This is a genomic window from Hyphomicrobium sp. LHD-15, from assembly GCF_031157355.1.
In the GTDB taxonomy this organism is placed as follows: Bacteria; Pseudomonadota; Alphaproteobacteria; order Rhizobiales; family Hyphomicrobiaceae; genus Hyphomicrobium_C.
Genome location: NZ_JAVIFT010000002.1, coordinates 339,131 through 394,275 on the forward strand (window position 1 = coordinate 339,131; position 55,145 = coordinate 394,275).

At 63.4% G+C, this 55,145-nt stretch carries 52 protein-coding genes and 1 tRNA gene (1 of these 53 cut by a window edge); 22 read left to right on the forward strand and 31 right to left on the reverse strand.

Going from position 1 to position 55,145, the window contains the following annotated elements; translation table 11 throughout:
* Together RCO24_RS08290 and RCO24_RS08295 are read left to right on the forward strand one after the other, a co-directional pair.
* Positions 1–57 carry the end of a hypothetical protein gene (locus RCO24_RS08290; RefSeq protein ID WP_308961370.1) on the forward strand. It extends 153 nt beyond the left edge of the window, so the window shows 57 of its 210 coding nt (coding positions 154–210); its start codon lies beyond the left edge, outside the window; the stop codon is at positions 55–57.
* Between the two features lie 64 nt (positions 58–121).
* Positions 122–445 carry a YkgJ family cysteine cluster protein gene (locus RCO24_RS08295; protein WP_308961371.1) on the forward strand — a complete coding sequence of 108 codons (324 nt, stop codon included), beginning with the start codon at positions 122–124 and terminating at the stop codon, positions 443–445.
* Here the strand turns inward: RCO24_RS08295 and RCO24_RS08300 are convergent.
* From RCO24_RS08300 to RCO24_RS08320, 5 genes are all read right to left on the reverse strand, one after another.
* Positions 417–935, reverse strand: coding sequence for a hypothetical protein (locus RCO24_RS08300; protein ID WP_308961372.1), 519 nt, complete (start codon positions 933–935; stop codon positions 417–419). The two genes, RCO24_RS08295 and RCO24_RS08300, sit on opposite strands and share 29 nt — an antisense overlap.
* Positions 936–1,059: 124 nt before the next feature.
* Positions 1,060–1,923: a TonB family protein gene (locus tag RCO24_RS08305; protein WP_308961373.1), complete on the reverse strand. Its 864-nt coding sequence runs from the start codon at positions 1,921–1,923 to the stop codon at positions 1,060–1,062.
* A complete protein-coding gene (exbD, locus tag RCO24_RS08310; protein ID WP_308961374.1) occupies positions 1,920–2,381 on the reverse strand; it encodes a TonB system transport protein ExbD in 462 nt (153 codons plus the stop codon). Before exbD ends, RCO24_RS08305 begins: the two co-directional genes overlap by 4 nt.
* A 6-nt stretch (positions 2,382–2,387) precedes the next feature.
* Positions 2,388–3,380, reverse strand: a complete 993-nt coding sequence (gene exbB / locus RCO24_RS08315; RefSeq protein WP_308961375.1) for a tonB-system energizer ExbB — start codon at positions 3,378–3,380, stop codon at positions 2,388–2,390.
* Positions 3,381–3,564: 184 nt separating this feature from the next.
* Positions 3,565–5,751 carry a TonB-dependent receptor gene (locus tag RCO24_RS08320; RefSeq protein WP_308961376.1) on the reverse strand — a complete coding sequence of 729 codons (2,187 nt, stop codon included), beginning with the start codon at positions 5,749–5,751 and terminating at the stop codon, positions 3,565–3,567.
* A gap of 399 nt (positions 5,752–6,150) precedes the next feature.
* Between RCO24_RS08320 and RCO24_RS08325 the strand changes: the two genes are divergently transcribed.
* Both RCO24_RS08325 and RCO24_RS08330 read left to right on the forward strand, forming a co-directional pair.
* Entirely contained in the window at positions 6,151–7,221 is a 1,071-nt protein-coding gene (locus RCO24_RS08325) for a phytase (RefSeq protein WP_308961377.1), read from the forward strand.
* 715 nt (positions 7,222–7,936) lie between these two features.
* Entirely contained in the window at positions 7,937–9,172 is a 1,236-nt protein-coding gene (locus RCO24_RS08330) for a DUF6161 domain-containing protein (protein WP_308961378.1), read from the forward strand.
* A 59-nt stretch (positions 9,173–9,231) separates the two neighbouring features.
* On the opposite strand, the gene RCO24_RS08335 is transcribed toward RCO24_RS08330, so the two are convergent.
* The 3 genes from RCO24_RS08335 to RCO24_RS08345 form a co-directional block, all read right to left on the reverse strand.
* Positions 9,232–9,308, reverse strand: a tRNA-Arg gene (locus tag RCO24_RS08335).
* 273 nt (positions 9,309–9,581) lie between these two features.
* On the reverse strand, positions 9,582–11,105 hold the full coding sequence (locus RCO24_RS08340) for a HAMP domain-containing sensor histidine kinase (RefSeq protein WP_308961379.1): 1,524 nt from the start codon (positions 11,103–11,105) through the stop codon (positions 9,582–9,584).
* A gap of 232 nt (positions 11,106–11,337) precedes the next feature.
* Positions 11,338–12,852, reverse strand: a complete 1,515-nt coding sequence (locus RCO24_RS08345; protein WP_308961380.1) for an FAD-dependent oxidoreductase — start codon at positions 12,850–12,852, stop codon at positions 11,338–11,340.
* 145 nt (positions 12,853–12,997) lie between these two features.
* On the opposite strand from RCO24_RS08345, the gene RCO24_RS08350 reads away from it, so the two are divergent.
* The 5 genes from RCO24_RS08350 (at position 12,998) to yihA (ending at position 16,504) form a co-directional block, all read left to right on the forward strand.
* Entirely contained in the window at positions 12,998–13,255 is a 258-nt protein-coding gene (locus RCO24_RS08350) for a hypothetical protein (RefSeq protein ID WP_308961381.1), read from the forward strand.
* 4 nt (positions 13,256–13,259) lie between these two features.
* Positions 13,260–13,394 (forward strand): 50S ribosomal protein L34, encoded by a 135-nt coding sequence (gene rpmH / locus RCO24_RS08355; protein ID WP_020083925.1) that lies wholly within the window; start codon positions 13,260–13,262, stop codon positions 13,392–13,394.
* Between the two features lie 56 nt (positions 13,395–13,450).
* The gene (rnpA, locus tag RCO24_RS08360; RefSeq protein WP_308961382.1) at positions 13,451–13,843 is read left to right on the forward strand and encodes a ribonuclease P protein component; all 393 of its coding nucleotides are present in this window, start codon (positions 13,451–13,453) and stop codon (positions 13,841–13,843) included.
* 132 nt (positions 13,844–13,975) lie between these two features.
* Positions 13,976–15,850, forward strand: coding sequence for a membrane protein insertase YidC (gene yidC / locus RCO24_RS08365; RefSeq protein WP_308961384.1), 1,875 nt, complete (start codon positions 13,976–13,978; stop codon positions 15,848–15,850).
* Positions 15,851–15,856: 6 nt separating this feature from the next.
* A complete protein-coding gene (gene yihA / locus RCO24_RS08370) occupies positions 15,857–16,504 on the forward strand; it encodes a ribosome biogenesis GTP-binding protein YihA/YsxC (RefSeq protein WP_308961385.1) in 648 nt (215 codons plus the stop codon).
* 5 nt (positions 16,505–16,509) lie between these two features.
* Here the strand turns inward: yihA and RCO24_RS08375 are convergent, their stop codons facing one another.
* Together RCO24_RS08375 and RCO24_RS08380 are read right to left on the reverse strand one after the other, a co-directional pair.
* The gene (locus RCO24_RS08375) at positions 16,510–17,007 is read right to left on the reverse strand and encodes a DNA-deoxyinosine glycosylase (RefSeq protein ID WP_308961386.1); all 498 of its coding nucleotides are present in this window, start codon (positions 17,005–17,007) and stop codon (positions 16,510–16,512) included.
* Between the two features lie 38 nt (positions 17,008–17,045).
* Entirely contained in the window at positions 17,046–18,755 is a 1,710-nt protein-coding gene (locus RCO24_RS08380; RefSeq protein WP_308961387.1) for a Clp protease N-terminal domain-containing protein, read from the reverse strand.
* A gap of 377 nt (positions 18,756–19,132) precedes the next feature.
* Here RCO24_RS08380 and argB point away from each other — a divergent pair, with 377 nt between their 5' ends.
* Together argB and RCO24_RS08390 are read left to right on the forward strand one after the other, a co-directional pair.
* Complete coding sequence (gene argB / locus RCO24_RS08385; RefSeq protein ID WP_308961388.1) at positions 19,133–20,104, forward strand: acetylglutamate kinase; 972 nt, start codon at positions 19,133–19,135, stop codon at positions 20,102–20,104.
* A gap of 1 nt (position 20,105) precedes the next feature.
* Positions 20,106–20,864: a pyrimidine 5'-nucleotidase gene (locus tag RCO24_RS08390; protein ID WP_308961389.1), complete on the forward strand. Its 759-nt coding sequence runs from the start codon at positions 20,106–20,108 to the stop codon at positions 20,862–20,864.
* A gap of 2 nt (positions 20,865–20,866) precedes the next feature.
* Here RCO24_RS08390 and RCO24_RS08395 read toward each other — a convergent pair whose 3' ends face one another.
* The 7 genes from RCO24_RS08395 to panB form a co-directional block, all read right to left on the reverse strand.
* Complete coding sequence (locus RCO24_RS08395; protein ID WP_308961390.1) at positions 20,867–21,325, reverse strand: DNA polymerase III subunit chi; 459 nt, start codon at positions 21,323–21,325, stop codon at positions 20,867–20,869.
* A gap of 298 nt (positions 21,326–21,623) precedes the next feature.
* Positions 21,624–23,006 (reverse strand): ribosome biogenesis GTPase Der, encoded by a 1,383-nt coding sequence (der, locus tag RCO24_RS08400; protein ID WP_308961391.1) that lies wholly within the window; start codon positions 23,004–23,006, stop codon positions 21,624–21,626.
* A 135-nt stretch (positions 23,007–23,141) separates the two neighbouring features.
* Complete coding sequence (locus RCO24_RS08405) at positions 23,142–25,316, reverse strand: protein kinase (RefSeq protein WP_308961392.1); 2,175 nt, start codon at positions 25,314–25,316, stop codon at positions 23,142–23,144.
* A 55-nt stretch (positions 25,317–25,371) separates the two neighbouring features.
* Positions 25,372–26,697, reverse strand: a complete 1,326-nt coding sequence (locus RCO24_RS08410) for a trypsin-like peptidase domain-containing protein (RefSeq protein WP_308961393.1) — start codon at positions 26,695–26,697, stop codon at positions 25,372–25,374.
* Positions 26,698–26,973: 276 nt separating this feature from the next.
* A complete protein-coding gene (locus RCO24_RS08415; protein WP_308961394.1) occupies positions 26,974–28,377 on the reverse strand; it encodes a PQQ-binding-like beta-propeller repeat protein in 1,404 nt (467 codons plus the stop codon).
* Between the two features lie 29 nt (positions 28,378–28,406).
* Positions 28,407–29,150: a tetratricopeptide repeat protein gene (locus tag RCO24_RS08420; protein ID WP_308961396.1), complete on the reverse strand. Its 744-nt coding sequence runs from the start codon at positions 29,148–29,150 to the stop codon at positions 28,407–28,409.
* A gap of 299 nt (positions 29,151–29,449) precedes the next feature.
* On the reverse strand, positions 29,450–30,331 hold the full coding sequence (panB, locus tag RCO24_RS08425) for a 3-methyl-2-oxobutanoate hydroxymethyltransferase (RefSeq protein WP_308961397.1): 882 nt from the start codon (positions 30,329–30,331) through the stop codon (positions 29,450–29,452).
* A gap of 377 nt (positions 30,332–30,708) precedes the next feature.
* Here panB and RCO24_RS08430 point away from each other — a divergent pair, with 377 nt between their 5' ends.
* Positions 30,709–32,433 carry a L,D-transpeptidase family protein gene (locus RCO24_RS08430; protein ID WP_308961398.1) on the forward strand — a complete coding sequence of 575 codons (1,725 nt, stop codon included), beginning with the start codon at positions 30,709–30,711 and terminating at the stop codon, positions 32,431–32,433.
* A gap of 25 nt (positions 32,434–32,458) precedes the next feature.
* Here RCO24_RS08430 and RCO24_RS08435 read toward each other — a convergent pair whose 3' ends face one another.
* Together RCO24_RS08435 and RCO24_RS08440 are read right to left on the reverse strand one after the other, a co-directional pair.
* Entirely contained in the window at positions 32,459–32,962 is a 504-nt protein-coding gene (locus tag RCO24_RS08435; RefSeq protein WP_308961399.1) for an MOSC domain-containing protein, read from the reverse strand.
* Positions 32,963–32,978: 16 nt separating this feature from the next.
* The gene (locus RCO24_RS08440; protein WP_308961400.1) at positions 32,979–33,572 is read right to left on the reverse strand and encodes an NnrU family protein; all 594 of its coding nucleotides are present in this window, start codon (positions 33,570–33,572) and stop codon (positions 32,979–32,981) included.
* 157 nt (positions 33,573–33,729) lie between these two features.
* On the opposite strand from RCO24_RS08440, the gene RCO24_RS08445 reads away from it, so the two are divergent.
* Both RCO24_RS08445 and RCO24_RS08450 read left to right on the forward strand, forming a co-directional pair.
* Positions 33,730–34,182, forward strand: coding sequence for a hypothetical protein (locus tag RCO24_RS08445; protein ID WP_308961401.1), 453 nt, complete (start codon positions 33,730–33,732; stop codon positions 34,180–34,182).
* Positions 34,183–34,322: 140 nt separating this feature from the next.
* Positions 34,323–35,009 carry an SLATT domain-containing protein gene (locus RCO24_RS08450; RefSeq protein ID WP_308961402.1) on the forward strand — a complete coding sequence of 229 codons (687 nt, stop codon included), beginning with the start codon at positions 34,323–34,325 and terminating at the stop codon, positions 35,007–35,009.
* On the opposite strand, the gene RCO24_RS08455 is transcribed toward RCO24_RS08450, so the two are convergent.
* Both RCO24_RS08455 and moaA read right to left on the reverse strand, forming a co-directional pair.
* Positions 34,987–35,772: a hypothetical protein gene (locus tag RCO24_RS08455; protein WP_308961403.1), complete on the reverse strand. Its 786-nt coding sequence runs from the start codon at positions 35,770–35,772 to the stop codon at positions 34,987–34,989. The genes RCO24_RS08450 and RCO24_RS08455 overlap by 23 nt on opposite strands.
* A gap of 133 nt (positions 35,773–35,905) precedes the next feature.
* The gene (gene moaA / locus RCO24_RS08460; protein ID WP_308961404.1) at positions 35,906–36,952 is read right to left on the reverse strand and encodes a GTP 3',8-cyclase MoaA; all 1,047 of its coding nucleotides are present in this window, start codon (positions 36,950–36,952) and stop codon (positions 35,906–35,908) included.
* A gap of 218 nt (positions 36,953–37,170) precedes the next feature.
* Between moaA and RCO24_RS08465 the strand changes: the two genes are divergently transcribed.
* On the forward strand, positions 37,171–38,874 hold the full coding sequence (locus RCO24_RS08465; RefSeq protein ID WP_308961405.1) for an OFA family MFS transporter: 1,704 nt from the start codon (positions 37,171–37,173) through the stop codon (positions 38,872–38,874).
* Positions 38,875–39,154: 280 nt separating this feature from the next.
* Here RCO24_RS08465 and RCO24_RS08470 read toward each other — a convergent pair whose 3' ends face one another.
* The 4 genes from RCO24_RS08470 to RCO24_RS08485 are packed head-to-tail and all read right to left on the reverse strand — an operon-like array spanning position 39,155 to position 41,463.
* Positions 39,155–39,910, reverse strand: coding sequence for a hypothetical protein (locus RCO24_RS08470; protein ID WP_308961406.1), 756 nt, complete (start codon positions 39,908–39,910; stop codon positions 39,155–39,157).
* A gap of 7 nt (positions 39,911–39,917) precedes the next feature.
* Complete coding sequence (gene mobB, locus RCO24_RS08475; protein ID WP_308961407.1) at positions 39,918–40,439, reverse strand: molybdopterin-guanine dinucleotide biosynthesis protein B; 522 nt, start codon at positions 40,437–40,439, stop codon at positions 39,918–39,920.
* Positions 40,436–41,092 carry a molybdenum cofactor guanylyltransferase MobA gene (gene mobA / locus RCO24_RS08480; protein ID WP_308961408.1) on the reverse strand — a complete coding sequence of 219 codons (657 nt, stop codon included), beginning with the start codon at positions 41,090–41,092 and terminating at the stop codon, positions 40,436–40,438. Before mobA ends, mobB begins: the two co-directional genes overlap by 4 nt.
* Before the next feature lie 53 nt (positions 41,093–41,145).
* Entirely contained in the window at positions 41,146–41,463 is a 318-nt protein-coding gene (locus tag RCO24_RS08485; protein WP_308961409.1) for a hypothetical protein, read from the reverse strand.
* A gap of 150 nt (positions 41,464–41,613) precedes the next feature.
* On the opposite strand from RCO24_RS08485, the gene RCO24_RS08490 reads away from it, so the two are divergent.
* Positions 41,614–42,738 carry a TRAP transporter substrate-binding protein gene (locus tag RCO24_RS08490; RefSeq protein ID WP_308961410.1) on the forward strand — a complete coding sequence of 375 codons (1,125 nt, stop codon included), beginning with the start codon at positions 41,614–41,616 and terminating at the stop codon, positions 42,736–42,738.
* A gap of 196 nt (positions 42,739–42,934) precedes the next feature.
* Here RCO24_RS08490 and RCO24_RS08495 read toward each other — a convergent pair whose 3' ends face one another.
* Entirely contained in the window at positions 42,935–43,297 is a 363-nt protein-coding gene (locus RCO24_RS08495; protein ID WP_308961411.1) for a response regulator, read from the reverse strand.
* A gap of 45 nt (positions 43,298–43,342) precedes the next feature.
* Complete coding sequence (gene hpt / locus RCO24_RS08500; RefSeq protein WP_308961412.1) at positions 43,343–43,894, reverse strand: hypoxanthine phosphoribosyltransferase; 552 nt, start codon at positions 43,892–43,894, stop codon at positions 43,343–43,345.
* 326 nt (positions 43,895–44,220) lie between these two features.
* Between hpt and ftsE the strand changes: the two genes are divergently transcribed.
* The 6 genes from ftsE (at position 44,221) to RCO24_RS08530 (ending at position 51,106) form a co-directional block, all read left to right on the forward strand.
* Positions 44,221–44,877 carry a cell division ATP-binding protein FtsE gene (gene ftsE, locus RCO24_RS08505; RefSeq protein ID WP_308961413.1) on the forward strand — a complete coding sequence of 219 codons (657 nt, stop codon included), beginning with the start codon at positions 44,221–44,223 and terminating at the stop codon, positions 44,875–44,877.
* On the forward strand, positions 44,861–46,030 hold the full coding sequence (locus RCO24_RS08510) for an ABC transporter permease (RefSeq protein WP_308961414.1): 1,170 nt from the start codon (positions 44,861–44,863) through the stop codon (positions 46,028–46,030). The genes ftsE and RCO24_RS08510 overlap by 17 nt, the downstream gene beginning before the upstream one ends.
* 288 nt (positions 46,031–46,318) lie before the next feature.
* Complete coding sequence (locus tag RCO24_RS08515) at positions 46,319–46,957, forward strand: YdcF family protein (protein ID WP_308961415.1); 639 nt, start codon at positions 46,319–46,321, stop codon at positions 46,955–46,957.
* 13 nt (positions 46,958–46,970) lie between these two features.
* Complete coding sequence (locus tag RCO24_RS08520; RefSeq protein WP_308961416.1) at positions 46,971–47,705, forward strand: 1-acyl-sn-glycerol-3-phosphate acyltransferase; 735 nt, start codon at positions 46,971–46,973, stop codon at positions 47,703–47,705.
* Positions 47,706–47,782: 77 nt separating this feature from the next.
* The gene (locus tag RCO24_RS08525) at positions 47,783–50,233 is read left to right on the forward strand and encodes an adenosylcobalamin-dependent ribonucleoside-diphosphate reductase (RefSeq protein WP_308961418.1); all 2,451 of its coding nucleotides are present in this window, start codon (positions 47,783–47,785) and stop codon (positions 50,231–50,233) included.
* 438 nt (positions 50,234–50,671) lie between these two features.
* The gene (locus RCO24_RS08530; protein ID WP_308961419.1) at positions 50,672–51,106 is read left to right on the forward strand and encodes a hypothetical protein; all 435 of its coding nucleotides are present in this window, start codon (positions 50,672–50,674) and stop codon (positions 51,104–51,106) included.
* Positions 51,107–51,207: 101 nt separating this feature from the next.
* On the opposite strand, the gene crcB is transcribed toward RCO24_RS08530, so the two are convergent.
* From crcB to hisC, 4 genes are all read right to left on the reverse strand, one after another.
* Complete coding sequence (crcB, locus tag RCO24_RS08535) at positions 51,208–51,588, reverse strand: fluoride efflux transporter CrcB (RefSeq protein WP_308961420.1); 381 nt, start codon at positions 51,586–51,588, stop codon at positions 51,208–51,210.
* Positions 51,589–51,926: 338 nt separating this feature from the next.
* Positions 51,927–52,592: a gamma-glutamylcyclotransferase gene (locus RCO24_RS08540; RefSeq protein ID WP_308961421.1), complete on the reverse strand. Its 666-nt coding sequence runs from the start codon at positions 52,590–52,592 to the stop codon at positions 51,927–51,929.
* A 17-nt stretch (positions 52,593–52,609) separates the two neighbouring features.
* Entirely contained in the window at positions 52,610–53,599 is a 990-nt protein-coding gene (locus RCO24_RS08545) for a prephenate/arogenate dehydrogenase family protein (protein WP_308961422.1), read from the reverse strand.
* On the reverse strand, positions 53,596–54,699 hold the full coding sequence (gene hisC / locus RCO24_RS08550) for a histidinol-phosphate transaminase (RefSeq protein WP_308961424.1): 1,104 nt from the start codon (positions 54,697–54,699) through the stop codon (positions 53,596–53,598). The genes RCO24_RS08545 and hisC overlap by 4 nt, the downstream gene beginning before the upstream one ends.
* Positions 54,700–55,145: the final 446 nt, after the last annotated feature.

Consider the following 55,145-nt stretch of genomic DNA (forward strand, 5'->3'; position numbering starts at 1 on the left):
CTCAAGTTGAAACCGTCGGATCGCCGGTCCGCGCTGGCAATGCTCGACGATGCCTAGTTTGGGTGAACTGAGTTTGCCGTTGCGGTTGGATGGAGCAGATCGTTTGAGCGAACCAGTCGTCATGACTGATGAGACTGCCTCGCCTTGCACCGCGTGCGGGGCATGCTGCGCTTATTCTCGCGAGTGGCCGCGCTTCACGACCGAGAGCGATGAGGCGCTCGATCGCATTCCGAGCAAGTTCGTTGCCGAGAACCTTTCCGGCATGCGTTGCGAGGAGGAGCGCTGCACCGCCCTGGTCGGACGCATCGGCGTTGAGACCTCTTGCGCGATCTATGCGGACAGGCCTGATGTCTGCCGGGCGTGTCTGCCGGGCGACGATGCCTGTCAGATGGCCCGCGAAAGGCACGGTCTCCCGCTCATTCTTGCGGCTTCGTCTGGTTCTTGAGACCGGCGATCTGGATCAGGCTGCGCAGAAAGCCTTCGAAGTTGTTGGCGGTCCAGTCTCGCTTTGGAGAGTCACTGACAAGAGAGAAGCTTTTCTCCTCTCCGATCAGGCGAGCTTCGATGGTGAACGTCGTGGTGCCGTCGGACCACTCGACCTCGCGGCTGATCTGTAGCACGCGCACGCCGTCGAGCGTGCGGGCTTTGGGTTCGGTGATGCGCGCATCGCGAATGCGCCCCGAGCCTTTGTTGTTTTCGGCGAGGCGGCGATGATGCTTCTCGAACTCTTCGAGCGTCAGCGCCGTTCTGTGGGGTTGCGCCTTGTAGCTGACGACGGATCCTGCCGCGCAGATCTCGCTCGCGCATCGGTAATAGACGATGCCGTCCCGGCCTTCCTGCTGTTGCCATCCCTCGATCGCAAGCGCGACGGTCTCCTGCGCGGCGGCAGACCCGCACAGCAAAAGGATCGCAATCAGCGCGTACAAGCTTTTCATCGCGGTCAATCCGTCGAACGATAGGGCTCGATCTTCAGTGCCAGCTCGTTCGCGTCTCGGCAAGGCTAGCCGGAGCAGAGGCTCCGTGCGGGTGTTGGTTTAAGCCGTATATCGCCGCTTTCCCTTACCGCAGCTTGAAGCGGACGGTCGTCCGGCGGCCCTGCGCGCCCTGTGGCGAGGGCTTGAAGCGCCATTTCTGGACAGCGGCAATCGTGGCGCTGTTGAAGATGCCGGGCGGGCTTGCCGAGACGACGCGCACGTTCGACACTGCGCCGGACGCGGAGACCGAATAGGCAACGACCACGTTGCCCTCGATCTTCTGGGCGCGCGCCCCAGTTGGGTAGGCGGGGCTCGCGCGATAGACCGGATTGGGGTCGAATTTTCCCTTAGACGATGCAGCTGCCTGTTGCTGTTGCTTGCTGTTGGACTTTTGAGCGGACTTGGCGACTGCGTCCTTCTCGTTGGCCTTATCCGCGATTTTCTGCTTCGGCTTGGCGGGTTTCGCTTCGGGTTCGGGCGTCGCTTTCTTGGGAAGCGTGACCTCGGGTTCAGGCGCTAGCGGGGCCTCCTCGATATCAGGCATCTCGGGTAGAGGCTCGGGAGTGGGTGCGGCCGTCGGCGACGCGTCCGGTATTTCGGCCACCTTCTCGGGCGTTGGCTCCGGCTCAGGCTGCGCTTCGGCGGCCCGACTAGCTTCGGGAGGTGTCTCCTCGGCGATATCGGCGGGCGACGGGGGTGGTGCCGCCATCTGGAATTGAGGCTGTTCGGACAGCTCCTGCTGGTCGGACGGGGATTCGGCGGCTAGCGATGGCAGATCCATCATGACCGCGCCGGACGGCTCGTTGGTTTTCGGCTCGGCGGTGGGCCACGACATGAGCGCCACGACGCCAGCTGCCACATGCAGCGCTACGACCATGCTTGCCGCGCTGCTCCATCGCGTCAGGCGGTGGGTGGCCGGTTCGAAATAGGCTTCGGCGTGCATCATCATGGCCGTTCGGATGCTCCTCCGCCTTGGATGGGTGCGCTTGCCACATCCTCCAAGCCGACCAGTGCGACCTTGAGATAGCCGGCCGCGCGTAGCAGGTTCATCGCCCGCATCAGCTCCCCATAGGGAACGGTCTTGTCGGCGCGGAGGAAAATCCGCTGGGTTCGATCTCCCTTCGTTGCGCCGTCGAGAGCCTGTGCGAGCGCCCCGCTCGGGATCGCGTCGTTGCCGATGGTGAGTGAGAGATCGGCTTTGACGGTGACGAAGACGGGTTTGTCCGGCCGGGGTTGCGGCTTTGTGCTTGCGACCGGCAGATCGACGGGTACATCGACCGTGGAAAGTGGCGCTGCCACCATGAAGATGATCAGCAGCACGAGCATCACGTCGATAAACGGCGTGACGTTGATCTCGTGGTTTTCGGCCAAGTCGTCATTGTCGGATTTGTTGAGCCCGCCTGCCATCGGTCTCTACTCCGCCGCCTGCGACAGCGGGATCTTGTTTCCGCGATCGAGATCGCGAGAGACGAGCCGCAGAACCTCGGCGGCAGCTTCCGCCACCGACGCCTTGTAGGATGAGATCGACCGCGCAAACTGATTGTAGATGATGACCGCCGGGATTGCCGCGACGAGGCCGATAGCGGTGGCGAGCAAAGCTTCGGCGATACCCGGCGCAACGACGGCGAGGTTGGTCGTCTGGGATTCGGAAATGCCGATGAAGCTGTTCATGATGCCCCAGACGGTACCAAACAAGCCGACGAACGGCGCCGTAGAGCCGATGGTGGCGAGCACGCCAGTGCCGCTGTTCATGTTGCGCCCGGCGGCGAGCGTTAGCCCGTCGAGACGCGACGCAACGCGCTCCTTGATGCCGGCCTTGTCGCCAATTCCGCTCGAGAGCGTCAGCTCGGTCGTTGCCATGGCGAGCAGGCCCTGCAAGACGCCGCGCTTGTCACCGACAGCCTGTCTGGCATCCGAAAGCGAGGTCGCGGCGGTCATAGCGCGCGATGCTTTTGCGAGTGACCGCTTGGCCCAAGCCAGTTCGATGCTTTTCGCTAGCCACACCGTCCAGGTGACCATGGATGCGAATGCGAGGCCGATCATCACGGCTTTGACGATGATATCGGCCGACATGAACATGTTCCACGGCGACAGATCGTGAGGGAGTTGCGCGGGGCTGATATGACCTGTCGGCACAGGAGCATCGGCCGGGGTATCGCGGATGTCGGTTTGGGAGTGGGTTTCGGTCGGCGCGATTGAGGCGGGGGCTTGCTCTTGCGGGGCGGTGACGGGTGCGGTCTCCTGCGGTGCCGCAGGTGTTACGGCCTGCGGCTCGGGTGCTGGCGCTGTGGTTGTGGGCGCGGATGGAGCGGTTTCAACTGGCGGCTGCAGTGCGGGGTCGCTGGTCTGAGCGGTGGCGAACGGCGATGCGGAGCAGGCAACGACCGCCAATGCGAGGACTGACATCGCAAGCCGGATGAAGTGGGAAGGACGAGAGCGACAGTTCAATCGCGATGCGGTCATGGAGCTTGGTCCGTCTCTAAGGCGAAGGGATGAACGAACAAGCTGACCACCGGCGTGGGCCGGTGATCAGCGAAAGGTTCAGTCGTTGCTCAAACGGTTTGCGAGGCTTGCAAGAGCCTCGCAGCCGTTAGAATGCCTGCCGTACCGTCATCAGGAACAGACGGCCGCTGCGCTCACGCTCGACTTCGATCTCTTCCAGGGACTCGGTCCGGTCGAGCTCGTAGATTCTCTTGTTCTCGACCTTTTCCGCATCCAGCAGATTGGCGCCGGTGAAGCGGATGACCGTGGAGTTGGACAGGCGCGTTTCCCAGAAGGCTTCTAGGTTGCCCTCGTAGCTGAGCTTCTCGATCTCGTCGTATTCATAGGTCTCGGACTCGCCACGCTTCTGATAGGTGACGCCGAAGGTCGATTTCCACGACGGGAGGTTCTGGATCAGGCCGATGTTGTAGACGTAGTTCGGCTGGTCGCGGAAACGGCGCTTTTGGCCGGGGAAAAGCGGATCGTCGACCTCGGAACGCAGCCAGGTGTAGTTGGCGGAGATGCTGGTATCCGGCAGACCGAGCGCGGTGAGCGGCAGGTCCACATCGACCTCGATACCCCAAGCGCGCGCATCGCCGACATTCTTGTAGGTCAGCAGCTTGCACTCGCTGCCGTCGCAATCGCTGCCCGGAAGATCGGTTCCGTCGCCGATCAGCTCGATCTTGTCCTTGATTGCGCGGTTGAAGAAGTTGAATCCGAGGATGCCGCGGTCGCCGATCTTCTGGTCGAAGCCGACGTCGATGCCCCAGGCGGTTTCCTGATCGAGGTTGGGATTGCCCGCCGTGGCATACTTGTCGGTGGGCTCTTCCTCGAGAGTTGCCGGTGTGAGCATGTCGAAGCTCGGGCGCAGAACGGTGCGCGCGACAGAGAAGCGCAACATCGTCGTGTCGGTCAGAGCGTAGCGGACATGAGCCGACGGATTGAACTCGTCGGATGTCTTCTCGCCGGTGAAGTCCTCGCTCGAGAAGTCGCGCTCAGTGTGCTCATAACGAAGGCCGGTTTCGATCGTGAGGCCGGGCAGGAACGTCCACGTCGCCTTGACGTAAGGATCGATGCGGCGCTCCTCGATGTCGAAGAGGCCGTTATCGGCGATGTCGCCGTCCTCGGTTTGGCGGAAGTCGCGCGTCTTGATGCGTCCGTCCGTGCCGACCTTGACGGATACGATCTCGTTGAAGCGCGCGGTGTAAGCGAGCGTTCCGAACCAATCCTGGTCCAGCGTGTCCACGGTTTCCGTTGCGTCGAGATCGAACGGATCCGGCGGCTCGCTGACGTATTCCTTGGTTCCGAGGTTGTCGACGAAGCGGTTGTAGCCGACGATCACCTGGGCCTCGTCTTTCCCGACCGGAACGGTGTAATCGCCGACGATGCTCATGTTCTGCTGCACGATGCCTTCGTGCTGCTTGGCGATCTCGACCAGCGGGAATGCGCCGCCATCTTCTTCGTAAGTGGGCGTCAGCTCTTTTTCGTCGCGGTCGGTCAGGACATAGAAGCCGTAAAGCCGAAGGAGGCCGTCGCCGATCTTCTGTGCCACCTCGCCGTTGAAGGCATAATCGGTTCCGTCTCGGGTGTCTTCCTGGGTCGAGAACTCCTTGAGATCGCCGCTGGCAGCGTCGAATATCTTGGTGTCCTTGAATTTCGGATTGCGGCGCTGCTGGACGTCAATGGACATCAGGTAAGATGTCTCACCGATGGTGTCGCCGTAGCCGACGGAGCCCGCGCCACGCAGTTCGTCGTCTTCGATGCCGAAACCGCTGCCGCGTACCCAGCCGCCCTTGATCTGACCGGCGCGCTTGAGCTTCGCGTTGACGGTGCCGCCGATGCCTTCCGAGGACATATCTGCCGACGGGCTGCGGATGACCTCGATGCCGTCGATCAATTCGGCCGGGATGCGGTCGACCATGAATACGCGGTCGTTGCCAGCACCCGTCATGTTCTGGCCGTTGACCTGAACCTGCGCGTAGTTCGACGGCAGGCCGCGCAGCTGTACCTGATCGTATTCGAGCACGTCGCTCGAGAAGCTGACGCCGGGCAAGCGCTTCAGCGCGTCACCGGCGGAAATCGGTTCGAAACGCTGAAAGTATTCGAGATCGTAAGAGAGCGTCGGCGAGACGGATTCGGTGCGATTGCGGGTGACGACGGTGCCGTACACGATCAGCTCGTCGGAGGTTTGAACGCCCGATGCATCCTGGGCATGGGCTGCGCCAACAGCCGTCAACGAGCCAAGCGCCGTCGTCAGCAGCAGAGAGGCTCTGCTGCACGCAATTTTCTTCCACATACTGATATCACTCCCGCGCGAGGCTCGGCCTCGCAGTCCCCCAAAAGTACGCCCTTACTCAATCTCCGGAGTCGAATGCGGAAGCGATCGGTCGATCGCGCCTCGATTGCGAGCTCGTTCGAATGTCGATCCCGCTTAGACGGCTTAGGTGACAGCGAATTAACAGGGACGTGACACCCGAGGTATGCGCGACGCGTGTTGCGTGTCGGTCTCCCTACGTAGAGACGGCTCGTGTTCCTCGCGCGATGCGAGCCCCGAATGTCATCGTGTTGTTAAGCTTCGCGACGAGTGTGCGGCACCTTGCAGCCATTGGCGCGGCGCTCGAAGTGTCGTTCCGGACGTCCTCATTGATCGAGCGTTCGGCTGCCTTCTCCTCATCCTCCTCAGGGCTTTTCTGACATGATCCGTGATTTTCGCATTCTCTTGGCTTGTGCGGTGGCTGGCATCGCGTTGCCGGTTTGTGGCGGCACAGCCGTCGCGCAGTCCGTGCCGGTGTTCGAGGTTCCGGCCGCAGCGGAGAGCGTGGCCGCACAGGATGCCGGCGACGCCGCAGACGACGCCGAGATCTGGCGCAATCCGCGCGATCCGCAGGCGAGCCGCGTTTTCGCGACGGACAAGAAAACGGGCTTGTTCGTTCTCGATCTCAAAGGCGAAAAGGTTTCTTTCTTTCCCGTCGGCCGGATGAACAACGTCGACCTTCACGACGGATGGACGGTCAACGGCAAGGACCACGTGCTCGTCGTCGCGAGCGATAGAACGCTCGTCGGCATGACGTTCTTCACGCTCGATCCCGAAACACTCGCCGTCACGCATCTCAAGGAGTCGTTCGTTGCGGCGGATGTCGGCGATCCGTACGGCCTTTGCCTTTACCGCAGCCGCAAGACGTCAAACCTCTACGCGTTCGTCACCGGCAAGAGCGGCGAGGTTCGCCAGTTTGCGCTCAAGCCGGACGCAGCGGGCAAGGTCGAAGCAACGCTGGTGCGAAGCTTCGCGGTGGGTTCGATTGCGGAAGGGTGCGTTGCGGACGCGCGGACCGGGGTGCTTTACATCGCTGAAGAGACTGTCGGGATCTGGCGCTATGGCGCCGAGCCGGACGCGGGAGCCGATCGAGTCATGATCGCGCCGGTCGACGGCAAGGATATCGTGGCGGATATCGAGGGGCTGACGCTTGCCCCCGCGGGTGAGAACGGCGGCTATCTCGTCGCGTCGATCCAGGGCAACAACACGTTCGCGTTGTTCTCGCTGCTGAACGAAAAGCTTGTGGCGCGCTTCCACATCGCTGAGAATCCGGCGCTCGGGATCGACGCGGTAACGGGAACCGATGGCGTGGCGGTGGCGACGGGTGATTTCGGGCCTGATTACCCGAAAGGCGTGCTCGTGGCGCAGGACGATGAGAACGCGGGCGGGACGGCGCAGAATTTCAAGATCGTTTCTTGGGGCGCGGTGCTGGACAAGCTGCCGACACAGTAGCTCTCGGCGCGAACGGATGCCGCGGCGCAATCAAGAATCTCGGTCTGTGAGAGGTAATGGAGGGGCCGTTTTGCGGCCCCTTCGCATTTTGCCGTCAGCAGCCGTGGCGGATCATGCAGCGGCGGAAGCGCCACCCCCAGCCCCAGCGAATGCGACACTCTCGATACCAGCGGCGGCAGGACCTGGATTGGACGGTTTCTACGTTGCTGGTTGCGGACGATAGCGCCTTGCCGATCGGTGCGACCGGCGCGGCGTTGGGGGAAGAGGCACTTAAACAAAGCAGTGCGCTGGCGGCGACAGCCGTAACGGTCAAGCTGCGCATTGAGCGGTCTCCTTCGGTTTAACCCCGGACTCTCGCTGAATGCGCAGGGAGCCGCCGGTGTTCCGGGGTATGCGAAAGCTTGGTGGTTAGTAAGGAGTGGAAGGGCGGAGAGGGAGTGGCGCCAGGTGTGGGGTCGCGCCCGGCTCAATTGGCGGCCAGCCGTTCCGAGGCGTCGGGGATGGTGAGCATGGTCAAAGCGTGCTCACACCGAAGGTTGCGCGCCAAACCCGACCGTGAAGGGCTTGAGAATTTCGAGCAATACCCTTCTGTGGACCGCGGATCGGTTCGCGGGCCTTCTCGGCGAGCATTGGCTTCGCTGTCTGGTTCACGTGAAATTTGTGGAAAAAACGCCTTTCTGTTTGTTCGCGGATTGTTGTTCGGCATCATTTCAAGATGAGCGAAGCAGAATCGACATCTCCCTACTTTGCGTTCCCCACATCGGAAGGGACATCCAGAATCTTCGACAGCCTGGAGGACGTTCGTTCGTGGGTTCAGGGCGAATTAGAGTATTGGGCTTGGCTCGAAAAAATTAGAGCTGATAAATTGGGGTTGGCTGAAGATCAGAGAAACAGGTTCTTCAAGCACTTGAGAGCTGCAAGAGATGCGCTCGGCTCTAACCCTCCAACTCCCGATAATTTGGCTGTGGCTAGGACATCGCTAAACAGTTATGCGAGTCTTGGTTTGTTATCTGAAACCGCACCGGCAGCATACATTGAGAGTTTTCGCGCCCGGTTTGGCGATGTGGCAGGTGCGGCCGCAGCTTCAGAATATTTGAGATCAGCTTGGGGTCCCGATCAGATCACGCCTTATGAGAATCGTTACAGCGTTAGTCTCGGACGGTTAGCCATTCTTTTATCTGAGCTGGGTCTCGGTAAGGGCGTCAACCATGCAGCCCGATCTAGTTTCGACAAACTAGTCGCGCAATTTAATACGAGCGCAGCGCAACTAATTGCAGACTTCAAATCCGAAATCCAGTTGGCCAAAGCCGAGCGGGTCCAGTCTTCGCTAGATAGAGACGGCTGGAGGTCACAGAGCGAGATTTCTTGGAGCGAAATGCTTGATCGCGTCAATAATGAAGCGAACGCTGCGATCGAACAAATTCATAATACCGATAAGGCCTTTAAGGAGCAGATGAAGCTTCGATCTTCGGTTCAATATTGGAATACTCAAGCTAAGAAGCATCGCGACCGGGCGAATTGGCAGAAGGCCGTGATCATCTTGTACGGGTCCGTGATATACTTTGTCGGATTTTACACGGTTCCGGCGTTTTTGAACTTCGCCAAGACAACGGCGACAGCGCTTATGGGCGTGTCATCCGTGCCTCTGCTCATCCTTGCGGGCGTCGGCGTGTTCGTGGTCAGCGTCGTGCTTTGGGTCGCACGTATCCTGGTCAGGGTTTACATGGAAGAACGGCATAGAGGGCTTGATGCTGGGGAGCGAGCGGTGATGGCAGAGACCTATAGCGCCCTCACAAGTGAGGGGCTGGTGTCTGAAGCAGAACGTGTACTTGTGCTATCAACCCTGTTTCGCCCGGCTGGCGAAGGTTCACCTAAGGAAGAAGGGCCTGAGACCTTGCAACATGCGATCCTGGCAAAGTTGCTAGATGTTCGACCAACCCCACAGCGGTAACAGCCGCAACGTCGAAACGGACCCGATCGGAACCCCAAACATTCTGATGTTTGTTAAAGTGGCGCGCCCGAAAGGATTCGAACCTCTGACCCCCAGATTCGTAGTCTGGTGCTCTATCCAGCTGAGCTACGGGCGCGTTTTTGCCGATTTCGTGCCGGGCAAGCCGGCGAGGACCGTGGGGCGCTGCCAAGCGGCGCCTGCGGTCCGGCAAGGCCGCCACTACTAATCGGACTGCCGGCCAAGTGCAAGTGTCTTCGGTGACGCCGGGCGGCGTTTCCGGCCATGGGGGTTACCACCCCGGAAATTGGGGCTTCCGAAGGCATTCCCGTGCGATGGGAGGCTGCTTCTGTGCCCCCGCCGCGCCGGGTCGGTTTTCGCTGCCACTCTGGCCGGACCGGCGATTCGCCGTTCAGCGGACGGTGCGATCGGGGAGCTCGATCAGGAACGTGGCGCCGAGGCCGGTGTCCAAAAGCTCCAGCTTGCCGCCGTGAACGCCCACCAGCTCGGACGCGATGGCGAGCCCCAGGCCGGAGCCGTCTTTGCGGGTCGAGGCCTGGAACGCGCGGAAGAGATTTTCGCGGGCGTGCTCGGGAACGCCCGGTCCGTTGTCGGACATCTGGACGAAAACCTTGCGTCCGTCCCGCCAAGCCTTGACCTGGATCTCGCCGCGATCGGTGTCACCCTGGCTTTCGATCGCCTGCACGGCGTTGCGCGTCAGGTTGCTCAAAACGCGGAACAGATGCTCGTGGTCGGCGTCGATCAGAAGCTGATCGTCGAGATCGAGCTTCCAGGCGATCTTGCCTTCGCGCGGAAGACCGAGGCCTTCGGCGACTTCTTCCAGCAGCGGCTTCAGGCGCATCAGCTCTCGGCGCGGTTCGGCTTCCTCGGCGCGTCCGAAGCGCAGCGAGCTGTTGCAGAAGTTGATGGCGCGATCGAGCGAGGCGATCAGCTTGGGGGCGAATTGCTGGACGGTCGGATCGGGGATCGCCGTCAGACGGTCCGATATCAGCTGGGCATTGGCCAGCATGTTGCGCAGGTCGTGGCTGATCTTGCTGACGGCGAGGCCGAGCTGGGCCAGCCGGTTCTTTTGAATGAGGGCTTGCGTCAGCTGGCGCTGCATATGCGCGAGCTCGCGCTCGGCAGTGCCGATCTCGTCGGCGCGTCCCGAAGGCGTGATGATGCGGCTCGCGTCCTCCGGGTTTTCACCGAAGCGCAGCATGTTGCGCGAGATGCGCATCATCGGACGCACGAGCAGCGCGCTGATCGCGAAATAGACGAGCGCTGCCGTCATCAGCGAGATGATGATCGACAGATAGACGATATTCATGCCGTAGCGGACCATCGCCCGCTTCAAAGGCTCCTCGGGCAGCACCACCTCGATGACGTCGTCTTGGCGCGGGCCGAGAAAACCGACGATGCGGATCAAGCGATCTTCGGGTGCGAAGAAGACTTTGATGGCGTCCTGGATCTGCGACAAGCGGAGCGCGATATCCTGCCCGATGGTGAGATCCGGCGGCTGGCGCAGATCGAAATGCTCGTCGATGGAAATCTCCGCTACGGGCGGTAGCACAAGCCGGCGGGCACCGCCGCGGCGGATGGCGACGGCGCGGACGAGGGCCGTGCGAACAAGCTCGTTTCGGAGTGCGGGCGGCACCGTGCGGCCGGGCACGGCTTCGGCGGCGAGGGCTGCGACGTTGGCGGCGGTCAGGCGATCGTTCAGCCAGCCGATGCGATAGTTCGCGATCGACGGCAGGAAGATCAGGATTTCCGCCAGCATGACGAACACCGCCGTCATCAGCAGCAGTTTTGCGGGAAGGCCGATGCGGAGCCAGCCGCGCTTGATCGCAGCGGCGCGCTCGCGCAGCCACGGCCAGACGGCCAGGGAGTGTTTCTCCGTCGTTTCGATCACACGCTCGTTCATATCGAGGGGCATGGTCACGCATCCCGCCTCTGGTCCCGCTCTGCTCGGCTTTGGGCGGACTTTTCAGGCCAGCTCCACAGCGTCGCGCCCCGCGAGACGAGGCTTGGCGGGATTCTGGCACTTCGCGCCGCGCATGTCACCCACGGTGGGAGCCTACAGCCTATCGATCCCGCGACATGGTCAAGCGGCAGGATCGGGTTGCTGTCGAGATTTCTTCCCTGAAGATATGGGGCGATAAGAGCAGCTAACCAAGCCTAGCAAGAAAATCTATGACCTTCCGGACGCTGCGCTTCGCGGGCAGGGTGGCGTACTGACGGAAAGCTGCCTGCCTTCCGATTTCGCCAAGCGTCGGATAGGGCGCGACGTAGCTGGTCATGGCCTTGATATGGAGGCGCTGGGCGATTGCCAGCGCCCAGATCTGGATCAGCTCGCTGGCGTTGGGACCGACGATGGTCGCGCCGAGGATGTAGCCCTTGGACGAGGTGACGACCTTGATGTGTCCGATCGTGTCGCGCTCGGCCTTGGCCCGATCGTTCTCCGCGAACGACGCACGCAGCACGTTCACCCTGTGCTTGGCGGCGCGGGCCTGATCCTCGGTCAGGCCGACCTGGGCAAGCTCGGGATCGGTGAAGGTGATCCAGGGAATGATCGAGGGATCGACCTTGGCCGGCTGCCAGAAGAGTGCGCGGCGCAGAACGATTTCGGCCTGGTAGCTCGAGACGTGGCTGAAGTGGGGGCCGCCGGCAACGTCGCCGATGGCGAAGACGCGGCTGTTCGTGGTTTTGAGCCCGCGATTGACGACGATTCCCTGCCTTCCGTACTTCACGCCGGCGGCTTCGAGGTTCAGCCCCGACAGGTTGGGCGTTCGCCCAGCGGCGACCAGCAGGTGTGAACCGTCGATGGCCTGGCTGCCGTGTGGGCCCGACACATGTGCGCGGACGTAGCCGCTCATGATCTCGACGCGCTCGACCCGCGTGCCTTCGCGAATGTCGATGCCTTCGGCGCGGAGTGCGTTGAGTGTGATGGCGGCGGCCTCGGGATCATCGCGGCCGAGCGCGCGGGCCTGCTCCAAGACCGTCACGCGGCTGCCGAGACGAAGGTGGGCCTGAGCGAGTTCCAGGCCGACCGGGCCGGCACCGATCACGATGAGATGGGGAATTTTACGGTCGACTTCGAAGATCGTTTCGTTGGTGAGGTAGCCGCCGGACTCAAAGCCGGGGATGGCGGGAATTTCGGGCGACGACCCCGTCGCGATGACAAAGCGGCGGGCGGTGATGCGATAGTCGCCGGCCAGCACGGTGCGTTTGTCGAGGAAGCGGGCGGCTCCCAGGATGACCTTCACGCCGAGCCCGGTGAGCCGTTCGACAGAGTCGTTCGGCGCGATGGCCGAGATCACGCTTTTGACGTGTTGCTGAACCGCGCGATGGTCGATCTGCGGCTCGACGGACGCGATGCCGAAGGGGGCTGCCGATCGCATGGCGGCGGCTCGCTTTGCGGTGGCGAGGAGCGCTTTTGAAGGAATGCTGCCGACGTTGAGGCCGCTGCCTCCCATCCGGTGGCGTTCGACAAGTACGACCTTGCGTCCGAAGGCGGCTGCCGCGATGGCGAGGGCTAGGCCACCGGAGCCGGCGCCGATCACGCAGATGTCGGTTGCGAGCGGCTCGCCCGCGATGGCGGCCGTATCCTGATTTCGGGCGGACAGGCTCGGGGCAGCCGGGGTGTTTTCGGCGGGCGAAGAGACAGAACTCGATTGGGACATTATGAGTGCTCCAGATGTGCGTCTTCGCCGGGGCGCGCGTCGGATCGGCTTGGCGGGGGCTCGAAACGGATGTGCGGTGCCGTTAACGATGTTGGGTCAGGAGGATTCCCTGGTCTCGCCTGTCTTTGCAAGGTATTCGAGGTATATGACCGATCGCGGCGAACAAACTTCACGCGGTTGCGTGCGCAAGGCGAGGCGCCGATTTTCCTTTTTCCGTGCGGCGCTTGCGGGTGAAGGTGACGACCGGCGCGGGGCTTCGCGGCTGGTTGACGTTATCGCCGCCATCTCAATTGACTTCGACCCTCGTGCAACTTATAAGCCCGTCCATCCCATCACGATCAGCTTAGGATGGCGCTTTTTGCTGCCGGCCGGCTGTTTCGCATTCGATATCGACTGGAGTTAAGCCCGTGAAACGGACCTATCAACCGAGCAAGCTCGTTCGCAAGCGCCGCCACGGTTTTCGCGCCCGCATGCAGACCGCCGGTGGCGTCAAGGTAATCGCTCGCCGTCGTGCAAAGGGCCGCAAGCGTCTTTCGGCCTAGTCCGCAGCGTGCTCGCGCGCGGCGCGGCGGTTTGCCCCTACGTTTGAGGCGTCGTCGTGGCGGTCGAAACGCTCAAGAAAAGAGCGGAATTTCTGAGACTTAGAGGGGGCGCGCGGTTTGCGACGCCCTCTTTCGTTCTGGAAACGCGGCCTCGTGTCGCCGCGACGAGCCGATCGCGAACAGCCGGCGAAGGCGATGGCGCCCGGTTCGGTTTTACCGTCACCAAGAAGCTCGGCGGCGCTGTCATTCGCAATCGGATCCGCCGCAGGCTCAAGGCCGCGGTCGGTCTGGTAGCTCCCGAGCTTGCGCTTTCCAACCACGATTACGTGGTGGTGGCGCGCCTTGCAGCGCTCGATCGGGAATTTGCCGAGGTCAAGAAAGACCTTGAACGGGCCCTCCATCGCGTGCATCACCCTGCGGCGGCTCCGCGCCAAGGGAAACGGCCGTAGGGATTTTTTGCGCGACCGCGCTCAAATCGCCCATATCCACAAGCGTCACGCGGGTTGTAAGAGAGCCAGTCTGAAATTTGCGGGCCGCCGCCCGTCGGCGTTCAGGGCGGCACCGCGGCATCCGAGGTCTTCATGAGCCAGCGCCCCGACGATCAAAAGAACCTTCTCATCGCCGTCATATTGTCGGTGGCGGTGATGCTTGGCTGGCAGTTCTTCTATGCCGGGCCGGCGATGAAGGCGCAGCAGGAGAAGGCGCAACGCGAGCGGGCGGCCCAACAGGCCGAAGCCGAGAAGGCTGCCGGCGCAGCACCCGCGGCGAATGCTCCCGCAACCACTCCCGGGGCCCCGGCACTTCCAGGCGCACAGCCGAGCCAGACGTTGTCGGCCGCGCTTTCGGGCACGCGGCCCGAGGTGCTTGCCAAGTCTCAGCGCGTGCCGATCGAAACGCCGTCGCTCAAGGGCTCGATCTCGCTCAAGGGCGGCCTCGTCGACGACCTCGTGCTCGTCAATTATCACGAGACGGTCGATCCCAAGAGCCCGAATGTCGTTCTGTTCTCGCCGCTCGGCGCGCCGAACGCCTATTTCGCGGAGTTCGGCTGGCAGGCCGCGGCCCGCTCGCAGGCACCCGTTCCCGATAGCGAAACTATCTGGCAGGCGGGTGCCAATGCGAAGCTCACGCCTTCGACGCCGGTCACATTGACGTGGGACAACGGGCAGGGGCTCAAATTCCTGCGCACGCTCGCGATCGACGAGCACTACATGATCACCGTCACCGACGAGGTTCAGAACACGACGTCGGGCGACATCGTTCTCACACCCTACGGCCGCCTTTACCGGTTCGGCCTGCCGCATACCTCCGGCTACGCGGTGCTGCACGAAGGTTTGATCGGCGTGCCGGGCGATGCCGGCCTGCAGGAAATTGCCTACTCGAAAGTACTCGAGGATGGCGGCGCCAAGACGTTCGACGGCAAGACCGGCGGCTGGCTCGGCATCACCGACAAGTACTGGGCGGCGGCGCTTATTCCCGATCAGAAAGCCACCTACGCCGCAAACTTCCGCGGGCAGCCGAAGCGCGGCAATTCTCCAGACATGTTCTGGACCGACTACAGCGTCAGCGGCCTTGTCGTGCCGGCCGGTTCCGATGTGAAGTCGGAAGCGCGCCTCTATGCCGGCGCTAAGCAGGTCAAGCTCATCGAGGATTACGAGGCGAAGCTCGGCATCACGAAATTCGAGCTGATGATCGACTGGGGCTGGTTCTACTTCATCACCAAGCCGCTCTATTACCTGCTCGATTGGCTCTACGGCATTCTCGGCAACTTCGGCCTCGCCATTCTGGCCGTGACGGTCATCGTCAAGGCGCTGTTCTTCCCGCTCGCCAACAAGAGCTACGAGAGCATGGCCAAGATGAAGAAGCTGCAGCCGCAAATGGAGCAGCTGCGCGAGCGCTACAAGGACGACAAGGCCAAGCAGCAGCAGGAGCTGATGGCGCTCTACCAGAAGGAAAAGATCAATCCTCTGGCGGGCTGCTTGCCGATCCTGGTGCAGATCCCGGTGTTCTTCGCGCTCTACAAGGTGCTGTTCGTCTCGATCGACATGCGGCACGCGCCGTTCTTCGGATGGATCCGCGATCTCTCGGCGGCGGATCCGACGTCGATCTTCAATCTGTTCGGCCTGCTGCCGTATGCGGTGCCGGAGTTCCTGCACATCGGTGTCTGGCCGATCATCATGGGTCTCACGATGTGGGTCCAGATGCAGCTCAACCCGCCGCAGCCGGATCCGATCCAGCAGCAGATCTTCTCGTACATGCCGATCCTGTTCACGTTCCTGCTCGCGGCGTTCCCGGCAGGCCTCGTGATCTACTGGGCGTGGAACAACATCCTGTCGATCGCGCAGCAGTGGTACATCTCTGTCAAGCAGGGCGCGGAGATCCATCTCGTGGACAATTTGAAGCGAACGTTTGCGCCCATAGGGCGATTGTTCGGCCGAAAAACCGAATCCAAGGGATAGCTCGGGATGAAGGACGCGGGGCTCTTCACGCCCGAGGATATCGAGGCTGGAGAGCGTCTCGTTCAAACGCCGTGGCAATTCGTCAAAGGCGTGGTGGCGCTCGACGGCTTGCCCGACGACGGCTGGCTGGAGGTTGCCTTCGCCGGTCGGTCGAACGTGGGCAAGTCGAGCCTCATCAATGCGACGGTGCGTAAGCAGGGACTGGCGCGGACCTCCAATACCCCGGGGCGCACGCAGGAGCTGAACTTCTTCATTCCTCAGGAAGCGCCGCTCTATCTCGTGGATATGCCTGGCTACGGCTATGCCAAGGCGCCGAAGGAAAAGGTCGCGACGTGGACGGCGCTCATCCGCGCCTATCTCAGCGGCCGGCCGACGTTGCGGCGCGTGTTTCTCCTGGTCGACAGCCGGCACGGCATCAAGCCGCCGGATCGCGAGATCATGGAGATGCTCGATGCGACTGCGGTTCCCTATCAGGTCATTCTGACCAAGGGCGACAAGATCAAGCCGCATGAACTCGATGCGGTGAAGGCTGCGACGGAGAAGGAGCTTTCCTCCCATCCGGCCGCCTTTCCGTTCGTGCTTGCTACCTCTTCGGAGAAGGGCTGGGGGCTCGAGGAGCTGCGCGCGACGATGGCCGCGATTCTGCGCGACTAGGCCGTCTAGAGTTCCAGCGCGGCGCGCCAGAGCGCGATCTTGCGCGCGAGGCTCATGCCGGCGTGAGCTGGGCTCGTCGATGGCAGCTGCGCGAAGCGCACTTCGCCCGGACAATGCGGGGCCGCGTATTTCCGGAAGCACGCTGCTGCCTTGCCGCCGTTGAGGCCGATCACCGCGATGCCGCGATGGGCGGCGAAGAAACCTGCGAAATCGTTCGGGTGTTCTTCGGTGATGTCGGAGTCGAGGCTGCCCGGGCGAATGCAGCTTTGCAGAACATCCCAGACGGCAATGTCGCGGTCGTTCAGGAGGCGCGTGCGGGTTTCGTACGGCTTGTCGGGGCCTGCACCTGCCAGCTCGCCCATGATGGGCCAGAACGCGTTGCGCGGATGGGCGTAGTACTGACCCGCCGCGAGTGAAGCCGCGCCGGGCATGCTGCCCAGGATCAGGATACGCGCCTTGGGTGTCGCTATCGGCGCAAAGCTCTGTACCGGCACCAGCTTCATGCGCGTCCGCGTTGCTTTCGTTGCCTGGCGGATCGCGCTCAAATGCCGAGGTACTTGGCGGCAAGCAGCCGCAGGATCAAGAAGCCGGTCTCGCCGAATTTGGCCAAGAGGCCGCCGACGACGGCAGCGAGGATCCAGCCCGTCCATTTGCCGAGCGTCCGCGCGTAGTTGACGGCGACCTTCACGTCGACGAGCTGATCGGGCAGCGCGGTTTCGGCCGTCATGCCATCGGAACCGACGGTGCGCGCGGAGACGATGAGCTGAAGCTGTCGGCGCCCGCGCGTGCGCGGGGTGACGGTCCAGCGCCAGCTTGCGAAATCGTCGCTGCCGAGACCCAGCACGTTCTCGATCCACTGCGTCTCGGGCGAGCGGTTCTCGACCGAGAAGCCGCCATCCGGCGCGCGCAGGCGGACCGACATGGCCTTGGTGACAACGACCTCGTGGCGGAACGCGGCACCGCCACCCTGAAGACCTTCGGCGAGCGCTTTGACGTCGGCACGGGCGATGCGGGCTTCGACGACGACCGGAATGCCGACGCGCATGCGACGCGGGATGTTCTCGACCAGCTGGCCGGCCTCAATGAGAGGCCAGGAGCCGACGAAGGGCCCGGAGCCTGCGCGGCGACGTTCCGCTGCTGGGGATGGCCCAGTTCGCGGGACGTCCTGCGGGGCAGATGGGCGGCCGCGCGCGCCGCCGAAGCGTGCGCTTGCCGGGATTTGGGCAGGTGCAGGTGGCGCCTCCGGCTCGGGCACATTCGGGTAAGGGCCTGGTGGCGGGATCGGCGCCTCCCAGTCTCCTTCGTCGAGGGTTTCGGAGGCTCCGGCGCGCTTGCGGATGTGGTCGGGGATGTCGCTATCGTGGCCGGCGCCGGGGCGCTCGCTGCCGAACGACGGCAGCTCCGGTTCATAGTCGTGAGCCGACGGCGCAGGCGCGGGCATCGGCGCAGGAGCCGCGACAGGGCGTGTCGGCGGACCACCGAGGTCGGGATAATTTGCGCGAGGAAGCGGTGCCGGAGGGGCCGGTTGCTGAACAGGAGCGGGGTGCGGTGCTGGTGCGGGCTCCAAGGCGGGCCCGGGCGGAGAGCGGCTCTGCAGGCGCTCACGCGCGGAGGCCAGAATTTCCTCGGTCGTCGCGGGTGTGGCGGGTGCGTTGTTGGGCGTGGCCGGCCGGGTCAGATCCGGTTTGGGCGGCTCGCCGAAATCAACAGGTGGCTGGTGGTGGTGCGACGGCTGAGGTTGCGGTTGCGGCGATGGCGCAGGAGCTTGGGCGGGCGTCGGCGCGGGTTGGGGCGTCGCGCGCTGAAGGGCGCGGATTGCCTCCTCGAACGTCAGGCCCTGTACGCGCAGAAGATTGGCGGCTGTGCTCTTGCCGTCTCCGACGATGGCAGCGAGCACGATGGCGCCGTTGATCTCGCGGCGGCGGCCCTGGCGCGCGGCTGCGGCGGCGGCTTCGAGGATGCGTCTCAGATCCGCCGAGATAGCGATCGGCTGGCCGCTCGTCGGCTCGATGCGGTCGTCGGAGCGGCCGAGGTAATCGGACACCTCGGCCGTCAGGCGGGTCAGATCGACGCTCGAGGATTTGAGGACGACGGTGGCTTCCGGGTCCTCGGCGAGGGCCAACAGCAAATGTTCGAGCGTCACTTCGCGGTGCGACTGAGCGGTTGCGTAGTCGGCGGCGCGCGTCAACGTCGCCGTCAGGTACGGCGACATGGGAATTCTACCGAGATCGTCGACGATCATGGTCGTCATTCAGGCTTCCTCTCGGGGGATGGCCCCCCAGCCGATGGCGCGGCGCTGAGGCCCGATCTTTCCGGGCCGAGCCGCTCGAGCGCCTCTCGGGGCGAATCTATCATGCAGGATATGACGTTATGATGCGAATGCGGGCAAGGTTGGACCTCAACGCCCGATAACTCAACGCGTAATCTTGGCGCGCGAATGTGTGGGAATTCCGTTGAGGCGGGCCCTCCACAGGTTATATGTGCTCGCCGTGGCGGCATGGTGGCCGAGCCGCCCGCCGCCTAGGGCGATTTGCGTCTTTTGACCAAATGCTCCGGCATCATAGATATCTCGGCCGATTGTGGTTGTTGGCAGGCAAAACGCTTTAGCGGCAGGGGTCCAGAGGGACGATGGCGAAGGTGACCGATACTCCGGGTGCGACGCATTCTCCGGCAGCAAACCAGGGCAGCTTCAATCCGAAAGAGATTTCGGCGCATGTCCAGGCGCGTATTCTGGCGGAAGCGCTGCCCAATATGCTGCGCTACGACGAGCAGACCGTCGTCGTCAAATTCGGCGGCCATGCGATGGGTGACCAGGCGCTGTCGGATGCGTTCGCCAAGGATATCGTCTATCTCAAGCAATCGGGCGTGAACCCCATCGTCGTGCACGGCGGCGGTCCGCAGATCGCGACCATGCTGAAGAAGCTCGATATCACCTCCGAGTTCGTGCATGGCCTCCGGGTGACCGACAAGCCGACGGTCGAGGTCGTCGAGATGGTGCTGGCCGGGCGCATCAACAAGGATATCGTCTCCGCGATCAACAAACAGGGCGGCAAGGCCGTCGGCATCTGCGGCAAGGATGCCAACCTGATGATCGCGCGCAAGATTACGCAGATGGCCGATCCGGCGAGCAGCGAGATGAAGGATGTCGACATCGGCTTCGTCGGCGATCCCTTGCACGTCAATCCGCATATCGTCGACGTGATCTCGAAGTCCGATCTCATTCCGGTCATCGCGCCGATCGGCATTTCTCCCGCGGGCGAGACGCTCAACATCAATGCCGACACCTTCGCTTCGGCGCTTGCAGCGCGCATGCAGGCCAAGCGTCTTCTGCTGCTGACGGATGTCGAGGGCGTGCTCGACAAGGAAGGCAATCTGATCGCCGATCTCACGATCGCAGAAGCCCAGGAGCTGATCCGTAACGGTACCATTACCGGCGGCATGATCCCCAAGATCGAGGGCTGCATCGAGGTCGTGGAAGCGGGCGTCGAGGCCGTCGTCATCATCAACGGCAAGGTTCCACACAGCGTGCTGCTCGAGCTTCTGACCGATCACGGCGCGGGAACGCTCGTCGGGCGGCGCAAGCCGAAAGCGAAGACCTGAGATGGGTGCGGCGGAGCTTAAAGTCCTGATGCCGAGGCTGGGGGCGGAGCCCCGCGGCTTCGCGCACACCGCCACCTGGATCTTCGACCTCGACAACACGCTCTATCCGGCGGAATGCAATCTGTTCGCGCAGGTGGATCACCGGATGGGTGAGTTCATCGCGCATTATCTCGGCGTGCCCTACGCACATGCCCGGCATCTGCAGAAGGCCTACTATCGCCAGTTCGGCACGACGCTCGCCGGGCTGATGACTATTCACAAGCTCGATCCGACGGAGTTCCTCGCCTACGTGCACGACATCGATCTCTCGGTGGTGCCGCAGTCGCCGGCGCTCAGGGCGCAGATCGAAGCTCTGCCGGGGCGGCGGCTCATTTTCACGAACGGCTCCGAACGCCATGCGGAGCGGGTGGCCGAGAAGCTCGGCGTGCTCGATCTGTTCGAAGGTATCTGCGATATCGCAGCGTGCGGTTATGTGCCGAAGCCCGAGGCCGAGGCGTTCGACCGCATGATCCGACGGCATGGAATCCGGGCGGGCGAGGCGGCGATGTTCGAGGACATGCCGATGAATCTCGTGGCGCCGCACGATCTCGGCATGACGACTGTGCTCGTGCATTCGAGCTATGTCGATCACCCGGTGCAGGAAAAAATGAAGGCGTGGACCGAGCTGCCGGACCACATCCATCACATGACGCTGGATCTGACGGGGTTCCTGAAGGGGGCAACGGGCAGCAGGCAACCGGCAGGCGAAAGCGATCGGTAAGGTCAGCCCTGCTTTTCCCAGCGGCCGTTTTCCGATTGGCGCCAGTAGGTCACGGCGCATCCGGCGGCGCGGGCTTCTTTCCATTGCGTGCGGGCGCGTGCGGTCGCTTCCGAATCCTGTCCGTCGAAGATGCAGACGATGCGCACGAACTCGTTGAAGCCCGTCATCTCAGCTCCATCCACCAGAAAGCGCACGCCGGCGCCGTTCGGGGTTTCGTTGCTGGTCGTGAGATAGATCGGCTGGCGGGAGGGATCTCCGTCGCGCGCGGTGCCGTGAGGCAGGAAGCTTGCGTCCGAGTAGGTCCAGAGCGCGAGATCGAGCGCTTCCAGGCGTTCGGCACTTCCGGATTGGACGACGGCACGCCAGCCGCGCTCGAGTGTGCGCTCGAGCAACGAGGGCAGCACGCGTTCGAGAGGCGCGCGCTCAAGGTGATAGAAAAGAACTTCCGCCGCTTCCGCCATTACGCCCTTAAGTGTCCGTTCGGGTGTCGGTGAACGAAGCTAACTCTAATTTATCGAAACTTGCGATCGGAAAGCCTCAGGCGGCCTATTCCCGTGCAATCCGACACTTATCAAAAATGGGGCCTTGATGTTGGGGGCCGCGTCCCCTATCTGTCTCCGTCCGGTGCGGCGCCATCTAGGGTGACGCCCGTGCGGGCGGTGAGGCTCGGCAGCATCTTCGGGTTCGCTGCCTTGCCCCCGCCCGCTGCGCTTCTAAACCTCTTCTTCAATTGTGCATCGCGCGGACGATTTGATGCCGCTATCGACGCCGCTTCGGCGCGAACGGGTTGTCGCCGCCGCGCAGGTTCAAGCGAATCGGCACGCCCGGCAGATCGAAGGTCTCGCGCAGGCTGTTGGTCAGGTAGCGCTGATAGGTTTTCGGCAGTGCGTCAGGCCGCGTGCAGAAGGCAACGAAAGTGGGCGGACGCGTCGACGGCTGCGTGATGTAGCGAATCTTGAGCCGGCGTCCCGAGGGAGCGGGCGGCGCGTGGCGCGCGAGCGCTTCTCCGAGCCAGCGGTTGAGCTGCGGGGTTGAGACACGGCGGTTCCAGACTTCCGCAGCCTTCACGACGGCGCGCAGCAGTTTATCGAGGCCCTTTTCGCTCGCGGCCGAAAGCGGGATGACAGCAACGCCTGGAACCTGCGCCAGGCCTTCGCCGATCTTGTCGAATAGCCCGTTCAAGACCTTCTGCTTGTCTTCGATCAGATCCCACTTGTTGACGGCGATCACCAGTGCGCGACCTTCCTCGGTCGCGAGCTCGCCGATGGTGAGATCCTGGTGCTCGAGGCCGCGGTCCGCATCGATCAGCAACACCACGACTTCCGCGAAGCGGATGGCGCGCACGGTATCGCTGGTGGAAAGCTTCTCGGCGAGATCCGTCACCTTCGCCTTGCGGCGAAGCCCTGCCGTGTCGAACAGCTTGATGGTTTGACCGTTCCAGGTGATGTCGCTCGACACCGTATCGCGCGTCAGGCCGGGCTCAGGGCCGGTGATCATGCGGTCTTCGCCGAGCAGCGCGTTCACGAGGGTCGATTTTCCGGCGTTGGGGCGGCCGACGATGGCAACGCGCAACGGCTTCTTTGGCGCGTCCGCCTCATCTTCGGCGTCGCTGTCGCCATCCTCGCGCTTCTTCCTCGGCTTGGGCTTCATGCCGAGAGCGGCAAGCGCGTCGCGTTCCAGGTCTCCGAGGCCGAGCCCATGCTCCGCCGAGATTGCGACCGGCTCGCCGAGGCCGAGCTTGAACGCCTCATAGAAGCCTTCGTCCGAGGTGCGCCCTTCGCACTTGTTGGCAATCAGCACGACGGGACGGCCGGACGCGCGCACCGTGCGGGCGAAGGTTTCGTCGGTGGCGGTGACGCCGTCGCGCGCGTCGATCACGAACAGGACGAGATCGGCCAGCGAAATGGCGGCTTCGGTCTGCTGGCGCATGCGATCGGCGATGGAGCCGCGGCTCGCGACTTCAAGGCCGGCGGTGTCGATGATCGTGATGGGGTGGCCGCCGAGCTCGGCGTCGCCTTCCTTGCGGTCGCGCGTGAGGCCCGGAAGATCGGAGACGAGTGCGTCTCGCGTGCCGGTCAAGCGATTGAACAGGGTCGACTTGCCGACGTTGGGCCGGCCGACGATGGCGATCTTGGGGATCATGATTTGGGGCGTTTCCGCTTTCAACTAATCAGGCTCTATGGCCTGAAACCGCGGGAAATGCAAAGCGTCGATGCGCGCACGCGGCAATCGGAGCCGAATGCTCCTTTCGGATGGTAAACGGCGTGTTCGGTGCCGTCACTCGTTCGGGGCGTCGTACTCGTTGGAGCCGTCCGAGCAGAAGTGCGTGATCAACTCGCAGTTCTTGCCGCCCTCGTTGCCACAGGCTTCGGTGGCGAGCGTCTTGGCCTGTTCGAGATCGGCATCGGTGGCCCAGCCAGACGCCCAATCGTTCTTGCGCTTTTCTCCGGCGTAAATCGCGAAGCACTGCTCCTTGAACGATGCGTAGTGCTCACAGCCGCCGGCTTCCGATTTCGACACGCAGATCGCCATCGCCTGCTGCTTGGCATCCGCCTCGGTGCCATAGACCATCGAGCGCCAGAGCATCGCGTTCGAATCCTTTGCAACGGCGCCCCAGTCGTCGATCCAGTAGAGGATGCCTGTGCCGCATTCGGCGGCCATGGCGCGATAGGCCGTCTCGAAGCCTTCGGTCGGGAAAGAGAGCTTCAGCGTGCCGCCATAAGCAGACGTTCCGGAGACGACAACCTCACCTTCGTGGTGCCGCAGCTGGCGGGTGGCGTCGCGCAACGGGTAGCCGTCGGCGTTGTCGCCCATAATGACGTCGTCCTTGTCGAATTTCAGCATTTGATGGCTAGTGCCGGCGGTCAGGCTGATGGGACTGCCGGTGTCGAACAGCTCGGATTTGCTCAGCGAGATGTCGATGGTGTCGCCGGTCGTGTCATCGGGATAGCTGCGCTTGCGGCCGATTTCCATGATCGGGCGGCTGATGAGACTCGAGCGGCCTTCGATGCGCGTCGCGCCTGTCGAGATCCGACACCCCTCCTGGCTTTGCTCGAAGAACCAGCGTCCGTTGGCGACCGAGCCCGGTACCGTATAGGGAGGAAGTTCGACGGTTTCCTCAAGCAGGCGATTGAGGGTTTCCTGATTGAGAGAGCCGCTCTTCGGCTGGCCGATGGCGCCTTGATAATCCTTCAGCGCCGTGCGGATGTCGGAGATGGACGCGGTTCCGGTGCCACGCAGGTGGCCAAGGCGGCGCAACACCAGCTCGACCCGGTTCCAGACAGCATCCGGGTTCTGCGCTAGGGCTGCGAGTTTCCGCTCGTCGGCGTTGCTTTCGACCACCGTCTCGGGTGTGGAGGTTCCGGGCGATTTCTCGTCGCCTGCGAAATAGCGGATGAGAAAAACGGCGGCCATTACGAGGGCCGCGCCGCGCAACACGTAGTCCGGCCACCTGAGGCCGCTGCTGGTAGGTTTCGGCGTGGGCTTGGCGGTGTCATCCTTGCCGAAGAAGCGGGTGGCGAGTGTCTGGATGCCGCGTGCGGGCTCGAATTTCGTCGCAACGGTTTCAGCGCGGCCAGAGGGGTTCGGGAGAAGTTTGCGGCGCCATTCGCGGATCGTCACTGGGCGCTGATCGGGGTCCGGCTCAAGGGCCCAGTCGACGGCGTTCAGGAAGTCGCTGCGGTAGGCGCCACGCGCGGCTTCTTTCGCGGATACGTAAGAGTCGTTGCGCATGCGTGTCAGCGCGTCGGGTGGCGGGCCGCCTGCGATCACGCTGTAGATGGTGGCGCCCAGCGAATAGATGTCGGACCAGGCGCCCTGCTGGCGGGTTTCGCGATCGTATTGCTCGATCGGCGAATAGCCGGGCTTGACGATGGCGGCGACGGTTTGTGTGCGCCGTGCCATGGCCTGGCGGCTCGCGCCGAAGTCGATCAGCACGGGGCTGCCGTCGTCGCGGATCAGGACGTTGTCGGGGGAGATGTCGCGATGATAGATGCCGCCGGCGTGGAGAGCTTCGAGTGCGTTCAAAAGCGGGGCGAGCAGCTCGTCGAGATCGCGCTGGGCCGGTGGCTTCGAGAAATAGTTTTCGAGGGTTTTTCCTTCCTCGAACGTCATGACGAAGTAGCCGGTGTCGTTCTCCTCGAAGTAGCGCATGCAGCGCACGATGTTCGGGTGCTGCAGACGGGCGAGGCGGCGGGCTTCGTCGATGAATTGCGAGAGGCCCCACTGGAACTGCTCGGCTTCGCCGCGGGTGCGCGGGCGCACGGTGACGGTGTTCGAGCGGCTCGCGAAGTCGCGCGGGAAGTACTCCTTGATGGCGACATCGATATCGAGTTTGACGTCGTGCGCCCGGTAGGTGATGCCGAACCCGCCCGCGCCCAGGATGCCGTCGATGCGATATTCGTCCGCGAGGAGCGTGCCGATGGGAAGAGCGAATTCGTGTTCCGAGTCCATGCGGCGTCCTGACGAGAAAAATCCGGCGGTTCAGCTTGCGGGAGACAACTGTTTTCTACGCACTTCGACCCAAATGGAACGTGTAGCCAACGGCGCCGAAGCGAACCCGCTGACCGGCTGGAACGGCTGCTTTCTTGATGCGTTCGGAGCCGACGAAGGTGCCGGCGCTCGAACCCAAATCCTCGATCCACAGCATCCCGGATTTGTCGAGCCACATGCGGGCGTGACGGCGGCTCACGCTTTCATGAGAGAGGACGACGTCACAGCTTCTTGAACGCCCAATGACAAGCGACTGGCCGTTGTCGAGCTTGTCGCGGTCGATGACGAACTCGGGGCCGGAGGCGCTCGGCATGAAGGTGAGTGCTTTCTCGCGGCGCTGGGGCGGCGGGGCGAGAGATTCTCGCTTTGCGCCGTCGCTTTGGCCGAAGCCAGCGCCGGCCGCGACGCGGCTGACGCGGTTTGCGACTGCAGTGAGCGGCTTGACGACAGCGGGGACGTCGCGGCGATAGGCGATCCAGAGTGAAGCTCCAGCCAGCAGCAGGCTCGCGAGAAACATCGGGACCACAAAGCCGGAGGAGGAGGCCGCGGTTATGGTGCAGGTACCTGAAACCACAGTCGGCGTGAAGCTCGCCACTTCGAGGAAGCGGGTGATTTCCTTCGGATGGATCGCATAGAACACGCCCTGCGGATCGCCCTCGACGGCGCGAATGGTGTTGACGCCGAGCACGCGGCCGCAACTGTCGATCAGTGGACCGCCGCTGTTGCCTTGGTTGATGGCGGCGGAGTGCTGCAGGGCCGGGCCATCGATGCTGCGGAAGTAGGTCAAGTTTCGCGAAGCGACGCCTTCGGTCCAGGTCGGGCGGTAGAAGTCCTCGTCCTCGATGCCGAAGCGGACCTGTTTCATCTCGCCGGTGCTTTTGTCGGCGAAGATGGCGAGGTCGGCGGTGCCGGGGAAGCCGATGGCGATAACGCGCGTCGTGGCTTTGGTTTCATAGCCGGCGAGGGGAAGCGCGCTGCCGGGGAGGTCACTCACGGCTTCCAGCACCGCGAGATCCTTTTCCGGCGAGCGGCGCAAAAGCTTGGCCTCGACGATCTTGGGCTTGCCATCGACGATCATCGCGAGATGGAAGCTTACGCCGCCTTCGACGACGTGATTGTTGGTTACGACGATCCGGTGGCCGTGAACGATCCAGCCGGTACCCATGCTGAAGCTGTTGGGGTCGCTTTGCGGGGCGATGACGCGGACGACGCTGGCTTCAATCGCCGACGTGTTGAAGGCTTCGGCTGCATACGAGGCCCCTCCCCACAGCACTGAAAGGGCAACGAGAAGCGCCGCAATCGGATTCAAGCCCAGGGCTCTCGCTGCGGCCGTGGTGGCCATGATGTGCCTCTCACTCGTGCGCGTCCCGAATTCCGGCGCGACATCCCAACATCGAAGACGATGCTGCGTGCCTCTTCTCGGAACGTTGGTTCGGGAAGCACTTCGGGAGGTCGCCCGAAAGTGAGTATAAATACAGAATCGTCGGAGCGGCTAGCGAGAGCGCACCATCCCGGCCGGATAAAACTCAAAAGAGATGAATGCCGGGGCCGGTCAGGCGTGCGCCGGTGAGAGCTTGGGATGTGCCCGAGAGGTATGGCGCCCGGCTGTTCGCGTCGCCTAGTTGAAGGCCACCAGCTTGGCGTCGTCGGTCAGTACATACATCTTGCCCTCGGCGACGACGGGCGAAATGTAAACGGCGCCGCCGACGCTCATCTGGCCGGTGACGCGGCCGGTCGCGGCCTCGACGCCCGCAAGCTGGCCTTCCTTCGAAGCAAGCCACAGGATCCCGTTGGCCAGGACTGGGCCGGACCATGCGTTGGAGCCGGGAAGCTTGGTCGACCACTGGACCTTGCCGTCGCGCCGGTGGATGGCCATCAGCTGGCCGGTGGTGTCGACGACGAAGACGCTGTCGCCGGCGACGTACGGCGGTTGCGTGCCCGGGACGCTCAACGACCACAGGCGCTCGCCGGTCTTGGCTACGGTTGCGACCATGCGGCCGCCGTGGCCCACCGCGAAAACGGTGCCGTTGTCGATGGCGGGGCGGGCAGCGTCGCTCATCGAGGCAAGCTGCGACGTAGTGCGGTTGCGCGACAGGCTTTCGGACCAGAGGCCGCTGCCGTCTGCCGTGCGGAGCGCGACGAGATCTCCCGAAGCGTAGGGCACGACGACAGTCTCGCCGTCTACGGCAGGGCTGGCATTGAGGCCGAGGCTCGCCTGCTGCGGCAGGCCACGCACGACCCACAGCTCGGTGCCGTCGGCGGTCGACAGGCAATAGAGCTTGCCCTCGACGGTGAGGACGTAGACGCGATCCATCAAGGTGGTGGGGGCGGCACGGATCGGAACGCCGATGGCCTTCTCCCAGATGCGCTTGCCGGTCGAAGGATCGAGCGCGATCACGGCGCCGAAGCCGCTTGCGGCATAGATGCGTCCGCCATCGGCAGCGATGCCGCCGCCGTAGCCGCCGCCATCGGCAGCGGTGAGGTTCATGATGTTCGACGTGATTGCCGAGAAGCCCGGACCTGACTTGTCGGTCGTGGGCTCCAGGGTGGCACGCCAAAGGGCCGATCCGCCCGAGGTCGAGAACGCGCTGACGGCGCCTTCCGAATCGAGGGCGTAGATGCGGCCTTCATAGACGATGGGGCTGGCGGTGACGCGGCCGACCTTCGAGGTGCCCTTGCCGGCGCTGGCGGTCCAGGCCTGCTTCAGCGTGCTCGCCGAGAGGGCGAGATGGCCGGGGGCGTTGTTCGGCTCGCCGCCGGGTTGCGCCCAAGCCACGTTGAGACGGGGCGGCGGCAGAACGATCGGCGCGCTGGCATCGGCAAGCTCGCCGACGCCCTTTTCCTGAGCGGGAATCACGGGGATGCGCTTGCCCGGAAGCGGGGGTGTGGTTTCCTTGAAGGGATTGAGCTCGCTCACCTTCGGCAAGCTCGGCAGGCTGTCAGAGCAGCCGCCAACAAGCAGGCCCGCCATAAGGGGCATAGCCCCCAGCGTTGCCAGCTTGCTCAAGCGATAGCGCATCATTTCCGAGCCTCCGGGACCGGGATCAGCCGTTAGGGAGCCGATGCGGGTTTCTCTGCCTCTGTCGTGGCACCGTCTTGGGCCGGAACTGTGCCTGATTTGGGTTGGGCCGCCAGCTCTGCGGTGGCGATCTCACCCATCAACCTGTTGATACGTTCGGAAGCGGCCTGGGAGAGCCCCGGTGTGGCGAGCAAAGGGCTGAGCGCGGCGCGGGCTTCATCGAGCTTTCCGGCCTTCAAGGCGGCGGTGCCGAGCAGTTCGCGCGCGGTAAAGCGCCAGGAGCTGTTGTCGCCCGTCAGGGGGGCGAGGCGGGTTTGAATCTCGGCGAAATCCGCTTCGCCCAGGCGCAGAGACGCGGCCTGCAGGCGCGCATAGTTCGCGAGCATCGGATCGGCGGAGGCGTTGGCCGCAAGCTTGTCGAAAACGGCCAAGGCTTCCGGGCGCTTGTCGAGCTTCAGGTAGGCGCCGGCCTGAGACAGCAGGGCGAGGGCGGCATAGCCCTTCGGCCCGGAGGCAGCGATGGCTTCGAAGGCCTTGGCGGCGTCTTCGGGCTTGCCGGATACGGCGAGCTTCGTCGCGGCTTCGAATTCCGCGCCGGCAGCCTGGGAGGCTGCAAGATGCCGGCTCTCCCAGATCTTGGAGCCCGCGACCACGGCGACGATCGCGACCGCCAGGCCGATGAAATAAATTCCGTAACGCTGCCAGAGCCTTGCGAACTGCTCCCGGCGCATTTCTTCTTCAACTTCGCGGAACAGCGCGTCGTTATTGTCGACCATAGAGCCCCGTGCCCCAATCTGTGTTTTGCGGGGTTCCGGCCGATCCGAAATTCTCGGTCCGGCGTCCCCCGTTGTGTCTCGTTCGATCCGGCCGGATGGTGGCTGGCCGGATGTTTGGTCCCACGGTTCCTGGCCGAGCCAAGAGCCGTTAGGCTCCGCTTGATAGCGCGGGAGCCCCGATCAGGGCAAATGGCGTGAACGAGGCAGCCCCCTAGGTGCCTCGCCGGGTCTGGAGGTTACCGCGTCCGCCGAGGCGTTGCGCCTCGGACCCTGCTTTCGCAGCTTTCTCCAAAGACCTTCTATGTGCTTAGCTTTTTCGGCTTTTTCGTGGCCTGAGGCGTGACGGTCAGCTGGCCGGTCGCCTCCTCCTTCATGCCATAGGAGTGTTCCTCGGCCGGAAAGCGGCGATCGCGGACGTCGTCGGCATAGGATTTGATGGCGTCTTCGATGGCGGTGGCGATGGCGCCGAACTTCTTGACGAACTTCGGTACGCGCGGGGACAGGCCCAGCATGTCTTCCATCACCAGGATCTGGCCGTCGCAGTTCGACGAAGCGCCGATGCCGATGGTCGGAACGGGAATCGCATCGGTGATGCGGGCCGCGAGGGGAGCCGGTACGGCTTCGACGACGATGGCGAAGGCGCCGGCTTCAGCGAGGGCGCGTGCGTCCTCCTCGATGGCGATCCATTCCTCGTGCGTGCGGCCTTGGGTTTTGAAGCCGCCGATCACGTTGATCGATTGGGGCGTGAGGCCGATGTGGCCCATTACCGGGATGCCACGTTCGACCAGATAGCGCGTGGTTTCGGCCATGCGCCGGCCGCCTTCGAGCTTCACAGCCCCGCAATCTGTTTCCTTCATGACGCGGGAGGCGTTGCGGAACGCAACCGACGGGCTCTCCTCGTAGGTTCCGAACGGCATGTCGATCACGACGAGCGCGCGCTTGGCGCCGCGCACGACGGCGCGTCCATGCACGATCATCATATCGAGGGTGACCGGCACCGTGGTCTCGAAGCCGTGCATGACCATGCCGAGGCTGTCGCCGACGAGCAGGAAATCACAGTACTTGTCGGCGATCGCTGCTGTGTGGGCGTGATACGACGTGAGCGAGATGACCGGCTTCACGCGCTTCATGGCGGTGATGTCGGGGGCCATCAAGCGGCGGGTCATCGGGTGCAGGGACATCGGGTTCCGGGCATCTGGTTTCGAGCCATTCCAAGCGACCCTAAACCCCGCAATGCGCGTGCGCCACTTGTCCTTTGATCGAGGGTCAATAGGAAGCGGTGCCCAATGTCAGAGCACGAGCTATCGGTCGCCGTTGATCCTGGGCCACACCGCCAAGTGAGATCACCAACTCGACGTGTCGCGAAATGGCTTTCGTGACTTTCGTCTGATAACCTTATTGCTCCGCTAACCGCGTGTTAGGCCAGCGTCGCTATTCCTTGTTGCAGCTATATATTTTTTAATCAAACCGCAGGGATGGTTGTATCGTGCCTCGATTGACCGGGACCCTTTTTGGCAAATCCTTGCCGTCGGCAGGGCTTCGCGCCACCAGTTTAGCTATGCTCGTTACCGTTTTTACGACGGGCGGGATCGCATTCAAGGTTCCTGACGCCGGGGCGCAGGGCGCGTACGGGTTCTGGGACTCGCCGCCGGCGCCCAAGATCCGCAAGGTCAAGCGTCCGCCGCCGTCAGTTACGGACGAGGCGCCGGAAAAGGTCTCCGGCAAGAAATCGAAGAATGAGGTTGTCGCCGACCGGCCGGTTTCCGGGCCGATGGTGATCAACGTCTCGCTCAGCCGCCAGCGGCTGGTTGCCTACGACGGGACGGAGCGGATCGCTGAATCGCCGGTGTCGTCGGGTCGCGTCGGGTATTCGACGCCGATGGGCGTGTTCTCGGTGCTCGAAAAGAAGCGGATGCACCATTCCAATCTCTACCAGAACGCGCCGATGCCGAACATGCAGCGCCTGACCTGGTCGGGCGTCGCGATGCACGCCGGCGCTCTGCCCGGGTTTCCGGCCTCGCATGGCTGCGTGCGACTGCCCCACGGTTTTTCCAAGAAGCTGTTCGGGATGACGAAGGCGGGCACGCGGGTGATCATTTCACGTGACCCGGTGGCGCCGATTTCGTTTGCGCACGAGCGGCTGTTCGCGGCCTACCCGCCCGAGGACGAACTCGTCACGGGCAGCGCGGGCGTGAAGCTCGCCGATGCTTCGAAAGCCGCGAGCGAGCCGCGCGGGAGCGCGGTTTCGGAAGCGCTGGGCGTGACCACCGCCGCCGCGGCCGGTGTCGAGGATTTGGCGCACCCAGGGGTTCGTCCGAGCTACCGTGAGCGTCGTCGGGCGGAAACCGAAAAGCTGACCGCCGAGATCCGAGCGGCCGGATACGAGAAGGCCGACAAGGCGGCCATTCTCGCTCCGTTGCAGGACGCGGCGCAGAAGGCCAAGGAGCCGCTGGTCGCGGCCCGGGCCGAAGCCGAACGCGCGGACGAAACACTGCGCAAGCTCGAAGGTGCGCGGGCCAAGGCCGAGCGCGAGATTGCGGTGTTGCAGGCGCCCGAGCCCGAAGAGACGGGGAAGAAAAAGCGCAAAAACAAAAAGGCCATGGATCCGGCCAAGCGCGAGGCGCGCGTTGCCGAATTGACTGAGGAGCTTGCGGAGCTGCCGACCGAGACTGCGGCCGCACGTGTGGCGTCCGAGGCCGCGAATGCGCGCCTCGCCGAGGTTCTCGAGGTCGCCAAGGAAGCTGAAGCCAAACGCCGTGCGGCGATGACGGAGCTGATGCAAGCCAACTCCGAATTGGCCAAGCTTCAGGAGCAGGAGCGCGCCGCGAAGCGGCTGGAAGCCAAGCGCAGTCTGCCGATAACCGTGTTCATCAGCCGCTCCAAGCAGCGCCTCTATGCGCGCCAAGGCTATGAGACGATTTTCGAGGTCGAAGTGAGCTTCGATCGTCCGGACGAACCGGTCGGCACGCACGTGTTCACGGCGCTGGATTACACGGACGCGAAGACGGCGATGAAGTGGAGCGCGGTGTCGATCCCCTATGATCCGTCGCGGTCTGCCAGGAAGAAGGACAAGTCGAGCAAGGCCAAGCAGCCGGAGCAGTCGGTCGCGGTCGATCTCAGTAAGCAGACGCCTGGGGCAGCGCTCGACCGCATTACGATCCCCGAAGATGCGCGCGAGCGGATCGTCGACGTGATGAAGCCTGGATCCTCGTTGATCATTTCGGATCTCGGGGTCAGCAATGAAACGGGCGAGTATACGGACTTGATCGCGTCGATCCGTTGATCCCCAGTCGGCTGGGACGTGTCCGCTAGGGTAGGCGGATCACGTGCTCGGGCGGCGCGTGCAGAACTTCGACGTCGTCGCCGATCTTCACGTCTCCGCTTTCTAGAACCCGGCAGGTTACGCCGCCGCGCCAGTCCGGATGCAGGGCCTTCAGCAAGCCAGGGAAGGCGTCTTCCATACGGCGGCAGGGTTGGGTCTGATCGGTCACCTCGAGCCTGATCGGGCCGATGCGCAGAATGGCGCCGCGGGCCTTGGGCAGCCCAATCCCTTCGACGAGAAGATTGGCTCGGCGCGTGGTCCACGGAAGCCGAACGGGCTCGCCGCCCGCATCCTTCAGCTGAGACAAGGCTTGCTCCCAGGCCTCTCGCGCCAGCACGGTGATCTGCCGGCGCGGAAACTTGGGCCCTTTGTGGTCGCCTTCGAGCCCCTGCTCGATCGAAATCCGGCCGGCGTCGATCTCCTGCATGGGTGCGCGTACGGCGTTGCGCCATGCGATCCCAATCAGACGTCCGGCCAAATGATCGGTCATGAAGCCGTGCTCATCGTCACGGCGCGAAGCTCGTCGAGACGATAGGGACGCCGATCAAGGCGCCGTGTCCCCAGAACATGATCAAGGCGTAGAGAGCGACGCCGCCGACAACGACGAGGATGTCGTTGACCGGGCTGGTCGGTGCAGCAGGCTGAGCAGTGCCGGGGCGGCGCTTGACGGAAATCCGGTCGTAGACGCCGAACGCCAGGAAGCTTCCGAACAGCAGTAGCGAGCCCGCGTCGCCGTTTACCAGAAGGTGGGCGAGCGCCCAAAACTTGATGGCGGCGAGCAGCGGGTGTTTGGCTTTGGTGCGGATGCGGGAGGGGATAAACGCGGCGACCAGCAGAATAATTGCCGGCAGCATCAGCAGGAACGCGATGTGGCGCGTCCAGGACGGCGGATCCCACAGCACCGGGTTCTTGCCCGGCATGAGCTGGAGCTTGTGGTAGCCGACGACGATCAGCACCAGGCCGATCAAGGCCAGCGCCGAATAGGCGATTTTGTAGGCCGGGGCGCCGAAGCGCTCAACAAGGCCGTCGCGCAGGCTGGGGGACGTCGGCACGAGGTGGACGGCAAAGAAGAGGAGGAGGCCGAGCGTTAACGGAAGCATGCGATGATCCTTGTCTCACGGTTGGCTGGCGGCTGCTGGCGAACGGGATGAAACCTCGGCGCGCATGCAATTTTTGCAGTGCAACCGACATTGACCCGATAGCGGGGTTTTTAGCATAATCACGGGCGGGCGGAACGCGTACATCAGTGAGGCCCCAATGGCGTCGAGCGAAGGCTGGACAGAGAAGAAGAACATTCGGGGTGGACGGGGCGCATCCGCGGCTCGCGCGCGTTCGCGGTCGTTGAAGGATGCGTTGTCGGCTGCAGGTCTCGACGAGGCCGAGCGGATCGAGACCGAGCGCCCGGCCGGCCGATTGGCGGATGTGTTGCCGGCATCGCCAAATCCCCTCATGACGCCACGCCTTGCTTTCTTCGATGAGGCCGACGAGGCGCTTCCGCGCGTGCTTTCGACCGCGCATCGTGTCTCGTCCGGTGTCGTCTCACCGGCGCCCTGGCAACGGGCCGCAAGCCGTGGACGCAGACGGACGTTGCTGCAGAATACCTTCGGTTGGGTGATGACGCTCGTGGTGGCGGGCACCATCATTGGTTTGGCGGGACGCTATCTCGCGGTTCCGCCCCATCTTCAGACCATGCAGCAGGCACGCCAATAATGCTCATTTCCGCGATGAAGCGCGACGCGTGATCCTGCTCCCACTGTCACCGGCAGGGCGCGGTGGGGGAAACGCGAATCAGATAATCGAAATCTCTTAATCGATTTTCGATCGTCCATTCTGCGGGATCTCGTAAGCCTATGATGCCTGCCGCCGAAATGCAGAGGGCGCCCGTTCGCGTCGCGACGCAGCAACCTCAGCCGCTGCACGATGGAATAGAGACCGGCAGCCGGATGCGCTTGTCGGTGGTGCCGCCGGATACGCGAGCGGCCGATCAGCTCGCCCACACGATGCGTCTCGTCAAAGCTGCCCGCTTCAATGCGGCGACGCGGCTCGAGCGGAAAGAGGCGGTATCGCTGTTCACGCAATCGATGGTGGCGCTCTATTTCGTCGGGCTCGCGGTGTGGCAGGCGGTCTATGTCGGGCAGATCGACGACGCGACCAACCGCCTGATGACGTTCGTGCAGCTGGTTTCGTCGGTGTTCACGCTGATCCTCGGACTGCTCGAGGCGATGAACGACTACAAGATGAAGGCGCACCATCTGCAGAACTGCGCACTGGCGGTTTCGGAGCTGGCGCAGGAGCTGATGATCGCGCGTCCCTCGACGCCGCAAGAGGTGCAGGAGTACCGGCGGCGCTACAACGAGGCGTTGCGCGCTTGCCCGGTCAATCACGCCCGCATCGATTTCCTCTGCGCCAAGCTGGACGATGGCAATGCGAGCCAGCTCCAGCGCTTCCTGCTCGGTGCGCGCTACGTGCTCGACGTCTACGGCCTTTACGCGCTGTTCCTCGCGGTGCCGCCGCTCATTTGGTGGCTGCACCAGTAGAGGCAGGAGAGGGCTCCGCCTTGGCGGGCGTTGCCGTCTCGTTAGGCTTTGAAGCGGGAGCCGGTTCCGGAACTGTCGCCGCTACGGGCGGAGCTGCAGGCGTCGGCGTAGGCGGCGTCTTGGGAACGGCCGTCGTGACGCACGCTTCGCGGATCTTTGCTTCCGCCAGCTCCTTGGTTTTTAGGAACTCTCCGGTGAACGGAATGAACGTGAGCCGCGTGAGCTTATAGAGCTCATTGGTGAAGGTGGCGCCGCAGTCGAGAACGAACTGGTGCAACTCGGCCATGCGGCAGGTTTCGAGAAGGGCCTTCGCATCCTGATTGAGGATGCGTGCGTCGTAGGCTTTGGTGATGCAGCGATCGACGTCGGCCATGGCGGCGATGAGGTGATCCTCGAATATCGGCTCCAGCGCCGAGAACTTGAGATCGCCGGCCGCTTCGCGGATGGCGAACAGGTTCAGCAACACGTTCTTGTTCCAGTCGACATAGGCTTCGTCATAGGCCTGCTTGCGATGGCGGACCTCTTCGACATCCGCATTGCGGCGAATGGCCGAGGCGACCATGCCGGCGCGGGTGCGGCGCTCATAGACCAGGTGGGCGATGGTCTCGATGGCCTGGCGGCGGCTTTGATAGGCGGAGTAGGTTTGGGCGAGCCAGGCGCCGACACTGGCGGTGATGATGCCGTTGATGGCGGCGGAGGCAAGCGCGAAGGTGATCAACTGGCGGCGCGTCAAGCGGGCCTGGCGCAACAGTGCTCTCGACATGGCGACCCCTCCCCGGACCGATCGCCAGCTCTATAGCATTTTTGGGACGAGAGAGGTGCGCCCGACGGGTGACATGGATGTCGGGAATCCTAAGTGCCGGGAATGACGCCAAAACGCGGATCGGAGAACGAGGTCAGCCGCCGGTCACGCTCATATGGCGCGCGACAGCCGGGCGCTGGCGGCGGCGGTCGATGACGAAATCGTGACCCTTCGGCTTGCGGGCGATGGCGTCGTCGATGGCTTCGAACAGGAGCCCGTTGTCGGGGCTCGCGCGCAGCGGCGCTCTCAGGTCGGCCGCATCCTCCTGGCCCAGGCACATGTAGAGGGTGCCGGTGCAGGTGACGCGCACGCGGTTGCAGCTTTCGCAGAAATTGTGGGTCATCGGCGTGATGAAGCCCAGACGTCCGCCGGTCTCCTTGATGCGCACATAGCGCGCGGGGCCGCCGGTGCGGAACGGAATGTCTTCCAGGGTCCAGCGGTCGAGCAGGCGCGCGCGCACGATCGAAAGCGGCAGGTACTGATCGGTGCGGTCGCCCTCGATATCGCCGAGCGGCATGGTTTCGATCAGCGTCAGGTCGCAGCCTTCGCCATGGGAAAAACGGATCAGGTCGTCGATCTCGTCCTCGTTGACGCCCTTCAAGGCGACGGCGTTGATCTTGACGGACAGGCCGGCGCGCTGGGCAGCCTTCACGCCGTCGAGGACGATCGCGAGGTCGCCCCAGCGGGTGATGGTCTTGAACTTCGCGGGATCAAGCGTGTCGATCGAGACATTGATGCGCTCGACGCCGGAGGCTTTCAGGTTGCCCGCGTATTTCGCGAGCTGGCTGCCGTTGGTGGTCAGCGTCAGCTCTTCGAGGCGCCCGCTTTCGCGGTGGCGCGAGAGCGATTTGAATAGCGACATGATGTTCTTGCGCACGAGCGGCTCGCCGCCAGTTATGCGCAATTTCTTGACGCCCTTGGCAACGAAAGCGGAGCAGAGTCGATCGAGCTCTTCGAGTGTCAGCAGGTCCTTCTTGGGAAGGAAGGACATGTTCTCGCTCATGCAATAGACGCAGCGGAAATCGCAGCGGTCTGTCACAGAGACGCGCAAGTAGCTGACATGGCGACCGAACGGATCCACCAAGCCGGCCGCGGGGGACGGGTGCTCGTCGCCAAACGATGTCGGTGTCGTGAAGTCCATGCGTCAGTCCCGGATCGCGGTGACACGGCGTGCTCTGCCATCGGATGATGTCGCGCGCCGCACCATAAACATCGACGGATCTTAACCCATTAAATGAGCGAGGCTACCGCCAACATCAAGTCCACCTCTGACTTGTGTCATAAGCTTGCGCAAGATACTGCTAAGCCAAAATCCCCGCCAGAAAGGGGAACAACGACCTCTTTGGGGGAGGAAATATCATGGCCAGCGCAAATGGCACGTCAAATGGGGCGTTGACGCAGCCCGGGTGGCTCGATCGCGAGGCTATTGTCGCGTCTCCGGGGTTCAACCGATGGATGGTTCCGCCGGCTGCGCTCTGCATTCATCTCTGTATCGGCATGGCCTACGGCTTCTCGGTGTTCTGGAAGCCGCTTCAAGGCGCCCTCCTCGGTGCCGATGGAAAGGCCCTACCCGAATGCTCGGCCGGCGCGGTGACGTTCGCCGAGAAGGCGGCCGGCACATTGCGCGCGCTGACCGCGACGGACTGCAACTGGAGCCAGTTCGATCTCGGCTGGATGTATACCTTCTTCTTCGTGCTGCTCGGCGTATCCGCTGCCATATGGGGCGGCTGGCTCGAGCGCGCTGGTCCGCGCAAAGCGGGGCTGGTCTCGACACTCTGCTGGTGCGGTGGTCTCCTGATCGCAGCGTTCGGCGTTTACACGCATCAGCTTTGGCTGATGTGGCTCGGCTCGGGCGTCATCGGCGGCATCGGGCTCGGTCTCGGTTACATCTCTCCGGTCTCGACGTTGATCAAATGGTTTCCTGACCGGCGCGGCATGGCGACCGGAATGGCAATCATGGGCTTCGGCGGCGGCGCGATGATCGGCTCGCCGCTCGCGACGCTGCTGATGGATCATGTGTTCAAGACTCCGACGGAACCCGGTGTCTGGCAGACATTCGTTGCGATGGCCGCGATCTACACCGTGTTTATGCTAATCGGCTCGTTCCGCTATCGGTTGCCGCCCGCGGGCTGGAAGCCCGAAGGCTGGAAGCCGCCGACGAACAACCACGCAATGATCACCTCCAACCACGTGCACCTCGACAACGCGCACAAGACGCCTCAGTTCTGGCTGCTGTGGACCGTGCTGTGCATGAACGTTTCGGCCGGCATCGGCATCATCGGCGCGGCCTCGCCGATGCTGCAGGAAACCTTCGCCGGTGCGCTGGTGGGGCAGGATGCGCTGGGCTACCTCGACCTCAAGAAGGACGCGGCACTCGCGGCGGCAGCGGCGGCCGTGGGCGCCGGCTTCGTCGGGTTGATCTCGCTCTTCAATATTTTCGGCCGGTTCGCGTGGGCGTCGTCCTCGGACAAGCTCGGCCGCAAACTCACTTATTTCATCTTCTTCGTTCTCGGAGCGGTGCTTTATGTGCTCGCGTCGCAGGCTGCGGACTGGAAGGTGCTTGGCCTATTCGTGCTGTGCTTCTGCATCATTGCGTCGATGTACGGTGGCGGCTTCGCGACCATTCCCGCCTATCTCGCCGACATCTTCGGCACGCAGTTCGTGGGCGCGATCCATGGCCGTCTTCTGACGGCATGGTCGACAGCGGGCATCCTGGGGCCGGTGGTCGTCAACTATCTTCACGACACACGTCTTGCCGAGGGGATCGCACCGGACAAGCTTTACGGCCACATCTTCTTCATTCTGGCGGGCATGTTGGTGGTCGGTTTTATCGCGAACCTTTTGGTGCGGCCGGTCGATCCGAAATGGCACATGAGCGACGCCGAAGTCGCGGCCGAGCAGGCGAAACTCAAAACAGTGTCCGGTTCTGAATCGGGCGGCTCGTTCGGGATCGGCAAAGGCGGCCTCGATGCGAAGGCAGCCCTGTTCTGGGCCCTGGTTGGCGTGCCGCTTGCTTGGGGTGTCTGGCAGACTTTCGTGAAGGCGCTCGTATTCTTCCAATGAGCGGCTTCGCTCAATGGGGCTGGCCGGCATGACGTGGTGCACGAGAGGTATGGTTTGTGGGAGCGGGGCGGCGATGACCGCCGCGCTTCTCCTAATCGGCCCCGGAGACGAATTAGCGACGAGCGGAACGGACAGGGGCGAGGCGGTGGCGAGACATGCCGTGGCCCCGGCGCCCTCGCCGCAACGCGCGCGTCTCGTTCGCCTGCAAAAGCCGGAGCCTGAGACCGAAACTGTGCGGGATGCTCCGGGTACCGAGGCCTTCCGGACTCTGCTTACGCTTCTAGGGTTGGCCGGTCTTCTTGCCGCTGCCGGATTCGCAGGCCGAGGGCTTCGCATCGCCCGAACGCGTACTCACTTCGAGGCGGTCTAGAAACGCTCGCTTCTTGTCTGCGCCGTTCTCTCCCCCGAGATCTCCGGCACCGCATCCGAGGGCGTGGGCGATGTTCTCCGCCGCAGCGTGCTGTCGATCCTTGGCGTCGAGCAGAACGAGGTTCGGAACGGATGCGCTTTTCTTTTGTTCGTCCGCGGTTGGCGCGGGCAGCGACGTCACGAACAAGATGCCGCTGAACTTCTGGGCGGCGGCTACGAGCACGTCGATCTCGATGCGCGCCTTGTCGGAAAGCGGGGCGAGCACGATGCGGGCCGGGGTTCCCGCCGCAAACGCGATGGCCTGGGCCAGCGATGCGCGATTTCCTTCTTCGGTGCGGATGGGAACGACGCGCACCCCGCCGCGCGCCGCGGCCGCGAGAGTGATTTCGGTGCCGCTTCCGCTCTTCGCGAAAGGCCGACGGTCGCCGTCCAACGTATCCCAGGCGATCGCTTCTCCTTCGCCGTCGCGGGCAAGCACACTTGCGATCTCGGGACGTGTGTAGTCGAAGCCATCGATGATAATGGCGATGGCCGTGCCGGAGGGGTCGCGCCCCGATTTGAGCGGCGGATCGGAGGCGCGGGCTGCACCAGAGATCGGCGCGGTGGACATCATCGCGGCGATGGCGATGAGAGCGAAACAAGCGCGTATGGGCTTGGTCTTCAGCATCGCCGGATCATTTGGCCGGAATGCCGGATTTCGAGAGGATCAACGCGGCAAGTCCCTCGGTATCGTTGAGATCGAAAACGGGCACGTCTGTTTGCTCGGTCGCATGATCGGCAGCGACGGCGATGACGAGCGGATCCGTTCCGGCGAGTGCGGGACCCGGATTTTGCTCACGCCGGCGTACTTCGATCTTGCAGATCGGTTCGTGCTTATAGCCTTCGACGAGCACGATCTCCGTCTGGGGAAGGCGCTCGATGATGTCTTCAAGTGCCGGCTCCGGTTCGTCGCGCAGCTCGTGGACCAGACCCCAGCGTCGCGGTGACACCACGACGACATCTGCCGCGCCGGCGTTGCGATGGCGTGCGCTGTCGGTCTCGGGGGCATCGAGCTCGACGTCGTGATGACTGTGCTTGACCGTCGAGACGCGATAGCCGCGACGGGTCAACTCCTTGACCAGCCTTACGACGAGGGTCGTCTTGCCGGAATTTTTCCATCCGGCGATGCCGACGACGAATGGCGCAAGGCCGGTCATGGCGCGTTCTCCTGCTCGGCCGAGGTCGTCATGATTGTCTCCGCGAAGGCGAGGTCGTCGGGCGTATTGATGTTGAAGAACGGGTCGATCCCGCGGCCGGCTGCATCGAAATCGGGGAATGGGACGGCCACCGCGCCGAGGCGGTCGACGATGGCTTCGACCCTTCTTTCTCCACGTGTAAGCGCGGCTTCAATCGCACCGGTGCATTCCAGCGACCAGAGCGCGATGACGTGATGGCGGCGTCCGTGCGACTGGGCGACGGAGACGGGGGTGGGTGTGTTTGTCGGAAGCGCGTTTGCGAGGCGTGCCACTAGGTCGAGAGGCACGAATGGCGCGTCCGCCGAGACGCTCACGACCGCGCGTGCCGTCGGGGTTTCGCGGGCGTGCCAGCGGAGTGCGGCCAGAACGCCTGCCAGTGGCCCCGGATAGTCCGGGAGATCATCCGGCACCACCGGAAGGGCCAGCGCCTTGAAGCGGGACGGATCTCCGTTGGCATTGATGACCAGCGACGAGACTTGGGGGGCGAGCCGCTTTGCAGCCTGCGCGATCAGCGTCTGTCCGCCGAGCGGCAGCAGGGCTTTGTCGCCGCCGCCCATGCGCCGGCTCAAGCCCCCGGCCAGAAGCACGCCCGCTACGTTGCCGCTTTCGGCCATCTGATGCCTTCAGTTCGTTCGTTGAGCGCGGTCGTGTCGTTCCGCGCTCGTCTTCAGTCATTCGCCAGGCGTTCGCATGCGGCTTTGGTCTTGGTGAAGACAAACACGCGACCGATGTCGCCTTCGCAGTTGACCATCACGGCTTCGAGATCGAGCGAAGGCGTTTCCTCCATCAGCTTGCATTCGGGAAAGCGCTTCAGCAACTCATCGGGTGTCAGCACGGCGCCGTCGGCTTCGATGGGAGGGCCGCATTCCCGTCCGGCCTCGGTCTGTTGCAACATCCACCAGTCGGCCGCGCCAGCCGGGGCCGAGACGAAGAAACAGACAGCGCTCACGAGGCCCGCCAGGCCGCAACCCGATATTCTCTGCATTCGCCCAGTCCTTATCTTGCGCGTGGAGCGCTGCTCAACCTACCCATCGGAAACAGCAGCGCAACCGGGTCTCATTCCGGGTCCGGTGGCGACTGTCATCCAACAGTAAGCCCGTCTATAGTCCGCGCGAAAGTGGGGGAGCCATTCAAGATGAAAAATGTCAATCGCCGGAAATTCCTCAAGATTGCCGGGGCAGGCGGAGCGGCCGCGACGGTTGCCGCCTGTGGTGAGCAGCCAGCTGCGCCGGCGATCGTGGAAGCCAGCCCCAGGCTGTCGTGGCGCCTGACCTCGAGCTTCCCCAAGTCTCTGGATACCATCTATGGCACGGCGGAAGTGTTTGCCCGGACCATCCGCGAAGCCTCGGACGGCCGGTTTACAATCCAGGTGCTCGCGGCGGGTGAGATTGTCGGCCCGCTGCAGGCCGCGGATGCGGTTTCGGACGGGACCGTGGAGGCGGCGCATACGGCCTCCTATTACTACTGGGGCAAGGACCCGACCTTCGCGCTGGGTACCTGCGTCCCGTTCGGTCTCAACAGCCGCATGCAGAACGCCTGGATGTACGAAGGCGGCGGCATCGATCTCATGAACGAGTTCTACCAGCGCTACAACATCTTTGGCCTCCCGGGAGGGAACACTGGGGCGCAGATGGGGGGATGGTATCGCAAGGAGATCAACACGCCGGAAGACTGGAAGGGGCTCAAGATTCGCATCGGCGGTTTCGGTGGTGCGATCATGTCCCGGCTCGGCGCGGTGCCGCAGCAGATCGCCGGCGGCGATATCTACCCTTCGCTTGAAAAGGGAACCATCGACGCGGCGGAGTGGGTTGGTCCCTACGACGACGAGAAGCTCGGCTTCTATCGGGTCGCGCCGCACTACTACTATCCGGGCTGGTGGGAAGGGCAGGCCATGCTGCACTTCTTCATCAACCTTCAAAAGTGGAACGAGCTGCCAAAATCCTATCAGGCGATCGTTCGCAGCGCGGCGCAGACGGCCAACACCGTCATGATGGCACGCTACGACATGCTCAATCCCGGCGCGTTGCGCAGGCTGGTCAAGGCCGGTGCCATCCTGAAGCCGTTCTCGGAAAGCGTTCTGGACGCTTGCTTCAAGGCGTCGAACGATGCCTACGCGGAGATTTCCGCGGCCAACCCCCAGTTCAAGAAAACCTATGAAGCCATGACGGCGGTGCGGGCCGAGGAGTATCTCTGGTTCCAGCTCTCGGAACACACGAGCGACACTTACATGATGATCCAGCAGCGCAAGAACGCGCTCTAGTTTTTGTCAGGCCCCGCGTTTCAGCGTTGTCCTATCCTGTACACGTAGCTGGACCCCGGCCTGCGCCGGGGTGACATTTCAATTGAATCGGATCGATTGCCTCAAGCTCTCCGTCATCCCGATGAAGATCGGGATCCAGACACATAGGCACGGTGGTGCATCACGACTGCGCTTGCTTCATCCTCCCAACGCGAAACTACGCGAGGAGCGTGCGGATGGCGGCGCGGATCTGATCCAGTGTGAAGGGTTTCAGGATCACGCCGAGATGCGGCGATTTGAGCCCCTGCGCGCGTTCGAGCTCTTCGGCGAACCCGGACATTAAGAGAAGCTTCACGCGTGGTGCGATCTCGATGGCGCGCCGCGCGAGATCGATGCCGTCCATGCCGGGCATGTGTACATCCGAAACCAGCAGGTCGATGTCGGTCGGGGATGCGGTCAGCTTTTCGAGGGCTTCGGTGCCGTCCTGCGTGAGGTCGACCTTGTGGCCGTCGATTTCGAGCGCCCGCTTGACGAGATCGCGGGTCGCCTTGTCGTCGTCGGCCAGAAGAATTTGAGCCATGGCAGTGTCTCCCCCGATCGCGGCCTCGTCCGAGGCGCTGTTTCGTCAGTCCTTGCTCATGCGCCCGACGAACGGAAGCTCGCGGTAGCGGTGGGCCACGTCCATGCCGTATCCGACGACGAACTCGTCGCCGCCTTCGAACGCGCTGAAGTCGGCCGATACGTCAACGGCGCGCGAAACCTTCTTGTCGATCAGCACGCAGGTCAGGATGTTCTTGGCGCCGCGGGCGGCGATGAGATCCTTGGCGAACACCAGCGTGCGGCCGGAATCGAGAACGTCGTCGATCAGCAGCACGTTGCGGCCCTCGACGCCGAGGTCGAGGTCGCGCAGGATCTCGACCTTGCCGGACGAGGTCTTGCTTTTGCGGTAGCTCGACAGCGTCAGAAAATCGACTTCGGGCTCGAGGCCGATGCGATGCAGGGCGCGGATCAAGTCGGCGGCGAACACGAAGCTGCCCTTGAGCACGGCGACGATCAGCAGTCGATCCAGCTTGCGGGCCGATATCTCCTGCGCCAACTCCTCCATGCGGGCGGCGATGGCTTCCGCGGAGTAGATGACCTCGGGCTCGGATTGCGCGCCGGATGTCCGTTCCGTCATTCTAAGTTCCTTGTCCGTGGTTCAGGGTGCGATCGTTTTTCCATCAACGAGATGGGGCGCGAATCTCACCCGAAATCATACGTTTAGTTCCTCATCCTTGCACGAGACCAGCCAGATGCAAGGGTGGTATCGATTTAACGCCGTAAACCTATCAGGCGATCTTGGGCCGGGTGCAAGGCGGGGGACACAATCGTCGTGAATGCCGCGGCCGGCCGATTGTACATGCCGCCGCCATATTCGTAACAGATTGATACTGCCCTCGCCTTCCCGCATATAGGCGCTCGACTATCATCCACTATACTGGGTCACCCTGGAGCGAAGCGACCGTGATACGGTTGACGAATGTCGGTCTCAAATACGATCGCGGGCCTGAAATCCTGTCAGAGGTCAATTTCCACCTCCGGCCGGGGTCGTTCCACTTTTTGACCGGTCCTTCGGGTGCGGGCAAAACCTCGCTTTTGCGTCTCCTTTTCATGTCGCAGCATCCGACGCGGGGGCAGATCCAGCTTTTCGGCCAGGACGTGAGCCGGATTACGACGAGCAAACGCGCGCCTCTGCGGCGCCGGATCGGAATCGTGTTCCAGGATTTCCGTCTGCTCGAGCATCTGACCACCTGGGAGAACGTGGCGCTGCCGCTGAGGGTCGTCGGCAAGCGGCTCGACGATTACAAGGAAGATGTGACGGATCTTCTGCAGTGGGTCGGCCTCGGGGACCGCATGCATGGCTATCCTTCGGTACTGTCGGGCGGTGAGAAGCAGCGCGCGGCCATCGCGCGCGCGGTGATCGGCAAGCCCGAGCTTCTGCTCGCGGACGAACCTACCGGTAACGTCGACCCGCAGATGGCGCGCCGTCTGCTCAGACTTTTCATCGAACTCAACAGGCTCGGTACATCGGTTCTGATCGCGACCCACGATCATCAGCTGATGAGACAGTTCAAAGCCCCTCGACTGGAGATCCACGACGGCAATGTCCGGATCGTATGACAGACCCGACCGACCCCCGCTCAGGGGCCTCGATCCCCACCGCGTGCCCGAGTACGACCCCTACGACGACGGGGGGCTCGTGACGCAGGGCGGACGCGTGACCACCCAATCGCGCGATCCCATGAACTATGAGCGATCGCAGTACGAGACCGATCCGGGCCTGAGCGGAGAAGGCACGCTCAGGAGCGACTACGAGCGGGTGTCGCGTCCCGATGCCTATTCGCCGCCGGTGCGGGATTCCCGGAAGGCGCAGTCGCTCACGGCGCCGATCGTGCCGGCGGGTTCGGTGACGGGCCGGTCGCTTACCCTCGTCATCACCATCATGTGCTTCCTGGCCTGCCTGACGGCGGGCGCGGTCTACATGATCCGCCAGTCCGCCAATGCCTGGCTCAAGGATATCGCGAGCGAGGTGACGGTTCAGGTCCAGGCGAAGGACGGCGTCGATACCGAAAAAGTGACTCAGGATGTCGCGGCCTATCTCGGCAAGCAGGCTGGGATCAGCAAGGTCACCGTGCTATCGGCGGCCGAATCCGGCGCGCTGCTCGAGCCGTGGCTCGGTCCGATCGACGACCTCAACGCGCTTCCGCTGCCGCGGCTGATCGCGCTCGAACTCGACCGGGCCGGAACGCCGAACGTCGATGCGGTCAGAACCGGACTCGAAAGCCGTTTTCCCGGCGTGACGCTTGACGACCACCGCCGGTGGCAGCGGCAGATCATGACGATCACGCACAGCTTCTCGCTCGGCGGGCTTGCCATTCTGGCGCTGGTCGCGATGGCGACGACGGCGATCATCGTTTCGGCCACGAAAAGCTCGATGGCCTCCAACCGCGAAATCGTCGAGGTTCTGCATTTCGTCGGTGCGACCGACCGCTTCATCGCGCGCGAATTCGAGAAGCACTTCCTGCGGCTCGGGGTGCGTGCGGGGCTGGTCGGGGCAGGCCTCGCGCTTGCCGTGTTCCTGCTGATGCCGACGCTCGTGCAGATCCTGGGCGGCGGCTCAATGACGCTGTCGGAGCTGCACCGGCTGGTCGGGTCGGGTGCGCTCGACATGGCCGGCTACGTGCTGATGGGCATCGTGGTGGTGGTGGTGGCGGCGCTTTGCATGCTGACCTCTCGCTTCGGCGTGTTCCGGATCCTCAACAGCAAGCATTAACGGGCGTTTCGGCCGCTTCGGGGGTTGATCAATTTCCTTTGATTAATCAATACCAAAGCCGGCGAGAGCACGACTTGTCACAACGGAGACCAAATCAGATAGTCTCCTGAGGGGATGGGTGGCTTGCGCGGGTTCAAAGGTCTGCGCGCGGCGCTCTTCGTTTCATCGTGCTTCTTATCAGAAGTGGGTTCCTGCTGGCGTCGCCGCACTGTACTTGCCCGGCCGCCATGACCCGGTTCCCATTTTTCCGGAAGCACTCTAGCCTGTTCCAGGGCTGGATGGGCAGTTATGACTCCGAGACGCTTCGTAATTGGCTTTGTGGGTTGCGCGCTATCGCTGGTCGCGTTCGGATTCGTGCTGTTCGCCAACGCGGTGATGCGCGAGCCGGAGGTCCAGAACGTGCAGGCCGATGCGATCGTCGTCCTGACCGGCGGGCAGACGCGCATCACGGAAGCCGCGCGCCTCCTGGAAGACGGACGCGGACAGCGCCTTCTCATTTCCGGCGTCAATCAGAAGATCGGCCGCTCTTCGCTGATGAAGATCTCCGGGCTCGACGAGAAGATCTTCACCTGCTGCGTCGATCTCGGCTATGCGGCGCTGAATACGGTCGGCAACGCCGACGAGACACGGCGCTGGGCGGATGCGCTCGGTTATGACCGGCTCATCGTCGTGACGGCGAGCTATCACATGCCGCGCAGCCTAGCGGAGCTTCAGCGGGCGATGCCGAACATCGAGCTTGTTCCGCACCCGGTGGCGCCGGACGGTCTCAAGCGCAAGGTGTGGTGGCTGGATTCGTCTGCGATGCGGCTGCTCGCATCGGAATATATCAAGTTTCTGCCGGCTGCTTTCCGGTTGGTGGTTGCGCGCGGCGTCTCTCCCTGGCAGGGAACGGTGACGGCTTCCTCCGGCGCTCAGCGCAAATCCTGAACCTGATCCCGCCATGCTGCTTGTTCGCTCGCTTCTCTTCGCCCTCGCCTTCTACGTGACGACGGCCCTGTTCCTGGTGCTCGGCTCGTGGCTCTTGCTCGCGCCTCGAAGCTGGGCGATGGCCGGCCTCAAGACGCATGCGATCGTGTCGGTGTGGCTGCTGCGCGTGATCGCCGGCACGAAGCTCGAGGTGCGCGGGCAGGAGAAGCTCGCCAAGGGGGCGGTGCTCGTCGTCTCCAAGCACCAATCGGCGTGGGACACGTTCGGGCTGGTGCCGCTGTTTCGCGATCCGGCGATCGTGCTGAAGGACGAGCTCAAGTGGATCCCGTTCTACGGCTGGTTCTGCGTCAAGTTCGAGCACATCCTGGTCAAGCGCGACAAGGCGGCGAAGGCGCTGAAGGCGATGATCGCGGACGCGCAGATCCGCAAGGCCCAAGGCCGTGAGATCGTGATCTTCCCCGAAGGCACACGGCAGGCGCCCGGCGCGCCGCCCGACTACAAGCCGGGCTATGTGGCGCTCTACGAGGCGCTCGAAATTCCGTGCGTGCCGCTCGCCCTCAATTCGGGGCTGTTCTGGCCGCGTCGCCAGCTCATCCGTCATCCCGGCACGATTGTCGTCGAGTTTCTGGATCCGATCCCGCCGGGGCTTCCCCGCAAGGAGTTCCGCGCCGTGCTCGAAGCGCGTCTCGAAGAGGCGGCGCAGCGGCTGGTTGCGGAAGGGCGTCGAAACCTTGAAGAGAACAAATAAGAACACAAAGAGAACATTTTATTGACGAAAGCGCGATAAGCGCTTATATATCGGCGGACTGAGAGGGTTCGCCGCGTATGACAGACACCCCCACATTCCTGGCTCCGATTTCCGAGGAGATCTGGCGCTCCAAGTATCGCTTCGCCGGCGATGGGGCGTCGCCGGATGGGCAGGGCGAGTCACTGGCCGATACGTTCCGCCGCGTCGCTGAAGCCGGTGCGGCCGCCGAGAAAGGCGGCAAGCGGGTGCGCGCGCGTTGGGCGGCACGCTTTTACGATGCGATCGCGGATTTCGGCTTTCTGCCGGCGGGGCGCATTTTCGCGGGTGCAGGCACCGGGCGCAGCGTCACGCTTTTCAACTGCTTCGTCATGGGCCGCATCGCCGACGATCTCGGCGCTATCTTCGAGAACGTCAAGGAAGCTGCCCTCACCATGCAGCAGGGTGGCGGCATCGGCCACGACTTCTCGACGCTTCGGCCAAAGGGAGCGCCGGTCAAGAGCATCGGCGCGGACGCCTCGGGGCCGGTCAGCTTCATGGACGTGTGGGACGCCATGTGCCGGACGATCATGTCGGCAGGCGCGCGGCGCGGGGCGATGATGGGCGTGCTTCGCTGCGACCATCCCGATATCGAAGCGTTCGTAGATGCCAAAGCCGACGCGGCGCGGCTTCGGAATTTCAATCTTTCGGTGCTGGTTTCAGATGCCTTCATCGCCGCGGTGCGCGAAGACAAGCCGTGGGATCTCGTGTTCGAAGGTACGGTCTACAAGACGGTGCAAGCGCGCGTGCTGTGGGAGCGCATCATGCGCGCGGCCTACGATTACGCCGAGCCGGGCGTAATCTTCATCGATCGCGTCAATGCGATGAACAATCTCTCCTATTGCGAAGAAATCCGCGCCACGAATCCCTGCGGTGAGCAGCCGCTGCCACCTTATGGCGCGTGTCTGCTCGGCTCGGTCAATCTTGCCGAGCTGGTGTCGCAGCCGTTTGCTGCGGGCGCTGCCGTCGACACAGCCAAGCTCGAAGAGCGGGTGCGGGTCGCGGTGCGCTTCCTCGACAACATGATCGACGTATCCGGTTATCCGCTGCCGGCGCAGCGGCAGGAAGCACAGGCGAAGCGTCGGATCGGGCTCGGCGTCACCGGGCTTGCGGACGCGCTGATCGCAGTGGGTATGCGTTACGGGACGCCGGAGGCCGAGCATCTTGCTCAGTCGTGGATGGCTGCGATCGAGCGCGCGGCTTATCTCGCGAGTGCCGATCTCGCGGCCGAAAAAGGAGTTTTTCCGCTCTACGACGCCGATAAGTTTCTTGCTTCTCCCAGCGTCGCGCGGTTGCCTTCCGAGGTGCGCGAGAAGATTGCGAAGTCCGGCATTCGTAACGGTTGCCTGACCTCGATTGCGCCGACCGGGACCATCTCGCTGTTCGCCGGCAATGTGTCGTCTGGTGTCGAGCCGGTGTTCGATTTTCGCTACACTCGGCGTGTGCTCGAGCGAAGCGGAGCGACGCGCGTCGAGGAGGTGGAGGATCTGGCTCATGCTCGCTTCCGGCGTCAGTTCGGGGCCAAGGAGCCGCTTGGGCACGCGTTCGTGACGGCGGGGGAGCTTTCACCGCGCGAACATCTCGTGATGCAGGCGGCACTTCAGCGCCATGTCGATAGCTCGATCTCGAAGACCATCAATTGTCCGGCCGATATTTCGTTCGAGGCCTTCAAGTCGATCTATCTCGACGCTTTCGATCTGGGGCTCAAGGGCTGCACGGTTTATCGGCCGAATGCGGTGACGGGTGCGGTGTTGGCTGCCGTCGAAGCGCCTTCGCAAGCAGTGACTTCGAACAGCGATCAAGCCGGTGAGCAGCCGAGGGAGCGGCGCCGCGATGCAATCGCGGTCACGCCAGCGGCGTCGGTTCCGGCTGAGGTCGGTTCGGGGCGGCACGGCGATGTCGTTTACATGTCGCAGCCGCTCGATCGCGATCCCGTGCTTGCTGGCTATACCTACAAACTCAAGTGGCCGGAGAGCGATCACGCGATCTATGTGACGATCAACGACATCGAGCATGGCGGCAGGCGCCGTCCGTTCGAGATCTTCATCAACACGCGCAATCTCGAGCACTACGCGTGGACGGTCGCGCTCACTCGCATGATCAGCGCCGTGTTCCGCCGCGGTGGCGACGTGGCGTTCGTCGCGGAAGAGCTCAAGGCGGTGTTCGATCCGCAGGGTGGGCGCTGGATCAGCGGCCGATATGTGCCGAGCCTGCTCGCAGCCATCGGCGAGGTCATCGAGACCCACATGCGGCGGATCGGTTTTCTCACCCCTGCGGACGGGCCTGTTCAGCTTCCGATCGCGGAACCTATGGCCGTCGCGGAGGGGGATAATGTTTCGGGGCTTAGGAGTGGGCCGGGTCCGATTGTCGGGGATGGCGGTTTCGCCGTCCGTCCGTCGGGCCGGAGCTGTCCCAAGTGCGCCTCTCTCAGCTACGTGAAAGAGAGCGGATGCTGGGTCTGCCGGTCGTGCGGATTCTCGCGCTGCGAATAGCGGGCGCGTGTTTGGCCCTCGCCAAGGTGAGCCGGCTGAAGGGTGTCGTGGAAGCGCGGGCGCGCGTTTTGGGAGAGTTCGGCCGGACGGGAGGGATAGGCAACTTCAGTGTATGAGGCTCTGGTTGGGCGATGGTCGGACCAGGTGAAGCCGGGAAGCGGATCAGGAGGCGCGCGAACGGGAACGCTTCAAACGTGACAGATCCGTGGCGGATCGTAGCCGGCCGTTTGGGGGGAGTCCGTGAGGGCTAACTTCATGAATCATAAAGCACGTTCCCTACGGAACAACCCAGGACTCCGGTTTTCGGTTAAGCTCACCTCAAGTGGGAAATGCCCAGAAATGACTGAGATCGAGCCATATTTCGGCTGGAAACGCTCAGCACTCTCAGGGTCAGGTTCAGTAGCGTCAAGGCCGCGTAAACGGCAAAGGATCCTCGTCATGGGAGCGCGTGTCATTCAACTCGCAGAAGTCAGAGCCCGCCGCTCGGCTCCGAAGCCCATCTCGGCCCTGGACAGCACCTCCGAGCTCAACGACCACTTCCATTTCTGGAGTGGAGCTTCGGGCAAGCGCTACGTTCATTCGGTCTACGATCTTTTCGATTGCCCGGAAGTGCCGGCAGCGAACTTCCTGCTGGTGCGCCGCGATGGCGTCGGCCGTCGCTCGGTGCTCGCAATCGGCTACCTCACCCATGACGCCGCCTCGCTCAACCTGGCGGAGATCCGTCATCGCGCTGCGCGGCTCGGTGCCAACGAGGTCCACGTCCATCTTCTCGCGTCCACACCGCAGCAGCGTCGCGGCATCGAGCTCGATCTTCGGGCTGCCCAGATCGACCGCAACGATAGCGAAGAGCGGATCTCGGGTACGCGCCACTAAATTCTCACGTTGATACTCTCGCTCGCGTTCTCGCGCCGGATCCAACCATCCGGCGCGTTTTGTTTTTTCTGGTTTCCCGCGTTTGGTTCTGCTCGCTCCCGTCAGGCGAGCATGGCGCGTGTGGCCCACAGGCCGAGGAAGAGGCCGAGGACAGAAAGCGCGACGCTGCCAGCCACATAGACGAGAGCCGAGAGGGTCTCGCCGCGCTCGATCAGAAGCGCGGTATCGAGCGAAAAGGCGGAGAAGGTCGTGAAGCCGCCGAGAATGCCGGTCGCCAGGAACAGCCGCAGCTCAGGGGCGCCAGAGCTCCGGAAGGCCAGCCAGCCTGCCACCAGACCCATCGCAGTCGATCCGAGTACGTTGATCGTGAGAATGCCGTAGGGAAAGCTGCTGTTGGCGTTAGCCGTGACCCACAGGTTGAGGAAATGGCGTGCGAGCCCGCCGAGGCCTGCGCCGATAAACACCAGCAAAGACGAGTTCATTCCTTCTGCTCCTCCGCATCGTGTGCCGGCCGGGAGCGGGGGACGATCAAGACCAGCTCCCGCCCGCGCCTTTTGATGAGACCGACGTTTCACGCTTCGGATTGCCAGCACCCGAAGCGATGACGGTCTCGCGCTTGGCAGGAGCTAAAACCGTTCCGCTCTTCCACCAAGACCGGATCGGTTCTAGCTCTTTATTTCATCGTGCTTCTTATCGGACACTTTTAGTTGCACGGCTTCGCCATGACCGGAAGCACTCTAACAGCCTTTCGGCGGTTGTCGGGAAGCTCCATTCCCATCCCACGTGACCGAGTATGCGCAAGGCCGCCACGCCCGGCAAGTCAGACCAGCTTGGCCCGATAGCCGAAGCGGTTGTCGCGCACCATCGGCGGCGACGAGTGAGGCTTCCAGGCCCAACTCCGCGCCAGAGACTTGGCGCCATTCGGGCATCGTCCGGCGATCGGACCGAGCAACGTCGCCAGCCGATCGAGCGCGGGCTCGCGGATCCCGAAATCCACGAGGTGACGGCGGGTATTGAGCGCATAGTCGAGGTTGGTTCCTCCTCGCCCGGCGGCTCCACGGATCATGTGTGCCTGGCGGGCGAGCGGCAGGGCTCCGGCGTAGGCGGGATGCGCGCGCTCGGCGATGTAGGTGACGCCCCAGACGGTGCGATCCGGTTCACTTTCGGCGAGGTTTGCGATGTCGAGCGGCACCAGGGCTTCGCGATAGACGCCGTAGATCAACTCGCGGCGGCGCAGGTAGGTCAGCGTGCGCTCGCGGGCGTCCGGTCGAATTCGAAACGCGATGCCGTCGCAGACGCCGCCGCGGTCGAGCCCCAACACCAGGCCCGGACGGCGCGTCGTGCCGCGGTAGTGAATAGAATAGACGCAGAAGGCGCGATGATAGCCGGTGAGGCGCGCGGGGCGGGCTTCCTCGAACGGAAAGCCCGGGTTCCACATCAGCGACCCGTAGCCGAAGACCCATGTGTCGGCTGGTTCCACGGGCATGCCGATTGCGGTCTCCCTCAGGTTGGCTTGGTCTTGGACGTGGCCGACGGAGATCGGCCGAAGTTCGGCGCGGCGGTATCCTGGCCGGCCTGGATGATGTTGCGCCGGACGGCACGTGCGTCAGTAAAGAGGCGGTGCAGCTTGTCACCGTCGCCGAAGCGGATTGCGCGCTGAAGCTCGGTCAAGTCCTCGGTGAAGCGGCCGAGCATGTCGAGCACGGCGTCCTTGTTGTTGAGGAACACGTCGCGCCACATGGTCGGATCGGAGGCGGCAATGCGGGTGAAATCGCGGAAGCCGCCGGCCGAGAACTTGATGACCTCGCTGTCGGTCACGCGCTCGAGGTGGGCGGCGGTGTTGACGATGTTGTAGGCGATGAGGTGGGGCACGTGGCTCGTGATCGCGAGCACGAGATCATGGTGCTCGGGCGTCATGATCTCGACCTTGGAGCCGAGCGCTTCCCAGAATTTGCGCAGCTTCTCGACGGCCTTTTCGTCGGCGGTGGGTTCCGGCGTCAGGATGCACCAGCGGCCGTCGAACAGCTCGGCGAAGCCCGACTCGGGACCGGATTGCTCGGTGCCTGCGATCGGATGGCCGGCGATGAAGTGAACGCCCTCGGGAACGTGCGGCGCGACGTCCTTGACGATGGCGGCTTTGACGGAACCGACGTCGGTCAGGATGGCGCCCGGCTTCAGGCTGCGCGAGATTTCCTTGGCGATGGGGCCGCAGAGGCCGACCGGCGTGCAGAGGATGACCAAGTCGGCTTCCTCCACCGCTTCGGACGCCGAAACGAAGCCCTGCTCGATGAGGCCGAGGTGCATGGCGGTCTCGACCGTCGCGGGGGTGCGGGCCGAGCCCACGATTTCACCCGCAAGGCCGGCGCGGCGCGCGGCGTGGCTGATCGACGAGCCGATCAGCCCGATGCCGATCAGCGCGATGCGCTCGAACATCGGCTGGGTCTTGGGTTTGACTTCGGGCGAGGTTGCCGGCGTTTTCGGGGCCTTGCTCATCGGCGCTCCTCGACGAAGGCGGCGAGGGCGTCGCGCACCTTCCTATTCTCGTCCTCGGTGCCAACGGTAAGGCGCAAGGCGCCCGGCAAGCCATAGCCGGCGACGCGACGCAGGATGATGCCGCGCTGTTTCAGGAACGCGTCACAGGCGGCGGCATCCTTGTTCGGTGCGTCGGGGAAGTGGATCAGGATGAAATTGGCGACGCTCGGCGTTACCGAAAGCCCCAGCTTTTCGATTTCGGTCGTGAGCCAGGGGATCCACTGCTCGTTGTGGTGCACCGCCGCTTCGATGTGAGCCCAGTCGTCCATGGCGGCAGCACCGGCAGCGATGGAAGGCGCGGAGAGATTGAAGGGGCCGCGGATGCGATTGAGCGCATCGGCGACGGCAGCCGGGCAGTAGGCCCAGCCGATGCGCAGCCCCGCGAGGCCGAAGATCTTCGAGAAGGTTCGCGTCATCACCGTGTTCTCGGTGGTAGCGACCAGCTCGAGGCCGGCTTCATAGTCGTTACGGCGCACGTACTCGGCGTAGGCGGCATCGAGCACGAGCAGCACGTTGGCGGGAAGCGCGGCGCGCAGCCGGCGCACTTCGTCGATGCCGAGATAGGTGCCGGTCGGGTTGTTCGGATTGGCGAGGAACACGATCTTGGTACGCGGCGTTACGCGCGCGAGGATCGCGTCGACATCTGCCTTGAGGCCGGTCTCCGGCGCGACGACCGGCGTGGCGCCAGCCGCGAGAATGACGATGCGGTAGAGGAGAAAGCCGTGTTCGGTGAAGAGGCCTTCGTCGCCAGGGCCGAGATAGGCGTGCGCGATCAGGCTGATCAGCTCGTCGGAGCCGGCGCCGCAGACGATGCGATCGGCGTTGAGACCGAAGCGGCGCGCGATGGCCTGGCGGAGCGCCGTTGCCTGACCGTCCGGATAGCGCTCGAGCGCGCCGCCAGCTTGCGTGAAGGCTTGAACGGCCTTCGGGCTCGGTCCCAGCGGCGTTTCGTTCGAAGAGAGCTTGATCGGCTTCAGCCCACCCGGAACATGGCTTTCGCCCGGAACATAAGCCTCGATATCGAGGACTCCGGGGCGCGGTGTCGGTGCGGCAGGGGCCATGGTTCAGCTTCCGGGAGGTGGTTGCTTTCTGCGGATCGGACGGATCGCCCGCGGTTTTCCGGGGCGGGCCCCGTGATACCGAGCGCGCCGCGAAAGCGCAAAGGTTTAAGCGTGAAAGGAGCGCTGGATCGAGTTGTCTTCTTGAGGCTCCGGCGAGGGTGGTTCGTTTCGCACTTTCAAGCTTATCGGCGGGTGCCGGCCCGTTAGCATTTTTCCCACGTAGCTTTACCAACTTTTAGTCGCATCGGAACGGGCCTCAATTTTGGGTTGATCTGGTGAGGCGGGGTGTCTGGGTTCGGCCATGCTGCCTTGAGACGCACGGCTCATAAGCATGGTGCGCTGATTTTGGTCGTAATTACCTGCGTCTGCTTGCCCCAACCAATGCCCCTGCCGGTTAGAGGTAGGGTTGGATTCGGCGCGATTTCCATCGCCAACGGCTTTCAGGA

What these genes read in the sequence shown, in the direction of transcription:
- RCO24_RS08450 (WP_308961402.1), top strand. Translation starts at nt 34,323, where the DNA reads ATGATGCCTGCCGCCGAAATGCAGAGGGCGCCCGTTCGCGTCGCGACG.
- RCO24_RS08510 (WP_308961414.1), top strand. Translation starts at nt 44,861, where the DNA reads ATGTCCGGATCGTATGACAGACCCGACCGACCCCCGCTCAGGGGCCTC.
- yihA (WP_308961385.1), top strand. Translation starts at nt 15,857, where the DNA reads ATGAAGGACGCGGGGCTCTTCACGCCCGAGGATATCGAGGCTGGAGAG.
- RCO24_RS08465 (WP_308961405.1), top strand. Translation starts at nt 37,171, where the DNA reads ATGGCCAGCGCAAATGGCACGTCAAATGGGGCGTTGACGCAGCCCGGG.
- RCO24_RS08445 (WP_308961401.1), top strand. Translation starts at nt 33,730, where the DNA reads ATGGCGTCGAGCGAAGGCTGGACAGAGAAGAAGAACATTCGGGGTGGA.
- RCO24_RS08300 (WP_308961372.1), bottom strand. Translation starts at nt 935, where the DNA reads ATGAAAAGCTTGTACGCGCTGATTGCGATCCTTTTGCTGTGCGGGTCT.
- RCO24_RS08405 (WP_308961392.1), bottom strand. Translation starts at nt 25,316, where the DNA reads ATGGACTCGGAACACGAATTCGCTCTTCCCATCGGCACGCTCCTCGCG.
- hisC (WP_308961424.1), bottom strand. Translation starts at nt 54,699, where the DNA reads ATGGCCCCTGCCGCACCGACACCGCGCCCCGGAGTCCTCGATATCGAG.
- RCO24_RS08525 (WP_308961418.1), top strand. Translation starts at nt 47,783, where the DNA reads ATGACAGACACCCCCACATTCCTGGCTCCGATTTCCGAGGAGATCTGG.
- RCO24_RS08380 (WP_308961387.1), bottom strand. Translation starts at nt 18,755, where the DNA reads ATGACGACCATGATCGTCGACGATCTCGGTAGAATTCCCATGTCGCCG.
- RCO24_RS08340 (WP_308961379.1), bottom strand. Translation starts at nt 11,105, where the DNA reads ATGCCCCTCGATATGAACGAGCGTGTGATCGAAACGACGGAGAAACAC.
- exbD (WP_308961374.1), bottom strand. Translation starts at nt 2,381, where the DNA reads ATGGCAGGCGGGCTCAACAAATCCGACAATGACGACTTGGCCGAAAAC.
- RCO24_RS08515 (WP_308961415.1), top strand. Translation starts at nt 46,319, where the DNA reads ATGACTCCGAGACGCTTCGTAATTGGCTTTGTGGGTTGCGCGCTATCG.
- RCO24_RS08430 (WP_308961398.1), top strand. Translation starts at nt 30,709, where the DNA reads ATGCTCGTTACCGTTTTTACGACGGGCGGGATCGCATTCAAGGTTCCT.
- RCO24_RS08455 (WP_308961403.1), bottom strand. Translation starts at nt 35,772, where the DNA reads ATGTCGAGAGCACTGTTGCGCCAGGCCCGCTTGACGCGCCGCCAGTTG.
- yidC (WP_308961384.1), top strand. Translation starts at nt 13,976, where the DNA reads ATGAGCCAGCGCCCCGACGATCAAAAGAACCTTCTCATCGCCGTCATA.
- RCO24_RS08345 (WP_308961380.1), bottom strand. Translation starts at nt 12,852, where the DNA reads ATGTCCCAATCGAGTTCTGTCTCTTCGCCCGCCGAAAACACCCCGGCT.
- RCO24_RS08540 (WP_308961421.1), bottom strand. Translation starts at nt 52,592, where the DNA reads ATGCCCGTGGAACCAGCCGACACATGGGTCTTCGGCTACGGGTCGCTG.
- RCO24_RS08295 (WP_308961371.1), top strand. Translation starts at nt 122, where the DNA reads ATGACTGATGAGACTGCCTCGCCTTGCACCGCGTGCGGGGCATGCTGC.
- RCO24_RS08420 (WP_308961396.1), bottom strand. Translation starts at nt 29,150, where the DNA reads ATGGTCGACAATAACGACGCGCTGTTCCGCGAAGTTGAAGAAGAAATG.
- RCO24_RS08520 (WP_308961416.1), top strand. Translation starts at nt 46,971, where the DNA reads ATGCTGCTTGTTCGCTCGCTTCTCTTCGCCCTCGCCTTCTACGTGACG.
- argB (WP_308961388.1), top strand. Translation starts at nt 19,133, where the DNA reads ATGGCGAAGGTGACCGATACTCCGGGTGCGACGCATTCTCCGGCAGCA.
- RCO24_RS08350 (WP_308961381.1), top strand. Translation starts at nt 12,998, where the DNA reads ATGACCGATCGCGGCGAACAAACTTCACGCGGTTGCGTGCGCAAGGCG.
- RCO24_RS08410 (WP_308961393.1), bottom strand. Translation starts at nt 26,697, where the DNA reads ATGGCCACCACGGCCGCAGCGAGAGCCCTGGGCTTGAATCCGATTGCG.
- RCO24_RS08330 (WP_308961378.1), top strand. Translation starts at nt 7,937, where the DNA reads ATGAGCGAAGCAGAATCGACATCTCCCTACTTTGCGTTCCCCACATCG.
- panB (WP_308961397.1), bottom strand. Translation starts at nt 30,331, where the DNA reads ATGTCCCTGCACCCGATGACCCGCCGCTTGATGGCCCCCGACATCACC.
- RCO24_RS08305 (WP_308961373.1), bottom strand. Translation starts at nt 1,923, where the DNA reads ATGATGATGCACGCCGAAGCCTATTTCGAACCGGCCACCCACCGCCTG.
- RCO24_RS08545 (WP_308961422.1), bottom strand. Translation starts at nt 53,599, where the DNA reads ATGAGCAAGGCCCCGAAAACGCCGGCAACCTCGCCCGAAGTCAAACCC.
- crcB (WP_308961420.1), bottom strand. Translation starts at nt 51,588, where the DNA reads ATGAACTCGTCTTTGCTGGTGTTTATCGGCGCAGGCCTCGGCGGGCTC.
- mobA (WP_308961408.1), bottom strand. Translation starts at nt 41,092, where the DNA reads ATGGCCGAAAGCGGCAACGTAGCGGGCGTGCTTCTGGCCGGGGGCTTG.
- RCO24_RS08440 (WP_308961400.1), bottom strand. Translation starts at nt 33,572, where the DNA reads ATGCTTCCGTTAACGCTCGGCCTCCTCCTCTTCTTTGCCGTCCACCTC.
- RCO24_RS08485 (WP_308961409.1), bottom strand. Translation starts at nt 41,463, where the DNA reads ATGCAGAGAATATCGGGTTGCGGCCTGGCGGGCCTCGTGAGCGCTGTC.
- RCO24_RS08470 (WP_308961406.1), bottom strand. Translation starts at nt 39,910, where the DNA reads ATGCTGAAGACCAAGCCCATACGCGCTTGTTTCGCTCTCATCGCCATC.
- RCO24_RS08530 (WP_308961419.1), top strand. Translation starts at nt 50,672, where the DNA reads ATGGGAGCGCGTGTCATTCAACTCGCAGAAGTCAGAGCCCGCCGCTCG.
- der (WP_308961391.1), bottom strand. Translation starts at nt 23,006, where the DNA reads ATGATCCCCAAGATCGCCATCGTCGGCCGGCCCAACGTCGGCAAGTCG.
- hpt (WP_308961412.1), bottom strand. Translation starts at nt 43,894, where the DNA reads ATGACGGAACGGACATCCGGCGCGCAATCCGAGCCCGAGGTCATCTAC.
- RCO24_RS08390 (WP_308961389.1), top strand. Translation starts at nt 20,106, where the DNA reads ATGGGTGCGGCGGAGCTTAAAGTCCTGATGCCGAGGCTGGGGGCGGAG.
- RCO24_RS08490 (WP_308961410.1), top strand. Translation starts at nt 41,614, where the DNA reads ATGAAAAATGTCAATCGCCGGAAATTCCTCAAGATTGCCGGGGCAGGC.
- RCO24_RS08395 (WP_308961390.1), bottom strand. Translation starts at nt 21,325, where the DNA reads ATGGCGGAAGCGGCGGAAGTTCTTTTCTATCACCTTGAGCGCGCGCCT.
- RCO24_RS08325 (WP_308961377.1), top strand. Translation starts at nt 6,151, where the DNA reads ATGATCCGTGATTTTCGCATTCTCTTGGCTTGTGCGGTGGCTGGCATC.
- RCO24_RS08435 (WP_308961399.1), bottom strand. Translation starts at nt 32,962, where the DNA reads ATGACCGATCATTTGGCCGGACGTCTGATTGGGATCGCATGGCGCAAC.
- RCO24_RS08320 (WP_308961376.1), bottom strand. Translation starts at nt 5,751, where the DNA reads ATGTGGAAGAAAATTGCGTGCAGCAGAGCCTCTCTGCTGCTGACGACG.
- RCO24_RS08495 (WP_308961411.1), bottom strand. Translation starts at nt 43,297, where the DNA reads ATGGCTCAAATTCTTCTGGCCGACGACGACAAGGCGACCCGCGATCTC.
- exbB (WP_308961375.1), bottom strand. Translation starts at nt 3,380, where the DNA reads ATGTCAGTCCTCGCATTGGCGGTCGTTGCCTGCTCCGCATCGCCGTTC.
- RCO24_RS08375 (WP_308961386.1), bottom strand. Translation starts at nt 17,007, where the DNA reads ATGAAGCTGGTGCCGGTACAGAGCTTTGCGCCGATAGCGACACCCAAG.
- moaA (WP_308961404.1), bottom strand. Translation starts at nt 36,952, where the DNA reads ATGGACTTCACGACACCGACATCGTTTGGCGACGAGCACCCGTCCCCC.
- RCO24_RS08415 (WP_308961394.1), bottom strand. Translation starts at nt 28,377, where the DNA reads ATGATGCGCTATCGCTTGAGCAAGCTGGCAACGCTGGGGGCTATGCCC.
- mobB (WP_308961407.1), bottom strand. Translation starts at nt 40,439, where the DNA reads ATGACCGGCCTTGCGCCATTCGTCGTCGGCATCGCCGGATGGAAAAAT.